This window comes from Metapseudomonas phytobenefica (assembly GCF_043392685.1).
Classification (GTDB): domain Bacteria; phylum Pseudomonadota; class Gammaproteobacteria; order Pseudomonadales; family Pseudomonadaceae; genus Metapseudomonas.
The window spans coordinates 114,102-169,740 of the sequence record NZ_JBHZGM010000008.1 but is presented as its reverse complement, the minus strand read 5'-3'; the positions used below and the strand labels follow the sequence as shown (position 1 = coordinate 169,740).

The following is a 55,639-nucleotide window of genomic DNA, read 5'->3' as shown; positions in this document are numbered from 1 at the left end:
TTCAGCCACCCCGATCGACTCGCCGACTGGCTCTGCGCCCTCGACCGGCAACCCGCCGTTCTCGACCAGTGGCTGGCGCAAGCTCCCAACCGGCGCCTTGGCCTGTACTACGAGCGCCTCTGGCAATTCGCCCTGGACCAGGCCCCCGATGTGGAGCTGCTGGCGGCCAACCTGCCGATCCGCTTTGCCGGCCAGACCCTTGGCGAACTCGACCTGCTGCTGCGTGACGCCGAGGGCGTGCACCACCTGGAGCTGGCGATCAAGCTCTACCTGGGGCCGCGCCATGGCGACGGCAGCAACGCCTCCGAGTGGCTCGGGCCGGGCAGCCACGACCGGCTCGACCTCAAGCTGGAGCACCTCAGCCAGCACCAGCTGCCGCTGTCGTCCAACCCGGAGAGCCGCCACGTACTCGACCGGCTGGATGCCCAGCCGGTCAGCGCCGAACTCTGGCTGGGCGGCTACCTCTTCTACCCCTGGCCGGGCAACTGCACGGCCCCGCAAGGCGCCAACCCCAGCCACCTGCGCGGGCAATGGCTGCGCCAGAACGAGCTGGACGACTTTCTCGCGCAGACAACAGACGGCTGCTGGCAGCCCCTGCCCCGGCAATCCTGGCTGGCGCCCGCGGTCAGCGATGCCGAGGAACGCTGGAGCAGCGAGCGCTTCCAGCACTGGCGCGAACAGCTGGAACCGGACAGCCCCGCGCGTCTGCTGGTTCGCCTGGTACTGGACAGCGATGGACGCTGGAAGGAAGCGGAGCGCGCCTTCGTGGTTAGTGATCGCTGGCCGCTGGCCCCGCTCTAAGGGCACCGGGCCTGCCCCAGGCAATGCGCGCCGCGGTTAGAGGTCAGGCTATGAAGCTGTCCGAACGATAAGAGGATCAACGGCTGCGTTCGATCCGGCCGCCGGAATGGGCCAGTCAGCCGGCCAGTCGCAACAGTTCGTCGTGCAGGGCTCGACGCCCTTGCAGGCCGCCGGTGTGGAGCAGGACCAGGCGACTGCCCGGGGGAATCCGGTCGGCGCGCGCTTCGTCGTGGATTGCCAGCAGGGCCTTGGCGGTATAGAGAGGTTCCAGGGCGACTCCGCCGTCGCGCTCGCTGTCCAGCAGGAAGCGCGCAAGTTCGGCATCCACTCGGGCGAAGCCGCCGCGGCTGGCGTCGATCAGCCGGTAGCCCGCATCCATGCTGCCGGCCTCGGCGAGGATGCCGCTCACCTGTCCGGCCACACCGTGATCCGCCGGCACCGCCAGGGCGCCGATCACCGGGTGCGCGCCCGCCTCGCCCAGCACCAGCCCGGCCAGGGTGGTGCCGGTACCGGCAGCGGTCCACAGGCTGTGGTAGTCCGCCCAGCCAAGGGCGGGGAGCTGCTCACGGATCATCGCCACCAGAGCGGCGCAGCCCCGGGCACCCGCCACGCCGCCCCCGCCTTCGGGCACCGGCTGGTAACGCGGGTAGCGCTGCAGCCAGGGCTCCCAGAAGCCCGCCTGGTGGCGCGCCCGATATCCGCCGTAACCGAGCCAGTGCAGTGCCATGCCGAAACGCCGCAGGTCCTGCACGGTCGGCGTGTCCTGGGGTTCGCCCCGCAGCAGGCCGACGGTGGGAAAACCGAAACGCGCCCCCGCTGCGGCCAGCGCGTGCAGATGATTGGAGTGGGCGCCGCCCAGGCTGATCACGCCTTCGGCGCCATCGTCCGCGGCCCTGGCCAGCCAGGGCGCCAGCTTGAACCACTTGTTGCCGGAAACCAGCGGGTCCAGTGCATCCAGCCGCAGCACGGCCAGCTCCAGCCCGGCCGCCTCCAGCCAGGGCAGGCGCAAGGGCTCGAGCGCGGTTCGGGGGTTCCAGTCAGGCAGGCACAGGGGCAAGGTCAGGTCCGTTGGCGTCCGGCAAGGGGCGCAAGGATAAATCAGGTGCGGGGGCGCTTGCGCTCAACCGGCGGTGCGCAAGCGCCCTCCCGAGCGATGTCGGGGACAGCAGTTGGATTCGCCGGCGACGAAGCGGCTGGGGGCTTCGATGCGGTCGATCGGCATGCTGCAACGCTCTCCGCTGGACAGGCTCGCCTCGCAGGTGGGCTGCTGGTAGTGGGCCAGCCACTGGCGGTACTGCTCCTCGGAGACGAAGCACTTGGCAGCGGCGTAGGCCAGGGGGTTGTCCTGGTAACGGGCGATGTCCGCCAGCGGAATGGTCAGGTGGCCGGCACCGGGGTGGTAGACCACGAATACGACGCCCAGCTCGGCCAGGCGCTCCAGCATCTGCTGCCCGGACTGGGATTCCAGCGCCTGGCATTTCTGGCGCAGGTAATTGAGTTCGGTCTGGAGCTGGGCGTCCAGCTGGTCGCGATAGGCCAGCTCGACATCGCGGACGGCCAGCTGCTCGCGATATTCGGCTACGGCGACCTCGACCCGCGCTTGCAGCTCATTCTCGAACTGGGCGCGAAGGATGTCGGCCTCGGTGCGCCCGTGACGCTCCAGGGCGCGCAATTGCAGGTTCATTTCCTCACGGCTGGCCTGATGGCGCTCCGCCTCGCTTTCGAGTTCGGCACGCAGCCTGGCATTGGCCTCTTCCTGCTCCCGCAAGGCGTGCTGCAGGGCACGGATCTGCTCCTGCAACGCCGAATGGTTCTGGTCGGCGGCCTGGCGCACGCGCGCGATGGCTTCTTCGTTCTGCTGACTGAGGGAGCTGAGGCGAAGGCGCTGCTGGCGGACCAGCTGGGCGGTCTTCAGGCGGTGCTCCTTTTCCATTTTCTCGGCCAGTTGCTCGGCCATTTCCCTGGTGACTTCCGGCGGTGCGTACCAGCTGTCTTCCGGCGCCACCTGCAGCCGTTCGGCGTCCAGCACCTTGGGCAGTTCTTCTTCCACCAGCACGCCGAGGGTGTTGAGCTTGATGGCGTCGCGCAGCAGCACCAGGTCATTGCGAGCGGAATTCAGGCACGGGTCCCACAGGTGCATCTGCTGCCAGGACACCGGGCATTGGCTGCGGCAGGCCAGGCGAATGGGGCCGGCGCCAAGGTCGGGACCACGACCGGCGCGCTCGGCCAGTTGCCGCAGCGGCAGGTTCCAGCCGGTATCGGCACGGCCCTCTTCGTCGAAGTCGAGATAGAAGAAGACCGCCGCGCGAACCTGCAGGCGTGGGGTGATCATCAGATAGGTCAGCCGCATCTGGCAGTCGGCGAACTCCGGCAAGCCGACCACGCCGTCGAGAATGGCTTCGAATTCCGAGTAGAGCATCTGCTTGCAGATGCCGCGTTCATTGAAGAACACGACGGCTTCCACCGTTTGCGGCTTCTTCAGCATGCTCATCGCTCTACCTCTGGTTCTGCGCGGTGAATCACGACGGGGTTGATGGGGGGTTGATGATACGGCTCTTTCGTCCGCACACACTCATCCGGACTGTAGAAAAGTCTAGGGGATATTAGTCGCCGAGCAATGTGACTGGGTTGGCAGAGCCCTGCCGCCGCCACCTGTCGGACCAGCGGCAAGGCAGAACTGTGACCTGGTTGGAGCTTGAAACGAAACCGCCCGGCAAAAAACCGGGCGGTTGGAGGACAAAAGCCTGGACAGGATTTCGCGAGCTAGCGGGCTGCTAGGCGAAAACCGCCGAGGAAGCGCAGTTTACGGATGCTAAATGAGCATTCCGAGGCGATTTTCAACAAAGCAGAACCGACGCGCAGCAAATCCTGTTCTGGCTTTCAGAGCTCGGCGGCGAGGCGCGAGCCTTGGTTGATGGCGCGCTTGGCGTCCAGTTCGGCCGCGACGTCGGCACCACCGATCAGGTGCACGCTCTGGCCGGCCGCTACCAGGCCCTCGTGCAGATCGCGCAGCGGGTCCTGGCCGGCGCAGACGATCACGGTATCCACCGGCAGCACCTGGGGTTCGCCCTCGGCCACACGGATGTGCAGGCCGGCGTCGTCCACCTTGAGGTATTCCACGGCGTTGAGCATCTGTACCTGCCTGTTCTTCAGGCCGGTGCGGTGGATCCAGCCGGTGGTCTTGCCCAGGCCGTCGCCCACCTTGCTCTTCTTGCGCTGCAGCAGGAACACCTGGCGCGCCGGCGCATGGGGCTGGGCCTTGATCCCGGCGATACCGCCACGGGCCTCCAGGGCGTCGTCGATGCCCCACTCCTTCCAGAAGGCTTCGCGGGAGAGGCTGGTGGATTCACCCTTGTGAGTGATGAACTCGGACACGTCGAAACCGATGCCGCCGGCGCCGATCACCGCCACCTTCTGCCCGACCGGCTTGCGCTCGAGGATGGCGTCCAGGTAGCCGATCACCTTCGGGTGGTCGATGCCGGGAATCTCCGGAGTCCGCGGGCGGATGCCGGTGGCCAGGATGATTTCGTCGTAGCCGCCCCCGGCCAGGTCCTCGACCGAGGCACGGGTGTTCAGGCGCAGATCGACACCGGTGGTTTCCAGCTTGCGCTTGAAGTAGCGCAAGGTCTCGAAGAACTCCTCCTTGCCCGGCACGCGCTTGGCCACGTTGAACTGGCCGCCGATCTCGCCGGCGGCGTCGAACAGGGTCACGCTGTGGCCACGCTCGGCGGCGACGGTGGCCGCGGCGAGACCCGCCGGGCCGGCACCGACCACGGCGATCTTCTTCGCCTGGGTGACCGGGATGTAGTTCAGTTCGGTTTCATGGCAGGCGCGCGGGTTCACCAGGCAGGTGGTCAGCTTGCCGCCGAAGGTGTGGTCCAGGCAGGCCTGGTTGCAACCGATGCAGGTGTTGATCTCGTCGGCGCGGCCTTCAGCGGCCTTGTTGACGAAGTCCGGGTCGGCGAGGAACGGACGGGCCATGGACACCATGTCGGCGTCGCCTTCGGCCAGGACCTGCTCGGCCACTTCCGGGGTATTGATGCGGTTGGTGGTGATCAGCGGAATCTTCACCTCGCCCTTGAGCTTGGCAGTGACCTTGGTGAAGGCCGCACGCGGCACCTTGGTGGCGATGGTCGGGATGCGCGCCTCGTGCCAGCCGATGCCGGTGTTGATGAGGGTCGCACCTGCCGCTTCGATGGCCTTGGCCAGGGTGACGATCTCGTCCCAGGTGCTGCCGCCTTCCACCAGGTCGAGCATCGACAGACGGAAGATGATGATGAAGTTCGGGCCCACGGCCTCGCGCACACGGCGGACGATCTCCACCGGCAGGCGCATGCGGTTATCAAAGCTGCCACCCCAGCGGTCGGTACGCTGGTTGGTGTGGGCGGCGAGGAACTGGTTGATGAAGTAACCCTCGGAACCCATGATCTCGACGCCGTCGTACTCGGCCTTCTGCGCCAGCATGGAACAGGTGACGAAATCCCGGATCTGCTTTTCGATGCCCTCTTCGTCCAGCTCGTTCGGCTTGAACGGGTTGATCGGCGCCTGGATGGCCGACGGCGCGACCTGCTTGGGGTTGTAGGCATAACGGCCGGCGTGGAGGATCTGCATGCAGATCTTGCCGCCCGCCTCGTGCACCGCACGGGTGACGATCCTGTGCTTCTCGGCCTCTTCCTCGGTGGTCAGCTTGGCCGCGCCGGCATAGACGCTGCCTTCGGCGTTCGGGCCGATGCCGCCGGTCACCATCAGGCCGACGCCGCCACGGGCGCGCTCGGCGAAATAGGCCGCCATACGCTCGAAACCGTGGGGCTTCTCTTCCAGGCCGGTGTGCATGGAGCCCATCAGGGTGCGGTTGCGCAGGGTGGTGAAGCCCAGATCGAGGGGCGCGAGCAGGTGCGGGTAACGGGTGGCGGTCATGGTTCCTCCACAACAGGCGGTGCTATTCACGAAAGTGCCCCTGGCCTCTGCGGGCAGGAGTCGGTTATGGGGCAGACGATAAAGAGCCGCCCCCGCCCGCTCAATGATCGGAATTGACAAGTTACTGATCGAAAATGACAGCGACCCTTGGCAATCGGCAGTGCGTCCCCTACCCTGATCGGCATTCCCACGCCCCGGACATTCCATGCGCAAACTGCTGACGCCCCTGATCGCCGCCATCCTGGTGAGCTGCCTGACCGCCTATGCGGTATGGACCGGCGAACGCCCGCGCATCCACTACCTGTCCGATCTGCGCGCCAGCCTGGCCAGCGATGTCGGTGCGGCCAGCGCGAGCGGCAACCTGCTGGTGATCCGCCCGGAGCTCTACCCCAGCGACTACCGCGACCCCGACCTGTTGCGCATGAAGCTCGTGGCGGCCCTCGACCAGGCCCGCGCCCGGGGCCTGCTCAACGAACGGACCGTGGTCGCCCTGCCGGACCACATCGGCACCTGGCTGCTGCTGCGGGACGAAAAGCACAACCTCTATCAGGCCCGCACCTTCGCCGAAGGCAGCCGGCTGCTCACCCTCAGCCACCCGACCCTGCTCGGCCGCCTGTACCTCCAGGGCCAGGACCTGGAGGAAGCCCTGCTGCGCGCCAAGGCCCGACGCATGGCGCGGGACTACCAGAAGCTGTTCAGCCGCCTGGCCGGCGAATATCGGGTCACCCTCCTCGCCGGCTCCATCCTCCTGCCTTCGCCCTACTTCAAGGAAGGCAAACTGCGCAGCGGCCACGGCGGCCTCTACAACCTGGCCCTGGCCTTCTCCCCGGACGGCAGCCTGCTCGGCGAGCCCTTCAGCCAGCCCTGGCCACAGAGCACCCGCCACGAATCGCGCCAGGAGCTGCAGACCGCCAGCGGCCAGGTAACCATTACCCGCAGCTGGGCTTCGGGCTATCCGCAGAGCGAGGTCACCCTGAGCGACGGCCAGACCAGCGCCAGCGAAACGCTCTTCCTCCGTGGCCGGCTCTGGCCCCTGCACAACGCGCCGACCGGCAGCGTGCTGACCCCAACGGGCGCCGCGCAGGCCAGCCAGGCGCCGGGCAGCCATCTGCTGAATGCCTGGCTGGGTGCCCGATGAAAACGCAACGGGTGAAGCTGGGCGATCTTTCGGTCAACTTCGTCCACAGTCTGGCCGCGGCCCTGGAGCAGGCCGGCCAGTCCCCGACGGAACTGCTGGAACGCTTCGGCCTGGATGCCGCGCGCTTCGCCGATCCCCACGGACGCCTGTCGATCCCGCGCTACATGCGCCTTGGCCATGCCGCCATCCAGCTCTGCGGCGACCCTGCCCTGGGCCTGGCCATGGGTCGCCTCAGCCGCCTCGGCCACCTGGGCCTGACCGGCGTCTGCGCGGAGCAGGCGCCCAATCTGCGGGAAGCCGCCCGCGCCCTGACCCGTTTCGAACGACTCTACGCCAGCAACTACCGAGGCCAGTCCAGCTTCCACGAAGACCGCAAGGGCGCCTGGCTGCGTTTCTATTCCATCAGCCCGTACAACGCCTATAACCGCTTCGTGGTGGACTCGGTTCTGGCGGGCTGGCAGAGCCATCTGAGCCAGTTGGCCGGCACTGGCATCCGCGTCGAGAAAGTCGAAATCGAATTCGCCGCGCCGGACTATGCCGAGCGCTATGCCGAGCATTTCGGATGTCCGGTGGAGTTCGAGGCGGGCGCCAATCAGTTGCGCCTGTCCCAGGACACCCTGGCGCTGCGCGGCCGCGAACACTGCCCCGGCACCTGGCGGCAATTGCTGGATATCTGCGAAAGGGAGCTGCTGCAGCTGACCCGCACCCGCAGCCTGCGCGAGCGCATCACCCAGTTGCTGGGGCCGCTGCTGCACGGACGGGAACCCGATCTGGAAGAAGTGGCGGCGCGCCTGCAGATGCCCAGCTGGACCCTGCGCCGCAAGCTGGCCGAGGAAGGCACCCAATACCGCGCCATCCTCAATGAAACCCGCCGCGACCTGGCCATGGCTTACATCCGCGACACCGAACTGGCCTTCGGCGAAATCGCCTACCTGCTCGGTTTTGCCTCAGCGGAAGCCTTCCAACGTGCCTTCAAGCGCTGGAGCGGCAGCACGCCGGGCGAGTTCCGCCGCGCCCAGCGCCAAGCAGGCTGATCACATTTCGGTGGCGTCGTCCGCCGGCTCCAGCGGGTCCTGCTCGCCAGCGTGAAAATCGAGAATTTCTTCCTGGTAGTCGTCCATCGCGCGCTCCTCCCGGTTTCGACAGGGTTCAAGGAAACAAAACCCGTGCAAGGAAGGTAACCATCCCAGGTGACCGGAAAATGACTTCTGGGGAGCAGAATCGAAAAATGCGCAAGAGAGAAAAGAAAAAGCCCCCAGGTATCGCTACCTGAGGGCTTCTCTATATGGCGCAGCGGACGGGACTCGAACCCGCGACCCCCGGCGTGACAGGCCGGTATTCTAACCGACTGAACTACCGCTGCGTGTCGGCTGGACTTGCGTCCGGTGAAACCTTTGCATCGTCTGGCGACCCGGCCCTGTGGACCTTGCCGCCTCATGTCCGAGCGACTCGAACATGGGAAATATGGCGCAGCGGACGGGACTCGAACCCGCGACCCCCGGCGTGACAGGCCGGTATTCTAACCGACTGAACTACCGCTGCGCGTCGGCCGGACTTGCGTCCGAAATTCACAAGGAATGGTGGGTGATGACGGGATCGAACCGCCGACCCTCTGCTTGTAAGGCAGATGCTCTCCCGGCTGAGCTAATCACCCATCGCCTTGCGAGGCGCGCAATTTACGCAGAGGGCTTCGCTAAGTCAACACCCTGTATGGATTTTTTCTGAAGGCGCGCCTCTTGACCCTGTTCCTCACAGCGCAACGCGCACCAGGACGGTGCACATGCACGATGCCGGGGCGCAATCAGCTCCCTACCTTCAGCGATACACGCGCAGCGACGCGGCCATCTTCATTACGGTCCAGCCCGGCTTCGTCGATGCGAACCCCCTGCCCTTCCAGCACGCCGAACCAGCGCAGGAGGCCGGGAAACGCGGCAGGCTGCAGGCTCACCTGCACCGAGCCGGGCGCATCGCTGTCGACACGCTCGACGGCCAGCCCCTGTTCGGCGGCGCTGGCGGTCACCAGCCCCTGCAGGCGCTCCGGGTCCACCTGGCTCCGCGGCTGGCTCTGAAGCGATCGCGCCTCGGGAGCACGCTGCTGCAGATAGGCATGCAGGCTGCGCTGGGCCTCGAAGTACTCGCGGGCGCTGGCCAGACGGCGCTCGGCCGGCAACCAGAGCAACAGATAGAGCAGGACCAGGCCAAGGAACAGGCCGAGCCCCAGCAACGCCGTGCGGTCCCTGGCCGGCAGCGCGCGCCAGCGAACACCGAGGGACGAAGCCTGCCACTGCGTCTGCAGGGGCGCCTTGATTGCATCGAGCATCTTCATCCTCCTATCACCAGGCGCGCGCTGACGCCGCTGTCGTCACGGCTGGCCGAACCCATCTGTACGGAAAGCCCGCTGCCGATCAGGCGCTCGCGCAGGCGCTCCAGAGCATCGAAACCCGGTGCCTGTACCTGCAACGCGAGGTCGCCCCGTGTCTCGCTGAAATCCAGTTGCTGCACCCTCACCTGCGCGCCTTCGCTGATCAGCGCCTGGGCCGCCTGGCCGAGCAGTGCCAGCAGACGGCCCTGACCCGAGGTAGAGCCCTCGGCCAGGTGCTGGTCGAACTGGGCCCGCAGGTTCACCAGCTTGCTGTCCTGGGGAAACAGCTCGCGATAGAGGCTTTCGTTGGCAGCCGCGTAAGTGTCGCCCTGACGCTGCAGTTGCCAGGCCTGGACCAGGTTGAAGCCCCACTGCAGCAACAGCCACAAACCCACCAGCCCCAGCAGTGGCTTCCAGCGCGACCAGCGCTGGCGTTCCTCCACCAGGGTGAATTCTCCCTGGGCCAGGTCGCAGCCCTTCTGCGCCGCCAGCCAGCCATGGGCATCGCCTTCATCGCGCCACTCGTCGACGCCATCCAGTACCTGGCGGTCAGCGGGTGCATGGCCGCTGCGGGGCGCAACGCAGGCGTCCTTCAGGACGGGCCAGTCGGCTTCCGCGAAAGCGAGCCGGGCGCCGCCTTCACCGCCCAGCAGCCAGCGCTGATCCAGCCAGAGCAACTGGGTGCCCTGTTCCGGCAGCAGGTCGGCATCGACATGGATGGCCACAGGCGCCGGGCCGAGCTTGCCGGCCAGGTCCATCCAGCCTGCCAGCCAGGCTCGACGCACCGCGAACACCCGGTGCCGGCCATCGGCCAAGGCTCCACCCAGCCCGAGGTGGAAGCTTTCCACCTCATCGGCCAGCAGCTCCTCCACCGCGTAAGGCAATGCCTGGCGTAACCAGCGGCCCTTGCGGGTAGGCAGGCGGACCGCGCAACAGGTCACCGCCTCCACCGGCAGGATCAGGCGCCAGGGCGGCGCCACCTCTTCCAGCGCCCTGGCCAATGGCAGGCGACGGCCCGTGCCTCCTTGCCAGAGCAGCACTTCCAGTTCGGTGTCCAGCTGGGTACAGGCGGCCACCGGGAGGAAGATACAAGCCTGTGTCATGACTGCGGCTCCTTGACGGGCGCCGGCGGCAATCCGCCCTGCCCGAGATCGCGAGAGAGAACCCGTACCTTGCCGTCGCTGCCGCGCTGCAGGGTACTGACCAGAACCTGGCGGCGACCGGCGAGGCGAACCTCGCTGATCACGTTGAAATACTGACTGCCCACCGCCAGTCCCTGAGCCTCCAGCCCCATCCCGGCCAGTGCCGGTTGACCGAGGAAGGCATCCAGGCTGCGAAAGCCCGTGGTGCCCCGCGCTGCCATCAGCAATCCGCCGCTGGCGGCGTCGAGGTTGTCGGCCAGGGTGGACAGCACCAGCGCGTTGGCGGTGTTGACGTTGAGCGGTGCGTTCGGCGGCAGCACGGTGACGTAAGGCAGCAGCTTGCGGTAGTCCTGCTCCGTCATGCCTAGCACCAGGCGCAGCTCGGACACATCGCCCATGGCGTGATTGGCCGCACGATAGGGCGGCTGCAACAGCAGGTACTGGTTGTCTTCAGCGCCATTGGGGCCGAAGGGCTCCTGGTCAGGGTCGAGCCAGTCCACCAGCCGCTCGGTGTAGGGAGCCTCGATTTCCAGGCGCTGCAGCAGGCGACGAAACTGGCGAATGCTGCGCTCGTTGAGCTGGCCGTCCCGCACCAGGCTGTTGAGGTTGAAGCGGCCGCTCGGGTCTTCGATGCGCACGCTGAGCGAGCCGCCGTCATCCAGCTTGAAGGTGGTGAGGGGCAGCGCCCAGGCCTCGCCCAGGTGATCCACCGGTGTCCGTGGATCGCCCTGGCGCAGGTCGCGCACGAGAATGGCTTCGGCCAGGGCCTCGCCGCCGAGGGCGTACTGGGCCGCCTGGCGGCTGTGCAGTTCATTGCCGCTGGAACGGATGGACAACTGGGTGCGGGCGATCAGGCCGGCGCAAACCACTGTGACCACCGCGACCACCAGCAGCACGGTGAGCAAGGCGACGCCCGCCTGGCGCTTCATTGCGGCTGCTCCTGGTTGCCACCTTGCTGGCTGCCCTGCGGGTTCTGCGGATTCTGCTGCTCCTCGTCCGGCTGGCTGCCTCCGGCCTGCTGCAGCTGCCTCGGCGGGGTTTCCACCAGGCGCAGCACCCGGCGCAGCTCACCATAGCGGCGGTGCTCCAGGGTCAGTTCCAGGGCGCGTGGCAGGCGGTCCAGACCTTCATCCTCCGGCAGGCCGGCCGGCGGCCAGCTGTTCTGCCAGTCGCCACTGTCGTCCATGTAGCGCAATTTCATCGAGGTGACCCCATCCAGCGCGTTCTGGACGCGCGGCAGGCTGTCCTGGGCCTGGTCCAGCACCGTCCAGTAGCGCCGTTCCAGGCGCTCGCCGGAGAGCTGCCAACGCACCCTCTGCAGGCGCGAGCGCTGCATCCCGGTCGGGTTTCGCCAGCCATTGCGGGTGAGCTCCAGGTTGTCGTTGCCACCTTCCCGCGCCCCCAGTAGCGCAGCTCGGGACTCGCCATAGGCATCGCGGACGGGGCGGGAAACCACCTGGCGGATATCCCGCTCGAAAGCGGAGATCGCGCGCACCAGCTCACGCAACTGCTGCTCCTGCACCCGTGTCGCTTCGTCGGAGTCGAGAACCGCGCCAAGCATTCGCCAGGTGCCTATCGCCAGCAGCGCAAAGATGGCGATGGCGATCAGCAGCTCCAGCAAGGTGAAGCCCGCCGCGCGTTTCATGGCGTGCTCCCGATAAAGCCCACCAGGCGTACGCTGGCGCGATCCTCCAGCTTGCCAACGCCGGCGCCCCGGGTCGGGCGTGGTGCCACCCAGAGGGTGACCCGGCGCAGGGCCGGGTCACTGGTGCCTTCCACTTCGCTTTGCCATTCCCAGCGGCGCCCGCCGTAATCCAGCTCGCCCTTGTCCTTGCCGTTGGAGGGTGGCGTTTCACGCAACTGGAGCTCGGCCAGGCGGTTGTCGGCGATCCACATCGCCAGGGTCTTGTCTTCCAGGCGTGCAGCGATCTGCAGGCTGCGCGCGCTGGCGGTGAGGACGCTGGCGGCGACCACCGCGAAAATGGCCAGCGCCACCAGCACCTCGATCAGGGTGAACGCGCGGCTGCTTCTCATCCGGTGCGCCCCCTGCCAGCCACTGCCTCGACACGGGGCAGACGGAATCCGTCGCTGGAAAGCTGCAGGCGCAGGCCGTCCCTGCGCCGCTCGCCCACTTCCAGGCGGAAGGGGCTGATCTCGCCGCTGGAAAGAATGATCAGTTGCGGCACCGGCGGGGCCGTCTTCGCATCCTTGCCCTGCTTCCCGTCCTTGGCTGGCGTCGGCAGCACCAGGGACTCGCCGTCCAGTTCGATGGCCAGTTCGGCCCACTCCGGCAACTGGCGGGCACCGTCGGCCAGCGCCTGCCAGCGGGCGCTGGCCTCGTCGTAGTAGAAGACCTGGTAGCGGTCCCGCTCCACACGCAGGCCATACTCGCGGTTGTCCAGCACGGCCTCGTCGGCGAGCACGCCGATCAGCCCGGCGAGACGATCGGCTTCATGGGTGAGTTCACGGGCGGGACCGGCGACGCCGGCGCTGACCACCGCCAGACCGGCCATGCAGGCGATGACCACCATCACCACGAGGATTTCGATCAGGGTGAAACCCGCGGATGCCGGGGCGCCGGACATCCGGCTGGAGCCACCCAGGCGCCCGCGTCTCATCAGTTGTCCCAGTTGCTGATGTCGGCGTCGTTGTCGCTACCGCCTTCCTTGCCATCGGCCCCCAGCGAATAGAGGTCGTATGCACCTTTGCTGCCCGGCGACAGGTACTGGTACGGGTTGCCCCACGGGTCCACCGGCAGTTTCTTCAGGTAGCCGTCCTTGTTCCAGTTCTTCGCCGGCGGGTTGCCGGACGGCCGGCTCACCAGGGCTTCCAGGCCCTGCTGGGTGCTGGGATAGGCGAAGTTGTCCAACTTGTACATGTCCAGGGCGGCGCCGATGGCCTTGATGTCGCCCTTGGCCACCGTGACCTTGGCCTGGTCGGGCCGATTCATCACCTGCGGCACCACCAGCGCGGCGAGGATGCCGAGGATGACTACCACGACCATGATTTCGATGAGCGTAAAGCCCGACTGACTACGGCGCAGATTCACGCGATTACCCCACGAGTTGGTTGAGAGAAAGGATAGGCAGCAGGATGGCGAGGACGATCATCAGCACCACCGCCCCCATGACCACCAGCATGAACGGTTCGAAAAGCCCGACCAGCAAGGCGATGCTGGCGGCCAGGTCGTTTTCCTGGTTGCGCGCGGTGCGGGCGAGCATCTGATCCAGTTCGCCGGAACGTTCGCCGCTGGCGATCATGTGCAGCATCATCGGCGGAAACTGGCCGCTGACTTCCAGGGCGCGGGTCAGGCTGCCGCCTTCACGGACTTTCTGCGCCGCCACCACCACATGGGCGCGAATCACCCGGTTGGCGATCACCTCGGCGCCGATGCCAAGGGCCTCCACCAGCGGCACGCCACTGCGGGTGAGGATCGCCAGGGTGGAGGCGAAGCGCGCGGTATCGGTGGCACGCACCAGCCGTCCCACCAGGGGAATGCGCAACACCAGGGCATGCCAGCGCTGGCGCAGGTTCGGATCGCGCAATGCCCAGCGCGCGCCGACCAAGGCCATGCCCAGCACCAGGAGCATCAGCCAGCCCCAGTGCTTGACCAGGTCGCTCAGGGCGATCAGGCCACGAGTGAGCAGGGGCAGGGTCTGCCCCGAGTCGATGAACACCTTGACCACGTCGGGCACGACGAACCCCAGCAGGAAGGCGACGATCGCCAACGACGCGCACATCAGGATCACCGGATAGAGCAGCGCCAGCTGGATCTTCTGGCGCGACTGCTGGCGTTGCTCGGTGTAATCGGCCAGTTGTTCCAGCACCGGCCCCAGGTGGCCGGCGTGCTCGCCGGCGGCCACCGTGGCGCGATAGAGCTCGGGGAAGGCCGAAGGGAATTCCCGCAGGCTGCTCGCCAGGCTGTGGCCTTCCAGCACCCGCGCACGCACCGCCAGCAACATCGACTGGATACGCGGACTGCCGGATTGCGCAGCCGCCGCCCGCAGCGCCTCCTCAATGGGCAGCGCCGCCTGCACCAGGGTCGCGAGCTGCCGCGTCACCAGGGCCAGGTCACGGGCGGACAGGCCCCGCGCAAGGCTGAAGCGGCCCCGCTCGGCCTGCTCGCGAACGCGGGTGGCGCGCACTTCCAGCGGTGCCAGCTGGCGCTCGCGCAGCAACTGGCGCACCTGGCGGGCGCTGTCGGCTTCGAGCACGCCCTTCTGCTGGCGGCCCCTGGCGTCGAGTGCGAGGTATTCGAATGCGGCCATTTACTCTTCCTGGGTGACCCGCAGCACTTCTTCCACCGTGGTGATGCCCTCCAATACCTTGCGCCGGCCGTCGTCACGGATGCTCGGGCTGGATTGCCGCGCGTGGCGAATCATTTCCTGCTCGGAGGCGACGCTGTGGATCAGGCTGCGCATGTGATCGTCGAACACCACCAGTTCGTAGATGCCGGTCCGCCCCCGATAGCCCTGCTGATGGCATTCCGCGCAGCCACGGGCGCGATGCAGGAGCGGCGCCCTGTCCACCTCCGCGCCGAGCAGCCGGCATTCGGCGGCATCCGGCTGATAGGCCTCCTTGCAGTGGGGGCAGAGCACCCGCACCAGGCGCTGGGCCAGCACGCCCAGCAGGGAAGAGGAAAGCAGGAAAGGCTCGACGCCCATATCCACCAGGCGGGTGATGGCGCCAATGGCACTGTTGGTGTGCAGGGTGGAAAGCACCAGGTGGCCGGTCAGCGAGGCCTGCACGGCGATCTCGGCAGTCTCCTGGTCGCGGATCTCGCCCACCATCACCACGTCCGGGTCCTGGCGCAGGATGGCGCGCAGGCCGCGGGCGAAGGTCATGTCCACCTTGGGGTTGACCTGGGTCTGGCCGATGCCCTCGATGTGGTATTCGATCGGGTCTTCGACGGTGAGGATGTTGCGCGTGCGGTCGTTGAGGGTGACCAGGCTGGCGTACAGGGTGGTGGTCTTGCCCGAGCCGGTGGGGCCGGTGACCAGCAGGATGCCGTGGGGGCGGCGCACCGTTTCTTCCAGCAGTTCGCGGTCACGCGCGCTCATGCCCAGGTGCTGCAAGGTCAGGCGCCCGGCCTGCTTGTCCAGCAGACGCAGCACCACGCGCTCGCCATTGGCCGACGGCAGCGTGGAGACGCGGATGTCCACTTCACGTCCGGCCACCCGCAGGGAAATGCGTCCGTCCTGGGGAATGCGCTTCTCGGCGATATCCAGCCGCGCCATCACCTTGATCCGCGATACCAGCAGGGCCGCCAGTTCGCGCTTGGGCTCCAGCACTTCGCGGAGAATGCCGTCGACGCGAAAACGCACCACCAGGCGCTTCTCGAAGGTTTCCAGATGGATATCCGAGGCGTTCTCCTTGATCGCCTCGCCGAGGATGGCGTTGATCAGGCGGATGATCGGCGCGTCGTCCTCCTGCTCCAGCAGGTCCTCGGTTTCCGGAATCTGCTCGGCCAGGGCGGCGAGGTCCAGGCTGCCGCCGAGGTCTTCGGCCAGTTGCATGGCTGCGGAGGAATCATGCTGATAGGCCTGGGCCAGGGCCTGTTCGAAGGCATCGCCGGTCAGCGGCCTGAGTGGCAGGCTGCGCCCGGCGAAACGCCGCGCCTCGGCCAGGGCCACCAGCTCGACACCGGGACGATGGGCCAGGCAGGGCTCCACCCCATCCAGCAACAACACGCCGTGCCGCTTGGCAAATCCGAATGGGAGCCGCCGCAGCGGGGCTTCAGCGAGAGGTGGGTTCATCCGTGGGTGCCTGTTTCAGATGGGTCCGAAAGTGAGTATTGCAGCGCAATCTGACGATTGCGCAGCGCTGCTGTCCGATTCTTATGATGGGTGTGAACAACGCCACCTAAAGCCGTAAAAATTCACCGATATCTTTAGCACAGCGACCATGTCGCAACATCATCCGTGCGGCCAAGCATTGCCCTCGAAGGCGCTGCTATGATCAAAGCGGTTCTGCCAAAACAAAAAACCAGAAAAACGATACCGCCTTAGGAGTTGGACCCACTTGCAAGCCCCGGATTCCGCGCACTGGCTGCAACGCCATGCGCCAGCCCTCGTCGGCGCATTGCTGGTCCTGGCCATGGCTGCCAGCTTTGCCTGGCAGACCCGGGAATGGCTGCGCCTGGTCCAGGCTCCCGCCCGCACGCCGGAGCAGCAGGGCACACAACTGGCCACCGCCCAGCCGCTGCAGAACCTCGAGCCATTGTTCGGTCCAGCCCCGATAGCCCAGCCAAGCGGCCCGCCGCCCACCACCAATCTGCGCCTGACCCTGCTCGGCAGCTTCGTCCATAAGCAGCCGGACAAGTCCACGGCCATCATCCAGTTCGAAGGCGACAAACCCCGTCGCTTCACCTCCGGCGACGAAATTACCGGTGGCGTCAGGCTGCATGCGGTGTATCGCGCTCACGTCGAGATCGAACGCAACGGGCGCCTGGAAAGTCTCAGTTTCCCCGAACCGCGCTCACGCTTCACCGCCGTCGGTGCCAGCCCGGACGAATCGTCCGCCACGGTGATCGACGAACTCACTGGCCTGCAGGAAGACAACGCCGCCGAATTGCGCGAGCGCATGGAGAAACTGCGCCAACAGATGGAAGACCCGGAAAACACCGCCACCGAACCTTCCGCCGAACCGCCCCAGGAAAGCGAATGACACGATGACCCCGACTCTCTCGCGCCTCACGCTCGCCCTGATCGCCACCGGAATGCTGGCCGCGCCCCTGCCCCTGTACGCGGCCCAGCCGACCACCGCGCCGGGCAGCGCGCAGCACCAGCAGGATGCCTGGACCATCAACCTCAAGGACGCCGACATTCGCGAATTCATCGACCAGATCGCCGACATCACCGGCGAGACCTTCATCGTCGACCCGCGGGTAAAGGGCCAGGTCAGCGTGGTGTCGAAAACGCCACTGGGGATCAACGAGGTCTATCAGCTGTTCCTCTCGGTAATGGCCACCCACGGCTTCAGCGTGGTCGCCCAGGGCGACCAGGCGCGGATCATTCCCAACGCCGAAGCCAAGGCCGAGGCCGGCAGCACCCGCTCCGACGCCAAAAGCCTGGAGACCCGCGTGATCCAGGTGCAGCACACTCCGGTGACGGAGCTCATCCCGCTGATTCGACCGCTGGTCCCCCAGTACGGCCACCTTGCCGCCGTGACCTCGAGCAACGCCCTGATCATCAGCGACCGCGCCGCCAACATCGCCCGCATCGAAGACCTGATGCGCCAGCTCGACCAGAAGGGCGACCGCGACTACACCGTCCTCAACCTCAAGCACGCCTGGGTGATGGACGCCGCCGAAGTGCTCAATGCTTCGCTGAACCGCGGCCAGTCCAAGGGCGCTTCCGGCACCCAGGTGATCGCCGATGCCCGCACTAACCGCCTGATCATCCTCGGCCCGCCGTCGGCCCGGGCGAAACTGGCGGCCCTGGCACAATCCCTGGACACGCCGACCTCACGCTCGGCCAATACCCGCGTGATCCGCCTGCGCCACAACGATGCCAAGAGCCTGGCTGAAACCCTGGGCGAGATTTCCGAAGGCCTGGTGAACGGGGAAGGCGGTGCCGAAAGTGGTGCCGCTGTCGGCGGCGGCAAGCCGCAGAACATCCTGATCCGCGCCGACGAAAGCCTGAACGCCCTGGTGATGCTGGCCGAGCCGGATGTAGTCGCCGCCATGGAGGACATCGTCCGCCAGCTCGACGTGCCCCGCGCCCAGGTGATGGTGGAAGCGGCCATCGTGGAGATTTCCGGCGATATCACCGAAGCCCTCGGCGTGCAGTGGGCGGTGGACGCCCGCGGCAACACCGGCGGCCTGGGCGGGGTCAACTTCGGCAATACCGGGCTGTCGGTCGGCACCGTGCTCAATGCCATCCGCGACGACGAAATTCCTGACACTCTGCCGGACGGCGCCATCATCGGCATCGGTACCGACCATTTCGCCGCACTGATCACCGCGCTCTCGGCGAACAGCAGGAGCAACCTGCTATCCACCCCGAGCCTGCTGACCCTGGACAACCAGAAGGCGGAGATCCTCGTGGGCCAGAACGTGCCCTTCCAGACCGGCACCTTCACCACCGACGCTTCCGGCGCCAACAACCCCTTCACCACCATCGAACGCCAGGACATCGGCGTGACCCTGAAGGTGACCCCACACATCAACGAAGGCGCAACCCTGCGCCTGGAAATCGAGCAGGAAATCTCCTCCATCGCTCCGACCGCCACCCTCACCGCCCAGGCGGTCGACCTGATCACCAACAAGCGCTCGATCAAAAGCACCATCCTCGCCGAGGACGGCCAGGTGATCGTGCTGGGCGGCCTGATCCAGGACGACATCACCCAGACCGACTCCAAGGTACCGCTGCTGGGCGACATCCCGATCCTCGGCCGATTGTTCCGCTCCACCCGCGACACCCACGTGAAGCGCAACCTGATGGTCTTCCTGCGGCCGACCGTGGTTCGCGACCGTGCCGGCCTCGCCGCCCTGTCCGGGAAGAAGTACAACGACATCCGCATCGTCGGCGAGCACGACAAGGAAGGCCGCCCGGCCATCCTGCCGCGCCATCCGGTGGAACTGTTCGACGGCCAGAAGGTACCGGCGATCGACCTGCGCAAGCAGTGAGGGAGCACGCGCCCGCCAAAGCGGGGGCGGGGAAGAAGGAAGCATCAGGCGTACACGGAGATCTGAACGCCTCAGGCCAGGGCGCTCCCTTCAACTGAAGCAGACATAGCCAAACAAAAACGCCGCAGTCAGTGACTGCGGCGTTTTCATCGAGCCGGGACTTCAGTCGTCCAGGCCGAGGGCGGCGAAGGCTTCGAGGATCTTGTCCTGGACTTCGTCGATGCTGAGGCTGGTGGAGTCCAGGATGATGGCATCCGCAGCCGGCTTCAGCGGGGCGACTGAGCGCTGGCTGTCACGCTCGTCGCGTTCCTGGATTTCCGTCAGCAGGGCGGCCTGGTCGGCTTCCATGCCCTTGCCCTTGAGTTGCAGGTAGCGGCGGCGGGCACGCTCTTCGGCGCTGGCGGTGAGGAAGATCTTCAGCTGCGCCTGGGGGAATACCACGGTGCCCATGTCGCGGCCATCGGCCACCAGGCCGGGGGCTTCGAGGAAGGCCCGCTGGCGTTGCAGCAGGGCTTCACGCACGGCGGGCAGCGCGGCGACCTGGGAGGCGCCGGCGCCGACCTGCTCGGAACGGATCACGTCGGTGACGTCTTCGCCTTCCAGCACGATGCTCTGGCCACCGTCGGCCTTGGCGTTGAACTGCACGTCCAGGTGCGCCGCCAGGACCTTGAGGGCTTCCTCGTTGGTCAGGTCGACGCCGTGGTTGCGCGCGGCGAAGGCCAGCAGCCGGTACAGCGCACCGGAGTCCAGCAGGTGCCAGCCCAGGCGCTTGGCCAGGCGGCCAGCGACGGTGCCCTTGCCGGAGCCGCTGGGTCCGTCGATGGCGATGACGGGCAGGCTGGTGTTCATGCCTTGCCCTCTTCCGCGACACGGATGCCGCACTGGGTCGCCAGGCCGAGGAAGTTCGGGAAGGAGGTGGCGACGTTGGCGCAGTCGTGGATGCGGATCGGCGCACTGGCGCGCAGCGAGGCCACGCTGAAGGACATGGCGATACGGTGGTCGCCGTGGCTCCAGACTTCGCCGCCGCCCATGGGGCCGCCTTCGATGACGATGCCATCCGGGGTCGGCTCGGCCTTCACGCCCAGGGCCTGCAGGCCATCGGCCATGACCTGGATGCGGTCGGATTCCTTCACCCGCAGTTCTTCGGCACCGCGCAGCACGGTGCGGCCCTCGGCGCAGGCGGCGGCGACGAAGAGCACGGGGAATTCGTCGATGGCCAGCGGAACCAGGTCTTCGGGGATATCGATGCCCTTCAGCTTGGCTGCACGTACGCGGATGTCGGCAACCGGCTCGCCGCCTACTTCACGCTGGTTTTCCAGGGTGATGTCGCCGCCCATCAGCTTGAGGATGTCGATCACGCCGGTGCGGGTCGGGTTGATACCGACGTGTTCCAGCACCAGTTCGGAGCCTTCGGCGATGCTCGCGGCCACCAGGAAGAAGGCTGCCGAGGAGATGTCGGCCGGCACTTCGATGCGGCAGGCGCTGAGCTTGTGACCGCTTTCCACGGTGGCGGTGTTGCCGTCCACCTTCACCGGATAGCCGAAGCCTTGCAGCATGCGCTCGGTGTGATCGCGGGTCGGTGCCGGCTCGGAGACGGAGGTTTCACCGGCAGCGTAGAGGCCGGCGAGCAGCAGGCAGGATTTCACCTGGGCGCTGGCCATGGGCATTTCGTAGTTCATGCCGGTCAGGAGCTGACCACCGCGGATGGTCAGCGGCGGACGGCCTTCGGCACCGGTCTCGATCACGGCGCCCATTTCGCGCAGGGGCTTGGCCACGCGGTTCATCGGACGCTTGGACAGGGAGGCGTCGCCGGTCAGGGTGGTGTCGAACGGCTGGGCCGCCAGCAGGCCGCTGAGCAGGCGCATGGAGGTGCCGGAGTTGCCGAGGTACAGCGGGCCGGGCGGCGGCTTCAGGCCGTGCAGGCCGACGCCGTGGATGGTGACGCGGCCATGGTGCGGCCCTTCGATGACCACGCCCATGTCACGGAAGGCTTGCAGGGTCGCCAGGGCGTCTTCGCCCTCGAGGAAGCCTTCGACTTCGGTGGTGCCTTCAGCCAGGGAGCCGAGCATGATGGAACGGTGGGAAATGGACTTGTCGCCCGGTACGCGGATGCGTCCGGCGAGTTTGCCACCCGGCTGCGCCAGGTAAATCAGATCATTGTTGTGCATGGCGTCCACATAGGCCCTGCGGGCCAGGATTTTGCTGAAATGCTCGCGGGCGAAGCGGGCGCGGGTGAACACGCCCAGCAATTCATGCCCGTCCCCTGCGTCGACCGCGCCGCGCAGGGCGTCGAGGTCGGCGCGAAATGCGTCCAGTATGCGCAGCACCGCCTCGCGGTTGGCGAGGAAGATGTCGTGCCACATGACCGGGTCGCTACCGGCGATCCGCGTGAAATCGCGGAAGCCACCGGCGGCATAACGGAAGATTTCCAGATTCTCGCTGCGCTTGGCCAGCGAGTCGACCAGGCCGAACGCCAGCAGGTGCGGCAGATGGCTGGTGGCGGCGAGCACTTCGTCGTGGTGCTCGACCTCCATGTGTTCCACGTCCGCACCCAGGGCGCGCCACAGCCGGTCGACCGTTTTCAGGGCCGCCTGGTCGGTGTTCTCCACCGGGGTGAGGATGACCTTGTGACGGCGGAACAGATTGGCGTTGGCCGCCTCGACGCCGCTCTTCTCCGAGCCGGCGATGGGATGGCCGGGCACGAAACGCGCCGGCATGCCATCGAACACCCGGCGCGCGGCGCGCACGACATTGCCCTTGGCGCTGCCGACGTCAGTCAGCACGGCGTCGCCCAGGTCAAGGGTGGCGAGCTCGGCGAGGAGCCTTTCCATCGCGAGAATGGGGACGGCCAACTGGATCACCTCGGCACCGCGGCAGGCCGCTCCAAGGTCGCTCTCGCAACGGTCGACCACACCGGTTTCGACGGCGATGCGGCAGGACTCGTGATCCTTGTCCACGCCCACCACTTCGGCGAACAGGCCCTTCTCGCGCAGCCCCTTGGCGAAGGAGCCGCCGATCAGGCCGAGGCCGATCACCACCAGGCGCCCGAACACAGGGGCGCCCTGGTGCACGGTGATGACATCAGCCACGACCGAGCACCTTGGCCAGCGCCTCCAGGCAGCGGGCGTTCTCCTCCGGCAGGCCGATGGAGACACGCAGGAAGGTCGGCATGCCGTAACCGGCTACCGGGCGCAGGATCACGCCTTCGGCGAGCATGGCCTGGTTGATCGGTGCGGCGTCGCGGCCGAAGTCGACGGCGATGAAGTTGCCCTTGGAGGGAATCCAGCTCAGCCCCAGGGCGCGGAAGCCCTCTTCCAGCTGGGCCATGCCGGCATCGTTGACGCGGCGGCTTTCGGCCAGGTACTCGGCGTCGTCAAGAACGGCGCAGGCGGCGGCCAGGGCCAGGCTGTTGACGTTGAAGGGCTGGCGCACGCGGTTCAGCACGTCGGCCACCTGGGCGCTGGACAGGCCGTAGCCCACGCGCAGCGACGCCAGGCCGTAGGCCTTGGAGAAGGTACGGGACACCAGCAGGTTCGGATAACGGGCCAGATAGTCGAGGCCGTCGGGGAGTTCTTCGCCCTCGGCGTACTCGATATAGGCCTCGTCCAGCACTACCAGCACGTTTTCCGGGACCTTGGCGAGGAAGTCTTCCAGCGCGGCCGGGCCGAACCAGGTGCCGGTGGGGTTGTTCGGGTTGGCGATGAACACGACGCGGGTATTGGCGTCGATGGCTGCCAGCATGGCCGGCAGGTCATGGCCGAAGTCCCTGGCCGGAACCACCTTGCCGGTGGCGCCCACGGCCTGGGTGGCGATGGGGTACACGGCGAAGGCGTGCTGGCTGAATACGGCGTTCAGGCCGGGAGCCAGGTAGGCACGGGCAACCAGGTCGAGAATGTCGTTGGAACCGTTGCCCAGGGTGACCTGGGGCGGGGTCACGCCGCAGCGCTCGGCCAGGCGGCGCTTGAGCTCGAAGCCGTTGCCGTCCGGGTAGCGCGTCAGTTCGGCGAGCTCGTTGCGGATCGCTTCAAGGGCCTTGGGGCTCGGACCGAGCGGGTTCTCGTTGCTGGCCAGCTTGACGATGCCGGCCGGGTCGAGGTTCAGCTCGCGGGCCAGTTCGTCCACCGGCTTGCCGGGCACGTAGGGCGAAAGTTTCTGCACGCCCGGTTGGGCAAGGGCGAGGAAGTCACAGCTCATAATCAGGCCTCAGGCTGCAGGCCGCAGGCTACAGGTACAGGCCGAACTCTGCCTGTCGCCTGCAGCCCGCAGCCTGCCGCCGCAGTTAAAGCACCGCTTTGGGGTAGGAGCCCAGCACCTTCAGGGCAACGGCTTCCTGGTTGATCTTCTCCAGCACATCCTTGATCAGCGGATCGCGGTGATGGCCTACGAAGTCGATGAAGAATACGTAGGTCCACTTGCCGCTGCGGGACGGACGGGTCTCGATGCGGGTCAGGTCGATGCCGTTGTTGTGGAACGGCACCAGGAGTTCGTGCAGGGCTCCCGGCTTGTTGCGCATGGAGACGATGATGGAGGTCTTGTCGTCGCCGGTAGGCGGCACTTCCTGGTTGCCGATGATGAGGAAGCGGGTGGAGTTGTCCGGCCGGTCCTCGATCTTCTCGCACAGCTTGGTCAGGCCATAGAGGTTGGCCGCCATGTCGCCGGCAATCGCCGCCGAGTTCCACTCGCTCTTCACCCGCTTGGCGGCGTCGGCATTGCTGGGCACCGCCACGCGCTCGACATTCGGGTAGTGGGCGTCCAGCCACTTGCGGCACTGGGCCAGGGACTGGGCGTGGGAGTAGATGCGGGTGATGTTGTCGGTCTTGGTGTTCTCGCCCACCAGCAGGTGGTGGTGGATGCGCAGCTCCACCTCGCCGCAGATCACCATGTCATGTTCGAGGAAGCTGTCGAGGGTGTGGTTGACCGCGCCCTCGGTGGAGTTCTCCACCGGCACCACGCCGAAGTTGACCGCACCGGCGGCCACTTCGCGAAACACTTCGTCGATGGCGGCCATGGGGGTGCTGATCACCGCATGACCGAAATGCTTGAGCGCCGCGGCCTGGGTGAAGGTGCCTTCCGGCCCCAGGTAGGCGACCTTGAGCGGCTGCTCGAGCGCCAGGCAGGAGGACATGATTTCGCGGAACAGCCGCGCCATTTCCTCGTTGTCCAGCGGACCCTGGTTGCGCTCCATGATGTGCTTGAGGACCCAGGCCTCTCGCTCGGGGCGGTAGAAGACCGGCTTTTCGCCCTCGGGCAGGGAAGCCATCTTCACGCGGGCCACGTCCTGGGCGCAGCGAGCACGCTCACTGATCAGCTCGAGGATCTTCTCGTCGAGGCTATCGATGCGCAGGCGCAGCGCCTTGAGTTCCTGCTCGGAGATTGCGTCTGTCATCAGCCGTGCTCCTTTTCGAACTCCGCCATATAGGCCACCAGGGCTTCGACTGCATCGAGGCCGACGGCGTTGTAGATGGAAGCGCGCATGCCGCCCACGGAGCGATGGCCCTTGAGGTTCAGCAGGCCACGGGCATCGGCGCCGGCGAGGAACGGTTTGTCCAGGCGCTCATCGGCCAGGCGGAACGGCACGTTCATCCAGGAGCGGGCGTTGTGGGTGATGGGGTTGGTGTAGAACTCGCTCTTGTCGATGAAGCCGTAGAGCAGTTCCTTCTTCGCCTTGTTGCGCTTCTCCATGGCCTCGACACCGCCCTGCTCCTTCAGCCATTCGAAGACGAGGCCGGAGAGGTACCAGGAGAAGGTCGCCGGGGTGTTGTACATGGAGCCGTTATCGGCGGCCACCTTGTAGTTCAGCATGGTCGGGCAGCTGGCGCGGGCGCGGCCGAGCAGGTCCTCACGGATGATGACCACCACCAGGCCGCTGGGGCCGATGTTCTTCTGCGCACCGGCGTAGATCAGGCCGAAGCGGGATACATCCAGCGGACGGGAGAGGATGTCGGAGGACATGTCCGCCACCAGCGGTACGTCGCCCACTTCCGGAATCCAGTCGAACTGCAGGCCGCCGATGGTTTCGTTGGAGGCGTAGTGCAGGTAGGCGGCGTCCTTCGACAGCTGCCACTCGTTCTGACCGGGAATGGCGAAGTAGTCGTAGCCCTTGGCGCTGGCGGCGATGTTGACGCGGCCGAAGCGGCTGGCTTCGTCGATGCTCTTCTTCGACCAGATGCCGGTGTCGATATAGTCGGCGACGCCATTCTCGGGCAGCAGGTTCAGCGGAATCTCGGCGAACTGTTGGCTGGCGCCGCCCTGGAGGAACAGCACCTTGTAGTTCGAGGGAATGGACAGGAGGTCGCGCAGGTCCTGCTCGGCCTTTTCGGCGATGGCGACGTACTCATCGCTGCGGTGGCTCATTTCCATGACGGACAGGCCCTTGCCCTGCCAGTCGAGGAGTTCCGCCTGGGCACGTTGCAGAACAGCTTCCGGAAGCGCGGCCGGGCCGGCGCAGAAGTTAAAGGCTCGCTTGCTCACATCCACTCTCACTGGGTAGCGCGGGGGCACCAGTGCCCCCGCCGATTGTCATCTACCGAATGGACAGGCCGGCAACGGCCTGCCCGTTTCTACAACTATTACTCTTCAGTCACCGGCTGGGCGTCGTCCTGCACAAGGTTGCTGGCCTCGGTTTCAGCATCGGCCACGGCGTCAACGCCCTGCTCTTCCCCTTCCAGCTCTTCGTCCTCATCACCGCCGGACGGCTCCTGGACGCGTTCCAGGCCGACCAGGGTTTCGTCCTTGGCCAGCTTGATCAGGGTCACGCCCTGGGTGTTACGGCTGGAGCTGGAGACTTCGTCCACGCGGGTGCGCACCAGGGTGCCCTGGTCGGAAATCAGCATGATTTCCTCACCGTCCTGCACCTGTACGGCGCCGACCAGCTTGCCGTTGCGCTCGTTGGTGACCATGGCGATCACGCCCTGGCCGCCACGACCGCGACGCGGATAGTCTTCCAGCGGGGTGCGCTTGCCGTAGCCACGCTCGGAAGCGGAGAGGATCTGCGCGCCCGCTTCCGGGATCAGCATGGAAATCAGGCGCTGACCTTCCGGCAGGCGCATACCGCGCACGCCTCGGGCGGTACGGCCCATGGTGCGGACGTGCTTTTCCTTGAAGCGGATGACCTTGCCACCGTCGGAGAAGAGCATGACTTCCTTCGCGCCGTCAGTGATGGCGGCGGCGATCAGGGTGTCGCCCTCTTCCAGCTTCAGGGCGATCAGGCCGGAGGAACGCGGCTTGCTGAACTGCACCAGCGGGGTCTTCTTCACAGTACCGAAGGCGGTGGCCATGAAGATGTAGGCACCGGTCGGCTCGTCCTGTTCGTCGTCCTGCTCGGCGCCTTCTTCGTCGCCGGTTTCGGCTTCGATCACTTCGCCTTCGATCACCACGCCTTCGCTGTCGTCCAGGTCCTCGTCGGCGCCTGCGCTCTGCTGCAGGGCTTCCAGGTCGACCTGCAGCATGGCGGTAATGCGTTCGCCTTCATCCAGCGGCAGCAGGTTGACCAGCGGACGGCCGCGCGCGGTACGCGAGGCTTCCGGGATTTCGAAGGTGCGCAGCCAGTAGACCTTGCCCTTGCTGGAGAACAGCAGGAGGGTGGCGTGGCTGTTGGCGACCAGCAGGTGTTCGATGTAGTCCTCGTCCTTCACGCCAGTGGCGGACTTGCCCTTGCCGCCGCGACGCTGGGCCTGGTAGGCGGCCAGCGGCTGGGACTTGGCGTAGCCGCCGTGGGAGATGGTGACGACGCGCTCTTCTTCGGTGATCAGGTCGGCGATGGTCAGGTCCACCTGAGACGCGACGATCTCGGTGCGGCGGGCGTCGCCGAACTCGGCCTTCACCTTTTCCAGTTCCTCGCGGATGACTTCCATCAGGCGCTCGGGGCTGGTGAGGATGCGGATCAGCTCACCGATCAGGGTGAGGATTTCCTGGTACTCGGCCAGCAGCTTCTCGTGCTCCAGGCCGGTCAGGCGGTGCAGACGCAGCTCGAGGATGGCCTGGGCCTGCTCCGGGGACAGGTAGTACTTGCCATCACGCAGGCCGTACTGCGGGTCCAGGTCTTCCGGACGGCAGGAATCGGCGCCGGCTCGCTCGACCATGGCTTCCACCGCGCTGGACTCCCAGGCGGTGGCGATCAGGCGCTCCTTGGCCTCGGCCGGGGTCGGCGAGGTCTTGATCAGCTCGATCACCGGGTCGATGTTGGACAGCGCGACTGCCTGGCCTTCGAGGATGTGGCCACGTTCACGGGCCTTGCGCAGCTCGTAGACGGTACGGCGGGTCACCACTTCGCGGCGGTGACGGATGAACACTTCGAGCATGTCCTTCAGGTTCAGCGTACGCGGCTGGCCATCCACCAGGGCCACGACGTTGATGCCGAAGACGCTTTGCATCTGGGTCTGGGAATAGAGGTTGTTCAGCACCACCTCGCCCACTTCACCGCGACGCAGCTCGATCACCACGCGCATGCCGTCCTTGTCGGACTCGTCACGCAGCTCGGTGATGCCTTCGATCTTCTTCTCTTTCACCAGCTCGGCGATCTTCTCGATCAGACGCGCCTTGTTCAGCTGGTAGGGCAGCTCGGTGACGATGATCTGCTGGCGGCCGCCGCCCTTCTCCATGTCCTCGATTTCGGCACGGGCGCGTATATAGATGCGGCCACGGCCGGTCCGGTAGGCCTCGATGATGCCGGCGCGACCATTGATGATGCCTGCGGTGGGGAAGTCCGGCCCCGGGATGTACTGCATCAGTTCATCGACCGTCAGCTCGGGGTTGTCCATCAGCGCCAGGCAGCCATCGATGACTTCGCCGAGGTTGTGCGGCGGGATGTTGGTGGCCATGCCCACGGCGATACCGCTGGAACCGTTGACCAGCAGGTTCGGGATCTTGGTTGGCATGACCGCGGGAATCTGTTCGGTGCCGTCGTAGTTGGGCACCCAGTCCACGGTTTCCTTGTCCAGGTCGGCCAGCAGCTCATGGGCCAGCTTGGCCATGCGCACTTCGGTGTATCGCATGGCCGCGGCGTTGTCGCCGTCCACCGAACCGAAGTTGCCCTGGCCGTCCACCAGCATGTAGCGCAACGAGAAGGGCTGGGCCATGCGCACGATGGTGTCGTAGACCGCGGTATCACCGTGCGGGTGGTACTTACCGATCACGTCACCCACCACACGGGCGGACTTCTTGTAGGGTTTGTTCCAGTCGTTGCCCAGTTCGCTCATCGCGTAGAGCACACGACGGTGTACCGGCTTCAGGCCGTCGCGCGCATCCGGCAGGGCGCGCCCGACGATCACGCTCATCGCGTAGTCGAGGTAGGACTGTTTCAGCTCGTCTTCGATATTGACCGGGAGGATTTCTTTGGCCAGTTCGCCCATGAGAAGCCTGGTTCCTTTTTCTGGTGAAACTCCGCCCCTCTCATCCTGAGCGGCGCGAAGCTCGTCACTGCGGCCAGATGCTGCAGCGACTCACGACAAATCAACGAGTTAAGCCAAGGATCTGTGCAATTGGGCCGCTTCGATGGAGGGGCGGCAATAACTGCCGGAGCTTACCACAGTCACCGCCTCGCACCTACCCCGCCGGGCGCTCCGGCGCCCGGGTGAAAATGCCGCACCGGCGGCTCAGTGCAGGCGCTTGCGGCACATCAGCTGCGCCATCTTGGCGGCGTCGGGACGTTCCACTACGCCCTTCTCGGTCACGATGGCATCGATAAGATCCGCCGGAGTCACATCGAATACCGGGTTCACCGCATGAACCTCCGCCGCAACCCGGCGCCCCCCCAGGTCCAGCAGCTCGGAACCGTCACGCTCCTCGATCGGGATGTCGTCGCCGCTCTCCAGAGACATGTCGATAGTGGAGCTGGGCGCCACCACCATGAAACGCACGCCGTGGTGCATGGCGTTGACCGCCAACTGGTAGGTGCCGATCTTGTTGGCCACATCGCCATTGGCGGTGATGCGATCGGCACCGACTATCACCCAGGTGATCCCGGCGGTTTTCATCAGGTGGGCGGCGGCGGCGTCGGCATTCAGGCTCACCGGCACACCTTCGTTCGCCAGTTCCCAGGCGGTCAGGCGCGCGCCCTGCAGCCAGGGACGGGTTTCGTCGGCGTAGACACGCTCCACCAGGCCGTCCAGGTGGGCGGCGCGGATCACGCCGAGGGCCGTGCCGAAGCCGCCGGTGGCCAGGGCGCCGGTGTTGCAGTGGGTCAGCAGCGCCTGAGGGCTGCCCTGGTGCTTGCGGATCAACTCCATGCCGAGCTGGGCCATGGTCAGGTTGGCTTCGCGGTCGCTCTCATGGATGGCAACGGCCTCGGCCTCCAGGGCCTGCAGCGGCGACTCGCCATCACGCACCCGCTCCAGGCGCTCGCGCATGCGGTTCAACGCCCAGAACAGGTTGACCGCTGTCGGCCGGGAATCGGACAGCACCTTGAAATCGGCTTCCAGTGCCGCGCGCCAGTCGCCGCCCGCGGCGATGCGGGCCCAGGCGCCCAGCACGACCCCATAGGCGGCGCTGATACCGATGGCCGGCGCGCCGCGAACCACCATCTGGCGGATAGCCTGGGCGACGCCGTCGGCGGAGTCGTAGGACAGCCAGATCTCCTCGGTCGGCAGCAGGCGCTGATCGAGCAAATGAAGCATGCCGTCACGCCAGTCGATTGCCTTGACCTTCTCGGCTGCTAACAGTTGTTCACGCATCGACACCTCGCCACCCCATAACTCGCGGAAAAACCGCAGATTATAGCGAGCCGGAGCCCTTCTGGCTCGGGTATACTGCCGCCACTTCAATCTGCGCCCAGGATGCGCCGCCATGCCCAGCTCCAACGCCCCGCTCGACCTGCTTCTGCTCCCGACCTGGATAGTCCCGGTAGAACCTGCCGGCGTAGTGCTGCGGGATCACGCACTGGGTATCCGCGACGGCCGTATCGCCCTGCTCGCCCCTCGGGACGTGGCGCTGCGCGCAGAAGCCCGCGAACGCCGCGAATTGCCGGGCATGCTGCTGGCCCCTGGCCTGATCAACGCCCACGGCCACGCCGCGATGACCCTGTTCCGCGGGCTGGCTGACGACCTGCCGCTGATGACCTGGCTCCAGGAACACATCTGGCCTGCCGAATCCAAGTGGGTGGACGAGACCTTCGTCCGCGACGGCACCGAACTGGCCGTGGCCGAGCAGATCAAGGGCGGCATCAGCTGCTTCTCCGATATGTATTTCTTCCCGGCGCAGGCCAGCGCCGTCATCCATGCCGCCGGCATCAAGGCGCAGTTGGCGATTCCGGTGCTGGACTTCCCCATCCCCGGCGCCGCCGACGCTGCCGAAGCCATTCGCCGTGGCGTCGAGCTGTTCAGCGACCTCAAGCACCATCCGCGCATCAAGGTTGCCTTCGGCCCCCACGCGCCCTACAGCGTCAGCGATGACAAGCTGGAAAACATCCGCGTACTGGCCGAGGAGCTGGATGCCGGCATCCACATGCACGTCCAGGAAACCGCCTTCGAAATCCAGCAGAGCCTGGAGCTGCGCGGCGAACGTCCGCTGGCGCGCCTTTCCCGCCTCGGCCTGCTCGGCCCGCGCTTCCAGGCCGTGCACATGACCCAGGTGGACGACGCCGACCTGGCCCTGCTGGTGGAAAGCAACAGCAACGTCATCCACTGCCCCGAATCCAACCTCAAGCTGGCCAGCGGCTTCTGCCCGGTGGAGCGTCTATGGCAGGCCGGCGTGAACGTCGCCGTCGGCACCGATGGCGCAGCCAGCAACAATGACCTGGACCTGCTCGGCGAAACCCGTACCGCCGCCCTCCTGGCCAAGGCCGTATCCGGCTCGGCCAGCGCCCTGGATGCCCATCGCGCCCTGCGCATGGCCACCCTCAATGGCGCGCGGGCCCTTGGCATCGACCAGGACACCGGCTCCCTGGAACCGGGCAAGGCCGCGGACCTGGTGGCCTTCGACCTCTCCGGGCTGGCCCAGCAACCGGTCTACGATCCGGTTTCCCAACTCATCTATGCCACCGGGCGCGACGCGGTGCGGCACCTCTGGGTCGACGGCAGGCAACTGCTGGACGACGGCCGCCTGACGCGCCTGGACGAAGAGCGCCTGGGCGCCACTGCCCGCGCCTGGGGCGAACGCATCGCCGGCCGCTGAATTCTGTTTCGAGGACATTCCATGACCAACGTCGATCACGTCGAAATTGCCAAGTTCGAGGCCCTCGCCCACCGCTGGTGGGACCGCGAGAGCGAGTTCAAGCCCCTCCACGACATCAACCCCCTGCGGGTCAACTGGATTGACGAACGGGTCAAGCTGGCCGGCAAGAAGGTGCTGGACGTCGGCTGCGGCGGCGGCATCCTCAGTGAGTCCATGGCCCAGCGCGGCGCCAGCGTCACCGGCATCGACATGGGCGAAGCCCCGCTGGCGGTCGCCCAGCTGCACCAGCTGGAATCCGGCGTGCCGGTGGAATATCGCCGCATCACCGCCGAAGCCCTGGCCGCCGAGATGCCCGGCCAGTTCGACGTGGTGACCTGCATGGAGATGCTCGAGCACGTCCCGGACCCAGCCTCGGTGATCCGCGCCTGCTTCACCCTGGTCAAGCCGGGCGGCCAGGTGTTCTTCTCCACCATCAACCGCAACCCCAAGGCCTACCTCTTCGCCATCGTCGGCGCCGAGTACATCATGCGCCTGCTGCCGCGCGGCACCCACGACTTCAAGAAATTCATCCGCCCCTCCGAGCTGGGCGCCTGGAGCCGCGCCGCCGGTCTTTCGGTGAAGGACATCATCGGCCTGACCTACAACCCGCTGACCAAGCACTACAAGCTGGAAGCCGACGTAGACGTCAACTACATGATCCAGACCCTGCGCGAGGAGTGACCGGCATGCGACTTCAAGCGGTACTTTTCGACATGGACGGCACCCTGCTCGACTCGGCGCCGGACTTCATCGCCATCTGCCAGGCCATGCGCGCCGACCGCGGCCTGCCGCCGCAGGATGAGAAGGCGATCCGCGACGTGGTGTCCGGCGGCGCCCGCGCCATGGTCGCCAGCGCTTTCGAGATGGACCCGCAAGCGCCTGAATTCGAGCCGCTGCGCCTGGAATTCCTGGAGCGCTACCAGAGCCATTGCGCCGTGCTGACCCGCCCGTTCGACGGCATCGACGAACTGCTGGCGGACATCGAGCAGGCCAAGCTGATCTGGGGCGTGGTGACCAACAAGCCGGTCCGCTACGCCGAACCCATCATGGAGCAGCTCGGCCTTGCCGGCCGCTCCGCCGTACTGATCTGCCCCGACCACGTGAAAAACAGCAAGCCGGACCCGGAAATGCTCCTGCTGGCCTGCAGCAAGCTGAACCTGGACCCGGCCAGCGTGCTCTTCGTCGGTGACGACCTGCGCGACATCGAGTCCGGCCGCGCCGCCGGCACCCGTACCGCGGCGGTCAGCTACGGCTACATCCACCCCAGCGACAACCCCGCGCACTGGGGTGCCGACGTGGTGGTCCACCATCCGCTCGAACTGCGCGCCGTGCTCGACCGCGCGCTGTGCAGCTGCTAATGCAGCGGCGGCAGGCGGCAGGCGGCAGGCCACGCTGGCGCCCCAGCGCATTTCTGGATTTTTTCTTTAAGCCTGCAGCCTGAAGCCTGAAGCCCAAAGCCCAAAACCTGCAGCTCTCCGAAGGAGCCCCCCTATGTTCCAGTATTCCGCCCGCCCCGACCTGCTCAAGGATCGCGTGATCCTGGTCACCGGCGCCGGCCGTGGCATCGGCGCCGCCGCCGCCAAGACCTTCGCCGCCCACGGTGCCACCGTGCTGCTGTTGGGCAAGACCGAAGCCAGCCTGAACGCCGTTTACGACGAGATCGAAGCCGCCGGCTATCCGCAGGCCGCGGTCATTCCCTTCAACCTGGAAACCGCCCAGCCGCACCAGTACGACGAACTGGCGGCAACCCTGGAAGCGGAGTTCGGGCACATCGACGGCGTGCTGCACAACGCTTCCATCCTCGGCCCGCGCACCCCCATCGAGCAGCTTTCCGGCGAAAACTTCATGCGCGTCATGCAGGTCAACGTCAACGCCGTGTTCATGCTGACCAGCACCCTGCTACCGCTGCTGAAGCTGTCCAGGGACGCGTCGGTGGTGTTCACCTCCAGCAGTGTTGGCCGCAAGGGCCGCGCCTACTGGGGCGCCTATGCGGTGTCCAAGTTCGCCACCGAGGGCCTGATGCAGGTCCTGGCCGATGAAGTGGACGGCGTTGCCAACGTGCGCGCCAACAGCGTGAACCCCGGCGCCACCCGCACCAGCATGCGCGCGCAGGCCTATCCGGGTGAAAACCCCGAAACCAATCCGGAACCTGCGGCAATCATGCCGGTCTACCTCTATCTCATGGGGCCGGATAGCGCCGGTGTGAACGGCCAGGCTTTCGACGCGCAATGACCTCCCTCCGCGGCGGTCATCCGACCGCCGCAGCCTCCGCCAGTTTCCCGGCGGCCCCTCCCTGTGAACGGCATCACGTTGCCATTATTTCGCCATCAGACCGGCAAAGGCTTGCCGGCAAAATGCGCAACAAAACCATAATTTATTGAAATTAAAGCAATTTCAGAGATCACGAACGCCTGGCACGAAAATGGCTCTATGCCTGGTGTCGTCGCATTTCGCGTCAGAGGCTCAACTCAATGGTTCCTCCCAACCGCTCCAACACCATCGACTTCGACGCCGCCAAGCTGCAGCGCCTCGGCTTCTCCAGCAAGCGCGAGCCCAAGCTGCGCCCTGTCAGCCTGGCGGAGCTGCGTCGTCATCTGACGCTGCAATTGCAGACCAGCCTGGAAGTGGAGCGCATCGTCAGCCTGTTCTTCAGCGAGGTTCAGCGCCTGGTGCCCCTCGATGCCCTGGGCTACCAGCACCAGAGCAGCGACCTGCGCCTGGAGTACGGTGGCCGTTCGAGCCATTCGGCCGGCTATCGCCTGACCCACGAAGGCGAGTACCTGGGTGAACTGATCTTCCGTCGCAACCAGCGCTTCGACGAACACGAGCTGAACCAGCTGGAATCCCTGCTCGCCACCCTGCTCTTCCCGCTGCGCAACGCCCTGCTCTACCGCGCCGCCATCCGCAGCGCCCTGCGCGATCCGCTGACCGACACCGGCAATCGCATCGCCATGGAGCAGGCGCTGCAGCGCGAAGTCGATCTCGCTCGACGCAACCGGCAACCGATATCGGTACTGATGCTGGACATCGACCACTTCAAGCGCATCAACGACGAATTCGGCCACGGCACCGGCGACGAGGTCCTGAAGGCGGTAGCCAATACGCTCAAGGCCCGCCTGCGCAATGTCGACATGGTGTTCCGCTTCGGCGGCGAGGAATTCCTCGTGCTGCTCTCCGGCACCTGCCGGGAAGCCGCCGCCCTGGTAGGCGAGCGCCTGCGCATGGGCATCCTCGAACTGCAGTACCTAGTGCAGGGCCGCCCGCTGGAGCTGTCCATCAGCCTCGGTTGCGCCACCCTGCTGCCGGGGGAATCAGTGGAGAGCCTGCTGCGCCGGGCGGACAACGCCCTCTACGTGGCCAAGCGCGAAGGCCGCAATCGGCTGTCCATGGCGGGATAAGTGCCGCCATCGACAATCGGGAAGGCTCCGTAGGTTGGTCCGAGGAACGAGGCCCAACACCGAACGTCCGCTGCGTTGGATTTCGCAAGCTTGCAAAGCACCGCCCGACCCAATGGCCTCCCGTCTTGTGAGCGAATTTATTCGCGAATGAATTCGCACAAAAACAAAAAAGAAGGGGCTCATCCGAGCCCCTTCTTCATTTCACCGGTTATCAGCGCTTGCGACCGAACCCCGGGCGCTGGCCTTCGCCGCGAGGCGGGCCGCTGCGCTTGTGCTGCGGACGCTGGGGCTTGCGAGCCGGACGATCGGCCAGTTCGACGGCCGGACGCTCGCCCTGGGGCTTGGTCGGACGCTTCTTGTTCACGTCACGCGGACGATCGGCAACCGGCGTGCCACGCGGCGCACGGGCCGGACGCTCGTCACCCTCACGGCGCTGGCCACGAGCCGGGCGCTCATCGCCTTCACGACGCGGGCCGCGAGCGGGGCGCTCGTCGTCTTCGCGGCGCGGAGCCCGGACGCCCGTCGGCTTCGGCGACTTGCGCTGCAGGCGGTCGAGCTTTTCGCGGAATTTGCTCTTCATGGCCGGCAGGGCCACAGGCGCGAGACCGACTTCGGCGCTGAGAATGTCCACTTCGCTCTGGCTCATTTCGCGCCAGCGCCCCATGGTCAGGTCGGAGGTGATGAACACCGGGCCAAAACGCACGCGCTTCAGGCGGCTGACCACCAGGCCCTGGGACTCCCACAGGCGACGCACTTCACGGTTACGACCTTCCATCACCACGCAGTGGTACCAGTGGTTGAGGCCATCGCCGCCAGGCGCTTCCTGGATGTCGGTGAACTTCGCCGGACCATCCTCCAGCATCACGCCACGCTTGAGGTTCTCGAGCATTTCCTCGGTGACCTCACCACGCACACGCACCGCGTACTCGCGGTCCATCTCGTAGGAAGGGTGCATCAGGCGGTTGGCCAGCTCACCGTCGGTGGTGAACAGCAGCAGGCCGGTGGTGTTGATGTCCAGGCGGCCGACGTTGATCCAGCGGCCGACCTTCGTGCGCGGCAGACGCTCGAAAACGGTAGGACGGCCTTCCGGATCATCGCGGGTACAGACTTCGCCTTCCGGCTTGTTGTAGATCAGCACGCGACGAACGTTTTCGGCTTCCTCTTCGCGCTTGAGCAGGCGGCCGTCGACGCTGATGGCGTCATGGCTGTCGACGCGCTGGCCGAGGGTGGCGGGTTCGCCGTTGACCTTCACCCGGCCTTCGCTGATCCAGGCCTCGATATCGCGGCGAGAAGCCAGCCCCATGCGGGCCAGGACCTTCTGCAGCTTCTCCCCTGCGGGGCTGTATTGGACTTCACTCATCTGGGCACCTCCCGGTGTAGCAGTAAAAAGGCCGCGCATCATACGCGGCCGCTGGCACTCAGGCTAGTTGAGCAATGCGCCGGTGAGCCTCGCCGCTGACCGGCGGCGATCATTGCAGGGTTTCGTCCGGCAGCGATTCGTCGTCTTCTTGCGCCGCAGCCTCGGCTGCATCGTCATCCGCGGTGAGCAGCAGGTCGTCGAAGTCGGTCTTCAGGCCTTCTTCCATGATGTCCAGTTCCGCCAGCAGGCTGCGGAAGCTGGTTTCCTCGCGCGGTTCCTCCGGCAGCTCGGCATCGGCACGGGCCTGCAATTCTTCGGGGACCGGCGCCTCGCCATCTTCCATGGCCAGCACCGGCTCCGGCTCGAGCTCGCGCAGGGCGGCCAGTGGCGGCAGCTCTTCCAGGCTCTTGAGGTTGAAGTGGTCGAGGAAGGCGCGAGTGGTAGCGAACATCGCCGGTTTGCCAGGCACATCGCGGTAGCCGACCACGCGAATCCACTCGCGCTCCAGCAGCGTCTTGACGATCTGGCTGTTGACCGCCACGCCACGAATGTCTTCGATCTCGCCACGGGTGATGGGCTGGCGGTATGCCACCAGCGCCAGGGTTTCCAGCATGGCGCGGGAGTAACGTTGCGGACGCTCCTCCCAGAGACGGCCGACCCAGGGCGAGAACCGCTCGCGCACCTGCAGGCGGTAGCCGGAAGCCACCTCGCGAAGTTCGAATGCGCGCTTTTCGCAACTCTTGCCCAGGATCGCCAGCGCGGAGCGAATCACCGACAGCTCGGGACGCTCGGCCTCTTCGAAGAGTTCGGCCATACGCTCCAGCGACAGGGGCTTGCCGGAAGCCAGGAGAAAGGCTTCCAGCAACGAGGCGAGTTCCTTGGGGTCGTTGAGGTTCATCTACTCGGCTCTGGCGCGCACATGGATGGGGGCGAAGGGTTCATTCTGCACAAGTTCCACCAACTGTTCCTTGATCAGCTCGAGCACCGCCATGAAGGTGACGACCACGCCAAGGCGCCCCTCCTCTAGCGTGAACAGCGCGACAAAGGGCACGAAGGCACCGCCTTTCAGCCTTTCCAGCACCTCGCTCATGCGCTCACGGGTGGACAGCGCCTCGCGGGTCACCTGGTGGCTCTCGAACATGTCGGCACGGCGCAGCACTTCAGCCATGGACAGCAGCACTTCTTCCAGCGCCACGTCCGGCAGCAGCTTGCGCGCCCGCGCATCCGGGGCCTCCAGACGCGGCACGATCAGGTCGCGCCCGACCCGCGGCAGCTCGTCGATGCCTTCGGCGGCGGCCTTGAAGCGCTCGTACTCCTGCAGACGGCGGATCAACTCGGCGCGCGGGTCTTCTTCCTCTTCTTCCGCCTCGTTCGAACGCGGCAGCAGCATGCGCGACTTGATCTCGGCCAGCATGGCGGCCATCACCAGGTATTCGGCGGCCAGCTCCAGGCGCACCGACTTCATCAGCTCGACATAAGCCATGTACTGGTGGGTGATGGCGGCCACGGGAATGTCGAGGATGTCGATGTTCTGCTTGCGGATCAGGTAGAGCAGCAGGTCGAGCGGGCCCTCGAAGGCTTCGAGGAAGACCTCCAGCGCATCCGGCGGGATATAGAGATCCTGCGGCAACTCGGTCACCGCCTGGCCGTAGACCAGGGCGAAAGGCAGCTCCTGCTGGGCGCCCGCCTGGGGATCCGGCGACTCGGTTGGCGGTGTTTCGTGCATCGGGGTCTCTCGATCAGGCCTGCCGGCAAGGACCGGCCGGCGGGAAAGCGGGCAAATTAGCACCATGTGCCAGACTAAAAAAGTACGACGCAGCACCCCTGGTCAGGTTTGGAGCGAAGCGCTCATGGAGGTTCAAATGAAACTCTTAACCCTGATGTTCAGTGCCGTCCTCGTGCTCGTCTGCCTCACCCTGCTGCCGGCGACAACGGCACAGGCAGGCATGATTGGCACCGACGAAGCGGTCTCCACCCAGCAACAAACCGGCGATCGAGCCCGGATCGACGCCTTTCTGAGCAGAGCCGAGGTTCAGGACCAGATGCGCGCGATGGGCGTGGATGCCGCCACGGCCCGCGCCAGGGCAAAGGCCCTGACCAACGAGGAAGCCGCCCAGCTGGCGCAGAAGATGAGTGTGGCGCCTGCGGGCGGGAACATCAGCAGCACCGACTTCATCATCATCCTGCTGGTGATCATCCTGGTGGCGATCCTGCTCTAGGCGGCGCCGTCACTCCTCGTCCAGGAAGGGCTGCGGGTCGCCGCAGCCCACGCGCACCACCTCGGGCTTGCCTTCGGAGAGGTTGATCACGGTGGAGGCCGCCATCCCCCCGTGGCCGCCATCGATGATCAGGTCCACCTGATGCTCGAGGATCTGCCGCATCTCGTAAGGGTCGCTCATGGGCAGGTCTTCGCCCGGCAGGATCAGGCTGGTGCTCATCAGGGGCGCGCCCAGCTGCTCCAGCAGCGCCAGGGCGATGGGGTGATCCGGCACCCGTATGCCGATGGTGCGCCGCTTCGGGTGCATCAGCATGCGCGGGACTTCACGCGTGGCACTGAGAATGAAGGTGTAGGGACCGGGCGTATGCGCCTTGATCAGGCGAAACGCGGCGGTATCCACCTTGGCGAACACCCCGATCTCGGACAGATCCCGGCACACCAGGGTGAAGTTGTGTTTTTCATCCAGCCGGCGCAGTCGGCGAATGCGTTCGACCGCCCCCTTGTCGCCGATCAGGCAACCCAGGGCGTAGGACGAATCGGTGGGATAGACGATCACCCCACCCGCCTTGATGATCTCCACGGCCTGTTTGATCAGGCGTGGCTGCGGATTTTCCGGATGAATCTGGAAAAATTGACTCACGATGTCTCCCTGTTCAGAGGGCAGCAATAGGGCTGTGTGCATGGCGGAAGCGCCCCCAGATCGGCGGCAGGTCATCCGGCAAGGGTCGGTACATGCCCAGATCCGACCAATCGCAGGGTGCATGGAAGTCACTACCGGCACTGACCAGCATGCCGAATTCTCGCGCCAGCACAGCCAGGCTTCCCACCTGCTCCGCAGGCTGCAGGCCGTTCACCACTTCCAGAGCGTGACCGCCAGCCTGAATGAAATCTGCCACCAGCCGGCGCCGCTTGGCGCCGGTGAAGTTGTACTGCCAGGGGTGCGCCAGGCTGATCCAGGCGCCCGCAGCGCGCAAGGTGCCCACCGCTTCGGCCAGGGTTGGCCAATGCTGCTTCACGTCCCCCAGCTTTCCGGCGCCCAGCCATTTGCGGAAGGCTTCGGCGCGGTCGCTGGCATAACCCGCGCGAACGAGAAACTCGGCGAAATGCGGGCGCGCTGGCGCGTTGCCGCTGTCCCCCAGCTCCTGCTGCACTGCCCGTGCGCCCTCCAGCGCGCCCGGCATACCCTTGGCGGCCAGGCGCCGGGCGATCTCCTCGGCACGCGACCAGCGTCCCTGACGCAGGTCGGCGATGGCCTTGACCAGGGCCGGCGCGTCGGCAACGAAGGCGTAACCCAGTACATGAATGGTGGCGCCACCCCAGGTGCAGGACAGCTCGATACCGTTGATCAGCTGCATGTCCAGCGCCTGGGCCGCTGCACGGGCCTCGTCGAGGCCTTCCAGGGTGTCGTGGTCGGTCAGCGCGAGCAGGCGCACGCCGCGCTCATGGGCGCGGGCGACCAGGGCTGCGGGGGCCAGGGCACCGTCTGAGGCCGTACTGTGGCAGTGCAGGTCGATCTGCATGGGCTCTGCTTTCGCTAGGGGAATGGTTTGTTATTATGCCGCCACATCCCGCTTCTGGCTGCCGCCGTGAAACAATTCATCGACTTCATCCCGCTTATCCTTTTCTTCATCGTCTACAAACTGGAACCACGCGCCGTCGAGCTGGCCGGGCATACCTATATGCTAGGCGGTATTTTCAGCGCCACAGCGGTTCTGATCGTCAGCTCGGTGATCGTCTACGGCACCATCTTCCTGCTCCAGCGCCGCCTGGAAAAAGGCCAGTGGCTGACCCTGGTGGCCTGCCTGGTGTTCGGCGGCATGACCCTGGCCTTCCACAGCGAAACCTTCCTCAAATGGAAGGCGCCGGTGGTGAACTGGCTCTTCGCCCTGGCCTTCGCCGGCAGCCACTTCATCGGCGACAAGCCCCTGATCCAGCGCATGATGGGCCATGCCCTGAACCTGCCGCAGGCCATCTGGATTCGCCTGAACCTGGCCTGGATCGCGTTCTTCCTGGTCTGTGGCTTCGCCAACCTGTTCGTAGCCTTCACCTTCCACGAGTTCTGGGTGGACTTCAAAGTCTTCGGCAGCCTCGGCATGACCGTGCTCTTCCTGGTCGGCCAGGGCGTCTACCTGGCCCGCCATATCCACGACGGCGAAACCGAAAAGCCCCAACAGTAAGGATTGCCATGCTCTACGCCATCATCGCCACTGACGTTGCCGGTTCCCTGGAAAACCGCCTCGCCGCCCGCCCCGCCCATCTCGCACGCCTGGAGCAACTGAAAGCCGAAGGCCGCATCGTGCTGGCTGGCCCGCACCCGGCCGTGGACAGCAATGATCCGGGCAGCGCGGGCTTCACCGGCAGCCTGATCGTCGCCGAGTTCGAATCCCTGGAGGCCGCCAAGGCCTGGGCCGACGCCGACCCCTACCGCGCCGCCGGCGTCTACGCCGAGGTGGTAGTCAAGCCGTTCAGGCAGGTCCTCCCCTAAGGCATTGTTCTCCAGCCGTCCCACGCCAGGAAAAAGGAGTTCCCATGCACGTCGGTCAATTGCCCCCGCTGTTAACCGCCGCGCTGCTCTGCAGCCTGGCCCAGGCTGAAGAAACCCAACCCACGGCGCCGGCGGCGGTGATCGCTCCGGCGCCTGCAGTTGCCCCCGCCGCGCTGGCGCCCGTGAACGACGCCCTGGTCGCCCAGTTCGACCAGCTCAAGCGCCAGCTCGCAGACAGCGAACGCCAGCGCAACGAACTGAACGCCCGCCTGGAAGCCGCCAGCAGCGAGCGTGAGAATGCCCAGCTCACTCGCCTGCGCCAGGAAAACCAGCGCCTCAAGTTGCAGCTCAAGGAAGCCCTGGCGGCCCAGCCTCCGCGCCTGCTGAGCGAACAGCAGGCATGGTTCGCGGTGGGCGGCGGCGTCGCCCTGCTCTCCCTGATTACCGGCCTGATCGCCCGTGGCGGGCGCCGTCAGCGCCGTCAATGGATCAATTGACCCGCACCATGAGTGAACTGCTGCTTATCGACGACGACCAGGAACTCTGCGAGCTGCTGATCAGCTGGCTCAGCCAGGAAGGTTTCCACGTCCGCGCCTGCCATGACGGCCAGTCGGCGCGCGTCGCCCTGGCCGAGCATGCCCCGTCGGCAGTGGTGCTCGATGTGATGCTGCCCGACGGCAGCGGCCTGGAGCTGCTCAAGCAACTGCGCAGCGACCATCCCGAGCTGCCGGTGCTGATGCTTTCCGCCCGTGGCGAACCCCTGGACCGCATCCTCGGCCTGGAGCTGGGCGCCGACGACTACCTGGCCAAGCCCTGCGATCCCCGTGAGCTCACCGCACGGCTGCGTGCCGTGTTGCGCCGCACTCAGCCACCACAGCCGTCCAGCCAGCTGGAGCTGGGCGACCTCTGCTACAGCCCGGTGCGCGGCATCGTCACCGTCGGCGGCCACGAAATCAGCCTGACCCTGTCCGAAGGCCGCCTGCTCGAAGCGCTGCTGCGCCAACCCGGCGAACCGCTGGACAAACAGCAACTGGCGCAGCTGGCCCTGGGCCGCAAACTGACCCTCTACGACCGCAGCCTGGACATGCACGTCAGCAACCTGCGCAAGAAGCTCGGCCCCCACGCCGACGGTCGTCCACGCATCCTCGCCCTGCGCAGTCGCGGCTATTACTACAGCGCGTAGCGGGCCGCGTCTTTACCGAGGCTTTACCCAGGACTGACTGCCCTTGACCTTGCCATCCCTAGACTGGGCACATCCGGCAACCGGCCGGAATCGAGACTAGGAGAACCGCCATGCGCAAGACCCTCACCGCCCTGCTGCTCGCCGCTACCCTGCCGACCATGGCCATGGCCATGCCGGAAGGCGGCCCGCGCCATGAGCGCGGTTTTGGTGGCCACATGTACAGGGAGCTGAACCTGACTCAGGAACAGCGCCACGAAATCGGCAAGCTGATGCGCGACCAGATGAAGGCCCGCCACGAAATCACCCAGCGTTACCTGGACAAGCTGCCGGCCGCCGAGAAGAAGGCCATGCAGGACGAACTCAAGGCCGCCGAAACCAAGAATCGCGACGCCATCCGCGCCCAGCTGAAACCCGATCAGCAGAAGACCTTCGACGAAATCCAGAAGAAGATGGAAGAACGCCGCGCCGAACGTGCCGAGTTCGAAGCCTGGAAAGCCGAGAAGGACAAGAAGGCCCAATAATCGCCGGGCGGCCACGGCCGCCGGCATCGACCCCGACACCCACCAGGTCATCCCCTCCCGACCTGGTGGGTTTTGCCGTTCAGGAGCTACCCCGTGCGTTCACTCTTCTGGCGAATCCTGGCCACCCTGTGGCTGGCCCTGGCCCTGGTGGCCGGCCTGTCCATCCTGCTGGGTCGCGCCCTGAACCAGGATGCCTGGATCCTCAACCATCATCCTTCCCTCCAGGGCCTGGCCGAACGCCTGGTGCAACGCTACGAAGACCAGGGAGCCGACGACACCCAGCGCTATCTGGAACACTTCCGCCATCGCGCACGGATCGACGTGCAGATTCTCAACGACACCGGCCAACCCGTGGTCGAAGGCACCTTCCCGCCTCGCGCCGCGGCTTTCGAAGCTCGCCACCAGAACCCGCGCCGCCTGCCCTGGCGGCGCATGACCGAGGAATACACCAGCCCATCCAGTGACGAGTCCTACCTGCTCATCTACCGTATCCCCTACTCCGAACTCGACGCCTGGCATCGCGGCAGCCTGCTCTGGCCGATCAGCGCGCTGGGCATCGCCCTGGTGGTGCTGACCCTGTTCAGCCTGGCCCTGACGCTGTCCATCACCCGCCCGCTGGATCGCCTGCGCCGGGCCGTACACGACCTCGGCCAGACCGCCTACCAGCAGGACAGCCTCGCCCGCTTGGCGCGCCGCCGGGATGAGCTGGGCGTCCTGGCCGGCGACTTCAATCGCATGGGCCAGCGCCTGCAGGGCCTGATCGGCAGCCAGCGCCAGCTGCTGCGCGACGTGTCCCACGAACTGCGCTCCCCCCTGGCGCGCCTGCGCATCGCCCTGGCCCTGGCCGAGCGGGCCGAACCTCAGCAGCGGGAAGCCCTCTGGCCACGCCTGAGCCAGGAATGCGACCGCCTGGAAGCACTGATCGCCGAAATCCTCGCCCTGGCCCGGCTGGACGCGGAACCGGGCGCGAGGCAGATCATCGCCGTACGGCCGCTGCTGACAAAACTAAAGGAAGACGCCCGGCTGCTGGCGCCGGAACAGGAGGTGCGCATCGACTGCCGCGGCGAGCCGCAGCTCGAAGGCTGGCCGGACATGCTGGAACGGGCGCTGGACAACCTGCTGCGCAATGCCCTGCGCTTCAACCCGCAGGGTCAGCCGGTGGAGGTGACGGTAACGGAGCAGAACGCCGGCCTGACGATCAGGGTCCGCGACCACGGTCCCGGGGTGCTGCCGGAACACCTGGCGCAGCTGGGGGAACCCTTCTTCCGCGCGCCCAACCAATCCGGTGCCGGCCACGGGCTGGGGCTGGCCATCGCCTGCCGCGCGGTGGAACGCCTCGGAGGCCATCTGCGGCTGGACAATCATCCCGAGGGCGGCTTCATCGCCACCCTGGAATTACCCGCTGCGCTGAAGGCCTGATCAGCCCCAGCTCTGGACGAAGTCCGCCGGAGCCAGCTCCGGCGCGGCGCGGCGCTCGCCCTCGGCGCTACCCAGGTAGAGGAAACCGACCACCCGCTCGTTCTCCGCGAGCCCGAGGCCAGCAGCGACATTGAGGTCATAAGCCATCTCGCCGGTACGCCAGATGGCGCCCAGGCCCTGGGCATGGGCGGCCAGCAGGATACTGTGGGCGGCGCAGCCGGCCGAAAGCAGCTGCTCCACCTCCGGCACCTTGTGACCGGACTGCAACCTGGCGATCACCACCACCACCAGCGGCGCCCGCATCGGCATGTTGCGGGCCTTGGTCGTGACCGCTTCCGGGACATGCGGGTCCCTGGCCAACACGGCGGAAACGAACAGCTCGCCAAGCTTCTCGCGCGCCGCGCCCTCGATGCAGAGGAAACGCCAGGGGCGCAGGTAGCCGTGATCCGGGGCACGCAGAGCGGCACGGAACAGCACCTCGCGCTGGGCGGCGTCCGGCGCCGGCTCCTGCAAGCGAGCCAAGGATACGCGATTGAGCAGAGCGTCGAGAGCCTCCATCGGCCACCTCCAGAAATCAGGGAACCGGCATTCTAGCCGATAACGCGACTCAGTCCTGAAGCCCGATCAGGCCCCCTCGAAGCGAGCAGGACGCATGGCGAGCCAGGCTCCCGCCCAGGCGCCGGGTTTACAGGGCGCGGGGCGCGGTTAGAATTGCGCCTTTCGCCCATCAGCCAGATTAAGAACCCATGGCCCTGCCGACTCTCCGCATCATCGGCTTTCTCATCGGCATCTTCCTGATCACCCTCGCAGTCAGCATGGCCATTCCCGTGCTGACCCTGGTGTTCTACGAGCGCACCGACGGCGTCCACTCCTTCATCTGGTCCAGCCTGATCACCTTCGTCGCGGGCCTGGCGCTGGTCATCCCCGGGCGTCCGGAGCACGTGCACCTGCGCCCGCGCGACATGTACCTGCTGACGGTGTCGAGCTGGGTCATCGTGGGCATCTTCGCGGCCCTGCCCTTCCTGTTCACCCAGCACATCAGCTACACCGACGCCTACTTCGAGAGCATGTCCGGCATCACCGCCACCGGCGCCACGGTGCTGAGCGGCCTGGACAGCATGTCACCGGGCATCCTCATCTGGCGCTCGCTGCTGCACTGGCTGGGGGGCATCGGCTTCATCGGCATGGCGGTGGCGATCCTGCCGCTGCTGCGCATCGGTGGCATGCGCCTGTTCCAGACCGAATCCTCCGATCGCTCGGAGAAGGTCATGCCGCGCTCGCACATGGTGGCCAAGTACATCGTCGCCATCTACGTGGGCTTCACCCTGCTCGGCAGCCTGGCGTTCTGGGCAGCGGGCATGGGCGTGTTCGATGCGGTCAACCACGCCATGTCGGCCATCTCCACCGGCGGTTTCTCCACCTCCGACCAGTCCCTGGCCAAGTGGGATCTGCCGGCGGTGCACTGGGTGGCGGTGGTGGTGATGATCCTCGGCAGCCTGCCATTCATGCTCTACGTGTCGGTGCTGCGCGGCCATCGCATGGCGCTGTTCAAGGACGAGCAGGTACGGGGCTTCCTCGGCCTGCTGCTGGTCATCTGGCTGGTGCTCGGCACCTGGTACTGGCTGACGACCAAGCTGCCCTGGCTGGACGCGCTGCGCCACGTCGCGGTGAATACCACCTCGGTGCTCACCACCACCGGCTTCGCCCTGGGCGACTACAGCCTCTGGGGCAACTTCTCGCTGATGCTGTTCTTCTACCTGGGCTTCGTCGGCGGCTGCTCCGGCTCCACCGCCGGCGGGATCAAGATCTTCCGCTTCCAGGTGGCCTACATCCTGCTCAAGGCCAACCTCCAGCAACTGGTGCACCCGCGCGCGGTGATCAAGCAGATCTACAATGGCCATCGCCTGGACGACGACATCGTCCGCTCGATCCTGACCTTCTCCTTCTTCTTCACCATCATCATCAGCGCCATCGCCCTGGGCTTGTCGTTGCTGGGGCTGGACTGGATCACCGCCCTCACCGGCGCCGCCGCCACCGTGTCGGGCGTGGGCCCGGGCCTGGGCGAGATCATCGGCCCGGCCGGCAACTTCTCCAGCCTGCCGGACAGCGCCAAGTGGCTGCTGACCCTGGGCATGCTGCTGGGCCGCCTGGAAATCCTTACCGTGCTGGTGCTGCTGACGCCCTACTTCTGGCGGCATTGAGGCCGGTACCGTGGCGAATTCAATCGCGAATGAATTCGCTCACACAGGGCGGGTAGGCTTTCGTAGATTGGGTCGGGCGGCACGCCGCGAGCTTGCATAACCCAACGCAGCGGCCTCGCCTTGTAGAGTTGGGCCTCCTTCCTCAGACCAAGCCAATCTCCAGAGCTGAAGCGCATCAGGCCTCTTCCAGCCGCGCGCGGTACTCGCCGGGGGTGCTGTCGAACCAGCGGCGGAAAGCCCGGAAGAAGTTGCTCGGATCGGCGAACCCCAGCAGATAGGCAATCTCCAGCAAGGTCAGGTTGGGTTGCGCCAGGTACTGCTCGGCCAGTTCGCGGCGGGTGTCGTCCAGCAGTTGCTGGAAGCTGACCCCCTCCTCCTGCAGGCGGCGCTGCAAGGTGCGCTGCGACAGATGCATCAGGCTCGCCACCACTTCGCGCTTGGGCTCGCCCTGGGGCAGCAGGCGGCAAAGCACCTGTCGTACCTGGTGGGTAACGCGGGTGCCGGAAAAGCGCGCCAGGTAATCGCCGGCGAAGCGGTCATGCAACTGGGCCAGGGATTCATTGGCGGAGGGCAGCGGCGTGTCCATGTCGGCCCGGCTGAACAGCAGGGTGCAGTGCTCGGCGTTGAAGCGCAAAGGTGCCTGGAAGACCTGGCGATAAGGTTCCAGGTCTGCCGGCGGCGGCCCCTGGAAGCAGATTTCCAGCGGGTTGATCGGCCGTCCGGTCATCCAGCGGCAGAATGCCAGGCAATAAGCCATGGAGGCTTCCGCGCTCTGCCGGGCCGGCGGCAGGCGGTCGCCATGGATGGACAGGCGCAGCTCGTAGCCCTCCGGCCTGGCGCAGAAGCTGAGATCGGAACCTTCGGCGATGATCCGCTGGTAGCGCACCAGCCGCGCGAACCCCTCCTTGAGGGTCCGGCTGGACATCAGTGCATAGCCCACCACATGGAAGGATGCCGGGCGCACCACCTTGGCCATGTTCAGGCCGATGGCCGGATTGCCGGACAGTTCGACGGCGCGCAGCCACAGCCGGGTCATGCCGTCCTGGGGGAAACGGGCATCGGGATCGTTCAGTGCCTGGTAGTCGAGGCCGAGTTCGGGGAACAGATTACGGCAGTCAACACCGCCCATTTCCAACGCCTGGACTATGCCCAGGGCCCAACTCGAAGAAGTCGTGCGTTCGCTCATGGCGCCTTTTGTTCTGAAGTTCAAGGCAGCCGCCAGCAGGGCGGCGTGCCGGCAAGGATACTAAAGTGGCGCCCATTGTCACTGGCCTCAGGAGACACCCGTCCTACACTGCTCCAGACAACAAGAACCTGGAGCAGCCGCCATGCCCACCGAGTCCATCCAACGCTTCCAAAGCTTCGCCGAGTTCTATCCCTTCTACCTGCAGGAGCACAGCAACGACACCTGCCGCCGCCTCCATTACGTGGGCAGCCTGCTGGTGCTCGGCATCCTCGGCTACGCCCTGGCGACCCAGCAGTGGCTCTGGCTGCTGGCCATTCCCTTCGCCGGCTACGGCTTTGCCTGGGTGGGGCACTTCGTCTTCGAGAAGAACAAGCCGGCCACCTTCAAGTACCCGCTCTACAGCCTCATGGGCGACTGGGTGATGCTGAGGGATGCCCTGACCGGCCGCATCCGCTTCTGAGAACCCGCTCACGCTCAGCTGCGCGTCGGCCCTGCAGCGTTAGAAACAGCCTCGGAGTGCTCATTTGCAGCCGTAAACTCCGCGTCCTAGCCTGTTTTTCCTTGCATGGCGCTAGCTCGCAAGCTCGTGAACAGGTTCTGAGAACGAAGGGGCTGGCGCCAGCTTGGCCGCCGGTCCCCCGCTTGGTTATGATCCCGAACCAGCCGAAGCCATGGCCCAGGACTTGCAGCGTTTTCCCGACACTGCAACCCGGCGTCAAGAAAGCACCAGGGACAGATCCAAGCCATGAAGCCCACCTTGCTCGACCCCGCCACTGCGACACCCGTGCTGCGTGAGTACTACTCGCGGGTACTGGCCTATATGGCCGTCGCCGCCAGCATCGCCGCCGGCACCTACGTCCAGCATTTCGGCTTCGACATCCTCTGGATGGTCCCCTACGCCCTGCTCTACCCGCACCTGGCCCACCACCTGAGCCTGCGTTTCCCCGGAGAGCGCACCGACCGCATCCTCCTCGGCGTGGACACCTTCCATGCCGGCGCCGCCGCCGTCCTGCTGGGTTTCTCCGTGGTCCCTACGCTGATGATGCTGCTGACCCTGTGCTTCAGCGCCATGCTCCTCGGCGGCCTGCGCCAGATGACCCTGGTGCTGGGTGGTGCACTGCTCAGCATGGCCGCCGTCGGCCTGGCCCTGCAGCCCACACTCAAGGTGGGCACGCCGGCGCTGGTGGCCGTCGTCAGCGCGCTCTTCACCACCCTGTACATCTGCATTACCGCCTTCTTCGTGCATCAGCAGGGCCTGCGCCTGGCCCAGGCTCGGAGCGAGATCAAGCGCGAGCAGGAAAAGGCCGCCCGGCTGGCCCGCAACCTCGCCAAATATCTGTCGCCCCAGGTCTGGGAAATGATCTTCAGCGGCAAGAAGAGCGTGCGCCTGGAAACCCAGCGCAAGAAGCTCAGCGTGTTCTTCTCCGACATCAAGGGCTTTACCGAGCTGTCCGAGGAACTGGAAGCCGAGCAACTGACCGACCTGCTCAACAACTACCTCAACGACATGTCGAAGATCGCCCTGAAATACGGCGGCACCATCGACAAGTTCGTCGGCGACAGCGTGATGGTGTTCTTCGGCGACCCGTCCACCCAGGGTGCCAAGAAGGATGCGGTGGCCGCCGTGTCCATGGCAGTGGCCATGCGCAAGCACATGAAGGTGCTGCGCCAGCAATGGCGCGCCCAGGGCATCACCAAGCCCCTGGAAATCCGCATGGGCATCAACACCGGCTACTGCACCGTGGGCAATTTCGGCGCCGACACGCGCATGGACTACACCATCATCGGCCGCGAAGTGAATCTGGCCAGCCGCCTGGAGACCGCCTCGGACGCCGGCGAAATCCTCATTTCCCACGAGACCTATTCGCTGGTGAAGGACGTGATCATGTGCCGCGACAAGGGCCAGATAAACGTCAAGGGCTTCACCCGGCCGGTGCAGATCTACCAGGTGGTGGACTTCCGCCGCGATCTGGGCGCCGCCTCCAGCTACGTCGAGCACGAGCTGCCCGGCTTCTCCATGTACCTGGATACCAACAGCATCCAGAACTACGACAAGGCCAAGGTCATCCAGGCCCTGCAACAGGCCGCCGAGAAGCTGCGGGACAAGATCATTCCCTGATCTTCACCGCTGGGCGAATCCGGAATCCGGTAGGGGCGAATTCATTCGCCAAGGGCAGCACAGCTGCCCGACCGGCCTCATCCTGCCAGCCCGAGCATTCGAAATGAACACGAGGTTGCAGGCCTGCGACAGCGCACAGCCCGCCGCCGGGAGTAGAATGGCCGCCTGCCCCGAGGTGAGCGCCATGCATTCGATCCTGTCCCTGCGCCAGTACAACCACGACCTGCTGGTCCACAGCCACAGCCACGCCCAGTTGGTGTTCGGCCTGAGCGGCAGCCTGGACTTCGAAGTGGACGGCCGTGGCGCACGGGTGGAACGGCAGACCCTGGCGGTGGTGCCGCCGGACGCGCAGCACGCCTGCGGCAGCCCCGGCGGGAGCCTCTGCCTGGTGGTGGACGTGCCCGACGACGACTGGCTGCGACTCACCCTGGGCCGGCATTTCGACGCCGGCCGGCGCCTGCTCGAACGCCCCGGTGCGCTGAACCTGAACCCGGCGCAAAGCCAGCTGGTGAGCTGGATCGCCAACAGCCCCCTGGCCGACGAGGTGATCGCCGGGCAGTCCGCCGGACTGCTGCTGGCCAGCCTCGCCGCCCCGGGCTCCCAGGTGGAGAACAGTGGCGCCCTGCCCCTCGCGGCACTGGACGCCCACATCGACCAGCACGCCGCCCGCCCCCTGCAGGTGGCCGACCTGGCGCGCCTTAGCGGCCTTTCGGTGGCGCGCTTCCACGCCCGTTTCCTGGCTGAAACCGGGCAGACGCCCATGGACTACGTGCGTGCCCGGCGCCTGCGGCTCGGCCGCCAGTTGCTGCTGGAAAGCCGCCTGGCCGTGGGCGAGATCGCCGCCAGAGTCGGCTACAGCTCCCAGAGCGCCTTCACCGCTGCCCTTTCCCGCGAGTTCGGCATCACCCCGCGCGCCCTGCGCAATGGCCGCGAGTAACGCGACAAAGCCCGCGAGCCTGGCGACAGACACGACGCTTCGTCCTCACTAGACTGGTGCCGTTCGTTTTCAGGGAGAACCTTATGTCCACCATCGAATGGGACGACTTCGCGCGCGTCGAACTGCGTGTCGGCACCATCCTTTCCGCCGCCCCCAATACCAAGGCGATCAAGCCCGCCTATGTGCTGGAAGTGGACCTCGGCGAACTCGGCGTGAAAACCTCCAGCGCGCAGATCACCGCCCACTACCAGGCCGACGACCTGGTCGGCCGCCAGGTGCTGTGCGTGTGCAACTTCGCTCCCAAGCGCATCGCCGGCATCCGCTCCGAAGTGCTGGTCACCGGGGCCCATGACGACGAAAACAAGGTAGTGCTGGCCAGCTTCGACAAGCCGCTGCCCAACGGAGCGCGCCTGGCATGAAGGAGCGCAACGCACTGCTGGCGATCCACCTGGGCGCCCTGCTGTTCGGGCTTTCGGGCATCTTCGGCAAGCTCGCCAATACCGCACCGATGATCATCACCTTCGGTCGCGGGCTGTTCGCGGTCATCGCCCTGGCGCTCTTCGCCCAGTTCATCGCCCGTGGCCGCAGCGCCAACCCCAACCTGCGCCAGCTGGCCATGCTCGGCCTCGGCGGTCTGCTGCTGGGAGCACACTGGATCACCTTTTTCCACGCAGTCCAGGTGGCGGGCGTGGCCATCGCCACCCTCGGCTTTGCCAGCTTCCCCGCCTTCACCCTGCTGCTGGAGGGTCTGCTGTTCCGCGAACGCATCCGCACCCAGGAAATCCTGATCGTCGCCCTGGTCAGCTGCGGCCTGGTGCTGGTGACGCCCAGCTTCGACTGGGGCAGCGAGGCCACCCAGGGCCTGCTGTCGGCCGTCCTTTCGGGGCTCCTGTTTTCCCTGCTGTCGCTGCTCAACCGCGTCAGCGTGAAAGGTATGGACCCGGTGAAGGCCGCGCTCTGCCAGAACCTCACCATCGTGCTCTGCCTGATGCCGTTCAGCTGGCCGCAGCTGCACGAGGTGAAAGCCATGGACTGGCTGTGGATCGCCCTGCTCGGGGTGTTCTGCACCGGCCTTGCCCACAGCCTGTTCGTAGCCAGCCTGAAGGTACTGAAGGCACGCACCACGGCGGTGATCTTCGCCCTGGAACCGGTCTACGGCATCGCCTTCGCCTGGTGGCTGTTCGACGAGCAACCCGGCCTGCGCATGCTGGCCGGCGGCGCGCTGATCATCTTCGCCATCGCCCTGTCGGCACGCAAAGGCGCGGCTGTGGAGGCGAAACCCGCAACAGCCTGAGGATCAGGAACGGTCGTTGTGGCCAAGGTCCCGCGCCGGGTCGATCTGGTCGCGGACCCGCTGCTTGAGCACCTTGGCCTCGGGGAATCCGCCATCGGCCTTGCGCTCCCAGATCTGCACGCCATCGCAGGTGATGCGGAACACCCCGCCAGTGCCCGGCTCCAGACTCACCTTGCCAAGGTCGTCGCTGAAGGTGCTGAGCAGCTCCTGGGCCAGCCAGGCGGCGCGCAGCAGCCACTGGCACTGGGTGCAATAGGTGATGACGATTTCGGGTTTGCTGGCTGACATGTCTGGCTCGACGACGGATTGGGCGCCCTATAATAGCCGGCTTCAGCTTTTCGCCTGACCAGGGATGCGTTATGCGCCGCCTTCTGCTTTGCCTGCTGTTCCTCCCCCTCCTCTGCTTCGCGCAACCCGAACCCCGCATCGGCCTGGTGCTGTCCGGCGGCGCCGCACGCGGCCTGGCCCATATCGGGGTGCTCAAGGCGCTGGAGGAACAGGGCATCAGGGTCGACGCCATTGCCGGCACCAGCATGGGCGCGGTGATCGGCGGGCTCTACGCGGCCGGCTACAAGGTGGACGAACTGGAGAAGATCGCCATCCACATGGACTGGCAGCAGGCGCTCTCCGACAGCCCGCCACGGCAGGAGATCCCCTTCCGCCGCAAACAGGACGACCGGGATTTCCTGGTCAAGCAACGCCTTAGCTTTCGCGACGACGGCAGCCTGGGCCTGCCGCTGGGCGTGATCCAGGGGCAGAACCTCGCCCTGCTGCTGGAAAGCCTGCTGGTGCATACCAGCGACACCCGCGACTTCGACAAGCTGGCCATTCCCTTCCGCGCGGTGGCCACCGACATCGCCACCGGCGAAAAGGTGGTGTTCCAGAAGGGCCACCTGCCCCAGGCGATCCGCGCCAGCATGTCGATTCCCGCCGTGTTCGCACCGGTGGAAGTCAATGGCCGCCTGCTGGTGGACGGCGGCATGGTGGACAACATTCCGGTGGACGTGGCGCGTGAGATGGGCGTCGACCGGGTGATCGTGGTCGATATCGGCACCCCCCTGCGCTCGCGCAAGGAACTGACCACTGTGGTGGACGTGCTCAACCAGTCGGTCACCCTGATGACCCGCACCAATTCCGAAGCCCAGCTGGCCACCCTCAAGACCACCGATGTGCTGATCCAGCCGCCACTCGCCGGTTACGGCGCCACCGACTTCGGCCACTCCCGCGAGATGATCGACGCCGGTTATCGCGCCGCGCAGATTCTCGCGCCTCGCCTGGCAGAGCTGCGCCCGCTGTCCGACAGCCGCGCGCAGATCCTGGACAGTGCGCGCCTGCCCAGCGAGCGCACGCCGGTGATCCGCAGCATTCTCATCGAGAATGACTCGAAGATCAGCGACGCGGTCATCCGCCGCTACATCCGCCAGCCGCTGGGTGCACCGCTGGACCTGGAGCGCCTGCAGAGCGACATGAGCACGCTCTACGGCCTGGACTACTTCGAGCAGGTGCATTACCGCGTGGTTCGCCGCAAGGACGGCAATGCCCTGGTGATCAACGCCCGGGGCAAGCGCGCCGGCACCGACTACCTGCGCCTGGGCCTGAACCTCTCCGACGACATGCGCGGCGACAGCGCCTTCAACCTGGGCGCCAGCTACCGCAAGAACGGCATCAACGAACTGGGCGCCGAATGGCTGACGCGCCTGCAACTGGGTGACCATCAGGAGCTCTACAGCGAGTTCTACCAGCCCCTGGATGCCGGCTCACGCTACTTCGTCGCCCCCTACCTGTTCGGCGAAGCGCAGAACATCGAGGCCATCCTCGACAACGACCCCATCGCCGAATACCGCCTGGAACGCTACGGCTACGGCCTCAACCTCGGTCGGCAGATCGCCAACAACGGCGAAATCCGCTTCGGCGTCGGCCAGGCCTGGGGCTCGGCCGACGTGCGGGTGGGCGAACGCGACCTGCCCAGCTTCGACTTCTCCGAGGGCTACTACGAGCTGAAATACTCCTTCGACACCCTGGACAACGTCGACTACCCCCATGAGGGCGAGGACATCGGCCTCAGCCTGCGCCAGTACGATCCGGGCCTGGGCTCGGACGAGCGCTACCGGCAGTGGCAGCTGAGCCTGGACAAGGCCTTGAGTTCGGGGCCGGACACCTTCGTCCTCGGCGGCCGCTATGGGCGCACCATCGACGATGCCGAGGTGGTCACCTCGAGCTTCCTGCTGGGCGGCGCACGCCTGCTTTCGGGCTTCCGCCAGGACTCCATCAGCGGCCAGAACATCAGCCTGGCGCGGGCGGTCTACTACCGCCGCCTGACCCCTCGTTCATTCCTGCCCCTGGATTTGCCGGTGTACCTCGGCGGCAGCCTGGAACGCGGCCGCGCCTGGAACAACGACGACAGCTTCGACAGTGGCTACATCAATGCCGCCAGCATCTTCATCAGCTTCGATACGCCCCTGGGGCCACTGGACTTCAGCTACGGCCTGAACGACGAAGCCGAGCGCGCACTCTACCTCAACCTGGGCCGCGTCTTCTGACGCGGACTCGCTCCGCACATCGTTGGGCCTCGTTCCTCGGACCAACCTACAGGAAGGCACGAACCGCTTGCGTAGGTTGGGTAGAGCCTGCGAAACCCAACGTTGCGGACTCGCTCCGTGGCGGCGTGTCCGATGGCGCGGGATGTTGGGCTTCACATAGCTCAGCCACAACGAGAGCTGGCGGTTCAAAACGGAAATAACGAAATGAATTTTAGGTATTAAAAGGACATATGCCATTCCGTTATAGTCGGGCGCTCACACTGCCCAGAAGGAACGCCCTGTGAAACGACTGTTCTCCGCCTCCCTCCTCGCCGCCGGCCTCGCCCTGGCCAGCGCCGCCCAGGCCGCGCCGACGCTGCTCAATGTCTCCTACGACGTGATGCGTGACTTCTACAAGGACTACAACGCCGCCTTCCAGAAGCACTGGAAAGCAGAGAAAGGCGAGAACATCACCCTGCAGATGTCCCATGGTGGTTCCAGCAAACAGGCCCGCGCGGTGATCGACGGCCTGCCCGCCGATGTCATCACCATGAACCAGGCCACCGACATCAACGCCCTGGCCGACAACGGAGGCCTGGTGCCGCAGGACTGGGCGACCCGCCTGCCCAACAACAGCGCCCCTTTCACCTCCGCCACCGTGTTCATCGTGCGCAAGGGCAACCCCAAGGGCCTGAAGGACTGGCCGGACCTGCTCAAGGACGGCGTGCAGGTGGTGGTGCCGAACCCCAAGACGTCCGGTAACGGCCGCTATACCTATCTCTCCGCCTGGGGCTATGTGCTGAAGAACGGCGGTGACGAGAACAAGGCCAAGGAATTCGTCGGCAAGCTGTTCAAGCAGGCGCCGGTGCTGGATACCGGTGGCCGTGCCGCTACCACCACCTTCATCCAGAACCAGATCGGCGACGTGCTGGTGACCTTCGAGAACGAAGCCGAAATGATCGCCCGCGAATTCGGCCGCGGCGGTTTCGAAGTGGTCTACCCCAGCGTTTCCGCCGAAGCCGAACCACCCGTGGCCGTGGTCGACAAGGTCGTGGACAAGAAAGGCACCCGCGCTGCCGCCGAGGCCTACCTCAAGTACCTGTGGAGCGACGAGGGCCAGACCATCGCCGCCAACAACTACCTGCGCCCGCGCAATCCAGAAATCCTCGCCAAGTTCGCCGACCGCTTCCCCAAGGTTGAATTCCTCTCCGTGGAGAAGACCTTCGGCGACTGGCGCGACGTCCAGAAGACCCACTTCAACGACGGTGGCATCTTCGACCAGATCTACACCGCGCAGTAATCCCTTCCCGACCTGCCCGCATCAGCGGGCAGGTTTCCATCCCAGGCTTTTCACTACATCCCTGCCCCCAGTGCCTCCACCAGGGCCTGGTGGAATTCATCCGCGAAGCGGGCCGCCGGCCCGCTTCGTCATGGATGCGTCAATGGAAGCGGCGTCCCAGGCCGGCGGGAACGCCGCTGGCATCGGTGGGCTGCCAGGGTCCCTGGGGACCGTTGGAATAGCTCCAGCCATTGTCCCAGCGGTAGTAGACGCGCTCGCGGTAGAAGACATTGCGCCGGCCTTCGAGCACGTAGACGCCGAGGCCGGTATCCCAATAGCAGTTGCCACCTGGCGGCGGCGCGAAGCGCGGGTGGGCCTTCATAC

General features: G+C 66.0%; 53 protein-coding genes and 3 tRNA genes (2 of these 56 only partly in view). 25 read left to right on the top strand and 31 right to left on the bottom strand.

Going from position 1 to position 55,639, the window contains the following annotated elements:
• Positions 1–801: the 3' portion of a DUF1853 family protein gene (locus ACFW0B_RS09775; RefSeq protein ID WP_449147707.1), read on the top strand. 144 nt of this gene lie to the left of the window's left edge; only the last 801 of its 945 coding nucleotides appear in the window; the start codon falls outside the window, past its left edge; its stop codon occupies positions 799–801.
• A 115-nt stretch (positions 802–916) separates the two neighbouring features.
• On the opposite strand, the gene ACFW0B_RS09770 is transcribed toward ACFW0B_RS09775, so the two are convergent.
• From ACFW0B_RS09770 to ACFW0B_RS09760, 3 genes are all read right to left on the bottom strand, one after another.
• Positions 917–1,858 (bottom strand): 1-aminocyclopropane-1-carboxylate deaminase/D-cysteine desulfhydrase, encoded by a 942-nt coding sequence (locus tag ACFW0B_RS09770; protein ID WP_449147706.1) that lies wholly within the window; start codon positions 1,856–1,858, stop codon positions 917–919.
• 63 nt (positions 1,859–1,921) lie between these two features.
• Positions 1,922–3,292: a chromosome partitioning protein ParA gene (locus tag ACFW0B_RS09765; RefSeq protein ID WP_449147705.1), complete on the bottom strand. Its 1,371-nt coding sequence runs from the start codon at positions 3,290–3,292 to the stop codon at positions 1,922–1,924.
• Positions 3,293–3,681: 389 nt separating this feature from the next.
• On the bottom strand, positions 3,682–5,718 hold the full coding sequence (locus ACFW0B_RS09760) for an oxidoreductase (protein ID WP_449147704.1): 2,037 nt from the start codon (positions 5,716–5,718) through the stop codon (positions 3,682–3,684).
• Positions 5,719–5,923: 205 nt separating this feature from the next.
• On the opposite strand from ACFW0B_RS09760, the gene ACFW0B_RS09755 reads away from it, so the two are divergent.
• Together ACFW0B_RS09755 and ACFW0B_RS09750 are read left to right on the top strand one after the other, a co-directional pair.
• Positions 5,924–6,856, top strand: a complete 933-nt coding sequence (locus ACFW0B_RS09755) for a carbon-nitrogen hydrolase family protein (RefSeq protein WP_449147703.1) — start codon at positions 5,924–5,926, stop codon at positions 6,854–6,856.
• On the top strand, positions 6,853–7,890 hold the full coding sequence (locus tag ACFW0B_RS09750) for an AraC family transcriptional regulator (protein WP_449147702.1): 1,038 nt from the start codon (positions 6,853–6,855) through the stop codon (positions 7,888–7,890). Before ACFW0B_RS09755 ends, ACFW0B_RS09750 begins: the two co-directional genes overlap by 4 nt.
• 252 nt (positions 7,891–8,142) lie before the next feature.
• On the opposite strand, the gene ACFW0B_RS09745 is transcribed toward ACFW0B_RS09750, so the two are convergent.
• The 12 genes from ACFW0B_RS09745 to gspE all read right to left on the bottom strand — a co-directional run bounded on the left by ACFW0B_RS09745 (position 8,143) and on the right by gspE (position 16,116).
• Positions 8,143–8,219, bottom strand: a tRNA-Asp gene (locus tag ACFW0B_RS09745).
• A 102-nt stretch (positions 8,220–8,321) separates the two neighbouring features.
• Positions 8,322–8,398, bottom strand: a tRNA-Asp gene (locus tag ACFW0B_RS09740).
• 36 nt (positions 8,399–8,434) lie between these two features.
• A tRNA-Val gene (locus ACFW0B_RS09735) sits at positions 8,435–8,510 on the bottom strand.
• A 147-nt stretch (positions 8,511–8,657) separates the two neighbouring features.
• On the bottom strand, positions 8,658–9,176 hold the full coding sequence (locus ACFW0B_RS09730) for a type II secretion system protein M (RefSeq protein WP_449147701.1): 519 nt from the start codon (positions 9,174–9,176) through the stop codon (positions 8,658–8,660).
• Between the two features lie 2 nt (positions 9,177–9,178).
• A complete protein-coding gene (gspL, locus tag ACFW0B_RS09725; RefSeq protein ID WP_449147700.1) occupies positions 9,179–10,321 on the bottom strand; it encodes a type II secretion system protein GspL in 1,143 nt (380 codons plus the stop codon).
• Complete coding sequence (gspK, locus tag ACFW0B_RS09720; protein ID WP_449147699.1) at positions 10,318–11,289, bottom strand: type II secretion system minor pseudopilin GspK; 972 nt, start codon at positions 11,287–11,289, stop codon at positions 10,318–10,320. Before gspK ends, gspL begins: the two co-directional genes overlap by 4 nt.
• Positions 11,286–12,005, bottom strand: a complete 720-nt coding sequence (gene gspJ / locus ACFW0B_RS09715; RefSeq protein ID WP_449147698.1) for a type II secretion system minor pseudopilin GspJ — start codon at positions 12,003–12,005, stop codon at positions 11,286–11,288. The genes gspK and gspJ overlap by 4 nt, the downstream gene beginning before the upstream one ends.
• A complete protein-coding gene (gspI, locus tag ACFW0B_RS09710) occupies positions 12,002–12,394 on the bottom strand; it encodes a type II secretion system minor pseudopilin GspI (RefSeq protein WP_449147697.1) in 393 nt (130 codons plus the stop codon). The genes gspJ and gspI overlap by 4 nt, the downstream gene beginning before the upstream one ends.
• The gene (gspH, locus tag ACFW0B_RS09705) at positions 12,391–12,945 is read right to left on the bottom strand and encodes a type II secretion system minor pseudopilin GspH (protein WP_449147724.1); all 555 of its coding nucleotides are present in this window, start codon (positions 12,943–12,945) and stop codon (positions 12,391–12,393) included. The genes gspI and gspH overlap by 4 nt, the downstream gene beginning before the upstream one ends.
• 32 nt (positions 12,946–12,977) lie before the next feature.
• Complete coding sequence (gspG, locus tag ACFW0B_RS09700) at positions 12,978–13,364, bottom strand: type II secretion system major pseudopilin GspG (protein ID WP_449147723.1); 387 nt, start codon at positions 13,362–13,364, stop codon at positions 12,978–12,980.
• A gap of 49 nt (positions 13,365–13,413) precedes the next feature.
• The gene (gene xcpS / locus ACFW0B_RS09695; RefSeq protein ID WP_449147696.1) at positions 13,414–14,628 is read right to left on the bottom strand and encodes a GspF family T2SS innner membrane protein variant XcpS; all 1,215 of its coding nucleotides are present in this window, start codon (positions 14,626–14,628) and stop codon (positions 13,414–13,416) included.
• Positions 14,629–16,116, bottom strand: coding sequence for a type II secretion system ATPase GspE (gspE, locus tag ACFW0B_RS09690; RefSeq protein WP_449147695.1), 1,488 nt, complete (start codon positions 16,114–16,116; stop codon positions 14,629–14,631).
• Between the two features lie 265 nt (positions 16,117–16,381).
• Between gspE and ACFW0B_RS09685 the strand changes: the two genes are divergently transcribed.
• Together ACFW0B_RS09685 and gspD are read left to right on the top strand one after the other, a co-directional pair.
• A complete protein-coding gene (locus ACFW0B_RS09685; protein ID WP_449147694.1) occupies positions 16,382–17,026 on the top strand; it encodes a type II secretion system protein N in 645 nt (214 codons plus the stop codon).
• Positions 17,027–17,030: 4 nt separating this feature from the next.
• Positions 17,031–18,989: a type II secretion system secretin GspD gene (gene gspD, locus ACFW0B_RS09680; RefSeq protein ID WP_459251698.1), complete on the top strand. Its 1,959-nt coding sequence runs from the start codon at positions 17,031–17,033 to the stop codon at positions 18,987–18,989.
• Between the two features lie 162 nt (positions 18,990–19,151).
• Here gspD and cmk read toward each other — a convergent pair whose 3' ends face one another.
• The 7 genes from cmk to mtnA form a co-directional block, all read right to left on the bottom strand.
• A complete protein-coding gene (cmk, locus tag ACFW0B_RS09675) occupies positions 19,152–19,838 on the bottom strand; it encodes a (d)CMP kinase (RefSeq protein WP_449147693.1) in 687 nt (228 codons plus the stop codon).
• Complete coding sequence (locus ACFW0B_RS09670) at positions 19,835–22,078, bottom strand: bifunctional prephenate dehydrogenase/3-phosphoshikimate 1-carboxyvinyltransferase (protein WP_449147692.1); 2,244 nt, start codon at positions 22,076–22,078, stop codon at positions 19,835–19,837. The genes cmk and ACFW0B_RS09670 overlap by 4 nt, the downstream gene beginning before the upstream one ends.
• Positions 22,071–23,183, bottom strand: a complete 1,113-nt coding sequence (gene hisC, locus ACFW0B_RS09665) for a histidinol-phosphate transaminase (protein WP_449147691.1) — start codon at positions 23,181–23,183, stop codon at positions 22,071–22,073. Before hisC ends, ACFW0B_RS09670 begins: the two co-directional genes overlap by 8 nt.
• Positions 23,184–23,268: 85 nt before the next feature.
• Positions 23,269–24,375, bottom strand: a complete 1,107-nt coding sequence (pheA, locus tag ACFW0B_RS09660; RefSeq protein WP_449147690.1) for a prephenate dehydratase — start codon at positions 24,373–24,375, stop codon at positions 23,269–23,271.
• The gene (serC, locus tag ACFW0B_RS09655; protein WP_449147689.1) at positions 24,375–25,460 is read right to left on the bottom strand and encodes a 3-phosphoserine/phosphohydroxythreonine transaminase; all 1,086 of its coding nucleotides are present in this window, start codon (positions 25,458–25,460) and stop codon (positions 24,375–24,377) included. Before serC ends, pheA begins: the two co-directional genes overlap by 1 nt.
• A 98-nt stretch (positions 25,461–25,558) precedes the next feature.
• Positions 25,559–28,339: a DNA gyrase subunit A gene (gene gyrA, locus ACFW0B_RS09650; RefSeq protein WP_449147688.1), complete on the bottom strand. Its 2,781-nt coding sequence runs from the start codon at positions 28,337–28,339 to the stop codon at positions 25,559–25,561.
• Between the two features lie 243 nt (positions 28,340–28,582).
• A complete protein-coding gene (gene mtnA / locus ACFW0B_RS09645; protein ID WP_449147687.1) occupies positions 28,583–29,659 on the bottom strand; it encodes an S-methyl-5-thioribose-1-phosphate isomerase in 1,077 nt (358 codons plus the stop codon).
• A 112-nt stretch (positions 29,660–29,771) separates the two neighbouring features.
• On the opposite strand from mtnA, the gene ACFW0B_RS09640 reads away from it, so the two are divergent.
• The 5 genes from ACFW0B_RS09640 (at position 29,772) to ACFW0B_RS09620 (ending at position 34,534) form a co-directional block, all read left to right on the top strand.
• Positions 29,772–31,097: a TRZ/ATZ family hydrolase gene (locus ACFW0B_RS09640; protein WP_449147686.1), complete on the top strand. Its 1,326-nt coding sequence runs from the start codon at positions 29,772–29,774 to the stop codon at positions 31,095–31,097.
• Positions 31,098–31,118: 21 nt separating this feature from the next.
• Positions 31,119–31,817 carry a bifunctional 2-polyprenyl-6-hydroxyphenol methylase/3-demethylubiquinol 3-O-methyltransferase UbiG gene (gene ubiG, locus ACFW0B_RS09635; RefSeq protein ID WP_449147685.1) on the top strand — a complete coding sequence of 233 codons (699 nt, stop codon included), beginning with the start codon at positions 31,119–31,121 and terminating at the stop codon, positions 31,815–31,817.
• Between the two features lie 5 nt (positions 31,818–31,822).
• The gene (mupP, locus tag ACFW0B_RS09630; protein WP_459251697.1) at positions 31,823–32,494 is read left to right on the top strand and encodes an N-acetylmuramic acid 6-phosphate phosphatase MupP; all 672 of its coding nucleotides are present in this window, start codon (positions 31,823–31,825) and stop codon (positions 32,492–32,494) included.
• Positions 32,495–32,627: 133 nt separating this feature from the next.
• A complete protein-coding gene (locus ACFW0B_RS09625) occupies positions 32,628–33,368 on the top strand; it encodes a YciK family oxidoreductase (protein WP_449147683.1) in 741 nt (246 codons plus the stop codon).
• 239 nt (positions 33,369–33,607) lie between these two features.
• Positions 33,608–34,534 (top strand): GGDEF domain-containing protein, encoded by a 927-nt coding sequence (locus ACFW0B_RS09620; RefSeq protein ID WP_449147682.1) that lies wholly within the window; start codon positions 33,608–33,610, stop codon positions 34,532–34,534.
• Between the two features lie 211 nt (positions 34,535–34,745).
• Here the strand turns inward: ACFW0B_RS09620 and rluB are convergent, their stop codons facing one another.
• The 3 genes from rluB to ACFW0B_RS09605 all read right to left on the bottom strand — a co-directional run bounded on the left by rluB (position 34,746) and on the right by ACFW0B_RS09605 (position 37,620).
• Entirely contained in the window at positions 34,746–35,894 is a 1,149-nt protein-coding gene (rluB, locus tag ACFW0B_RS09615) for a 23S rRNA pseudouridine(2605) synthase RluB (protein ID WP_449147681.1), read from the bottom strand.
• A gap of 109 nt (positions 35,895–36,003) precedes the next feature.
• A complete protein-coding gene (gene scpB, locus ACFW0B_RS09610) occupies positions 36,004–36,792 on the bottom strand; it encodes an SMC-Scp complex subunit ScpB (protein WP_449147680.1) in 789 nt (262 codons plus the stop codon).
• Complete coding sequence (locus tag ACFW0B_RS09605) at positions 36,793–37,620, bottom strand: segregation and condensation protein A (RefSeq protein WP_459251696.1); 828 nt, start codon at positions 37,618–37,620, stop codon at positions 36,793–36,795.
• Between the two features lie 136 nt (positions 37,621–37,756).
• Here ACFW0B_RS09605 and ACFW0B_RS09600 point away from each other — a divergent pair, with 136 nt between their 5' ends.
• Positions 37,757–38,113 (top strand): PA2779 family protein, encoded by a 357-nt coding sequence (locus ACFW0B_RS09600; protein ID WP_449147679.1) that lies wholly within the window; start codon positions 37,757–37,759, stop codon positions 38,111–38,113.
• A 9-nt stretch (positions 38,114–38,122) separates the two neighbouring features.
• Here the strand turns inward: ACFW0B_RS09600 and ACFW0B_RS09595 are convergent, their stop codons facing one another.
• Positions 38,123–38,752 (bottom strand): L-threonylcarbamoyladenylate synthase, encoded by a 630-nt coding sequence (locus ACFW0B_RS09595; protein WP_449147678.1) that lies wholly within the window; start codon positions 38,750–38,752, stop codon positions 38,123–38,125.
• 13 nt (positions 38,753–38,765) lie between these two features.
• Positions 38,766–39,632 carry a PHP domain-containing protein gene (locus ACFW0B_RS09590; protein WP_449147677.1) on the bottom strand — a complete coding sequence of 289 codons (867 nt, stop codon included), beginning with the start codon at positions 39,630–39,632 and terminating at the stop codon, positions 38,766–38,768.
• A gap of 66 nt (positions 39,633–39,698) precedes the next feature.
• Between ACFW0B_RS09590 and ACFW0B_RS09585 the strand changes: the two genes are divergently transcribed.
• From ACFW0B_RS09585 to ACFW0B_RS09560, 6 genes are all read left to right on the top strand, one after another.
• Positions 39,699–40,289 carry a septation protein A gene (locus ACFW0B_RS09585; protein WP_449147676.1) on the top strand — a complete coding sequence of 197 codons (591 nt, stop codon included), beginning with the start codon at positions 39,699–39,701 and terminating at the stop codon, positions 40,287–40,289.
• Positions 40,290–40,297: 8 nt separating this feature from the next.
• The gene (locus ACFW0B_RS09580; protein ID WP_449147675.1) at positions 40,298–40,597 is read left to right on the top strand and encodes a YciI family protein; all 300 of its coding nucleotides are present in this window, start codon (positions 40,298–40,300) and stop codon (positions 40,595–40,597) included.
• 44 nt (positions 40,598–40,641) lie between these two features.
• Entirely contained in the window at positions 40,642–41,094 is a 453-nt protein-coding gene (locus ACFW0B_RS09575; protein WP_449147674.1) for a hypothetical protein, read from the top strand.
• Between the two features lie 8 nt (positions 41,095–41,102).
• A complete protein-coding gene (locus ACFW0B_RS09570; RefSeq protein ID WP_449147673.1) occupies positions 41,103–41,780 on the top strand; it encodes a response regulator transcription factor in 678 nt (225 codons plus the stop codon).
• A gap of 110 nt (positions 41,781–41,890) precedes the next feature.
• Positions 41,891–42,301: an LTXXQ domain protein gene (locus ACFW0B_RS09565; RefSeq protein ID WP_449147672.1), complete on the top strand. Its 411-nt coding sequence runs from the start codon at positions 41,891–41,893 to the stop codon at positions 42,299–42,301.
• Positions 42,302–42,394: 93 nt separating this feature from the next.
• Positions 42,395–43,720 (top strand): sensor histidine kinase, encoded by a 1,326-nt coding sequence (locus ACFW0B_RS09560; RefSeq protein ID WP_449147671.1) that lies wholly within the window; start codon positions 42,395–42,397, stop codon positions 43,718–43,720.
• Here ACFW0B_RS09560 and ACFW0B_RS09555 read toward each other — a convergent pair whose 3' ends face one another.
• A complete protein-coding gene (locus ACFW0B_RS09555; RefSeq protein WP_449147670.1) occupies positions 43,721–44,278 on the bottom strand; it encodes a nitroreductase family protein in 558 nt (185 codons plus the stop codon).
• 188 nt (positions 44,279–44,466) lie between these two features.
• Here ACFW0B_RS09555 and ACFW0B_RS09550 point away from each other — a divergent pair, with 188 nt between their 5' ends.
• A complete protein-coding gene (locus ACFW0B_RS09550; RefSeq protein WP_449147669.1) occupies positions 44,467–45,921 on the top strand; it encodes a TrkH family potassium uptake protein in 1,455 nt (484 codons plus the stop codon).
• 175 nt (positions 45,922–46,096) lie between these two features.
• Here ACFW0B_RS09550 and ACFW0B_RS09545 read toward each other — a convergent pair whose 3' ends face one another.
• A complete protein-coding gene (locus ACFW0B_RS09545; protein ID WP_449147668.1) occupies positions 46,097–47,107 on the bottom strand; it encodes an AraC family transcriptional regulator in 1,011 nt (336 codons plus the stop codon).
• 142 nt (positions 47,108–47,249) lie between these two features.
• Here ACFW0B_RS09545 and ACFW0B_RS09540 point away from each other — a divergent pair, with 142 nt between their 5' ends.
• From ACFW0B_RS09540 to ACFW0B_RS09520, 5 genes are all read left to right on the top strand, one after another.
• Complete coding sequence (locus ACFW0B_RS09540) at positions 47,250–47,567, top strand: Mpo1-like protein (protein ID WP_449147667.1); 318 nt, start codon at positions 47,250–47,252, stop codon at positions 47,565–47,567.
• A 285-nt stretch (positions 47,568–47,852) separates the two neighbouring features.
• Positions 47,853–49,226 (top strand): adenylate/guanylate cyclase domain-containing protein, encoded by a 1,374-nt coding sequence (locus ACFW0B_RS09535; protein WP_449147666.1) that lies wholly within the window; start codon positions 47,853–47,855, stop codon positions 49,224–49,226.
• Positions 49,227–49,410: 184 nt separating this feature from the next.
• Complete coding sequence (locus tag ACFW0B_RS09530; RefSeq protein ID WP_449147665.1) at positions 49,411–50,163, top strand: AraC family transcriptional regulator; 753 nt, start codon at positions 49,411–49,413, stop codon at positions 50,161–50,163.
• An 83-nt stretch (positions 50,164–50,246) separates the two neighbouring features.
• Positions 50,247–50,582, top strand: coding sequence for a tRNA-binding protein (locus ACFW0B_RS09525; protein WP_449147664.1), 336 nt, complete (start codon positions 50,247–50,249; stop codon positions 50,580–50,582).
• Positions 50,579–51,457, top strand: a complete 879-nt coding sequence (locus ACFW0B_RS09520; protein ID WP_449147663.1) for a DMT family transporter — start codon at positions 50,579–50,581, stop codon at positions 51,455–51,457. The genes ACFW0B_RS09525 and ACFW0B_RS09520 overlap by 4 nt, the downstream gene beginning before the upstream one ends.
• Before the next feature lie 3 nt (positions 51,458–51,460).
• On the opposite strand, the gene ACFW0B_RS09515 is transcribed toward ACFW0B_RS09520, so the two are convergent.
• Positions 51,461–51,745 carry an Rdx family protein gene (locus ACFW0B_RS09515; RefSeq protein ID WP_069084742.1) on the bottom strand — a complete coding sequence of 95 codons (285 nt, stop codon included), beginning with the start codon at positions 51,743–51,745 and terminating at the stop codon, positions 51,461–51,463.
• Between the two features lie 71 nt (positions 51,746–51,816).
• On the opposite strand from ACFW0B_RS09515, the gene ACFW0B_RS09510 reads away from it, so the two are divergent.
• Entirely contained in the window at positions 51,817–53,997 is a 2,181-nt protein-coding gene (locus tag ACFW0B_RS09510) for a patatin-like phospholipase family protein (RefSeq protein WP_449147662.1), read from the top strand.
• Positions 53,998–54,277: 280 nt separating this feature from the next.
• Positions 54,278–55,276, top strand: a complete 999-nt coding sequence (locus ACFW0B_RS09505; RefSeq protein ID WP_449147661.1) for a sulfate ABC transporter substrate-binding protein — start codon at positions 54,278–54,280, stop codon at positions 55,274–55,276.
• A 139-nt stretch (positions 55,277–55,415) separates the two neighbouring features.
• Here ACFW0B_RS09505 and ACFW0B_RS09500 read toward each other — a convergent pair whose 3' ends face one another.
• Positions 55,416–55,639, bottom strand: the 3' portion of a protein-coding gene (locus ACFW0B_RS09500; RefSeq protein ID WP_449147660.1) for a hypothetical protein. 223 nt of this gene lie beyond the right edge of the window; 224 of the gene's 447 nt are visible here — the last part of the coding sequence; the start codon falls outside the window, past its right edge — the gene reads right to left on this strand; the stop codon is at positions 55,416–55,418.

Coding starts and splice junctions, on each gene's coding strand:
- rluB (WP_449147681.1), bottom strand. CDS start 35,894: ATGAGTGAAGTCCAATACAGCCCCGCAGGGGAGAAGCTGCAGAAGGTC.
- gspK (WP_449147699.1), bottom strand. CDS start 11,289: ATGAAGCGCCAGGCGGGCGTCGCCTTGCTCACCGTGCTGCTGGTGGTC.
- ACFW0B_RS09565 (WP_449147672.1), top strand. CDS start 41,891: ATGCGCAAGACCCTCACCGCCCTGCTGCTCGCCGCTACCCTGCCGACC.
- ACFW0B_RS09510 (WP_449147662.1), top strand. CDS start 51,817: ATGCGCCGCCTTCTGCTTTGCCTGCTGTTCCTCCCCCTCCTCTGCTTC.
- ACFW0B_RS09555 (WP_449147670.1), bottom strand. CDS start 44,278: ATGGAGGCTCTCGACGCTCTGCTCAATCGCGTATCCTTGGCTCGCTTG.
- ACFW0B_RS09570 (WP_449147673.1), top strand. CDS start 41,103: ATGAGTGAACTGCTGCTTATCGACGACGACCAGGAACTCTGCGAGCTG.
- gyrA (WP_449147688.1), bottom strand. CDS start 28,339: ATGGGCGAACTGGCCAAAGAAATCCTCCCGGTCAATATCGAAGACGAG.
- ACFW0B_RS09535 (WP_449147666.1), top strand. CDS start 47,853: ATGAAGCCCACCTTGCTCGACCCCGCCACTGCGACACCCGTGCTGCGT.
- xcpS (WP_449147696.1), bottom strand. CDS start 14,628: ATGGCCGCATTCGAATACCTCGCACTCGACGCCAGGGGCCGCCAGCAG.
- ACFW0B_RS09540 (WP_449147667.1), top strand. CDS start 47,250: ATGCCCACCGAGTCCATCCAACGCTTCCAAAGCTTCGCCGAGTTCTAT.
- ACFW0B_RS09530 (WP_449147665.1), top strand. CDS start 49,411: ATGCATTCGATCCTGTCCCTGCGCCAGTACAACCACGACCTGCTGGTC.
- gspD (WP_459251698.1), top strand. CDS start 17,031: ATGACCCCGACTCTCTCGCGCCTCACGCTCGCCCTGATCGCCACCGGA.
- pheA (WP_449147690.1), bottom strand. CDS start 24,375: ATGACAGACGCAATCTCCGAGCAGGAACTCAAGGCGCTGCGCCTGCGC.
- hisC (WP_449147691.1), bottom strand. CDS start 23,183: ATGAGCTGTGACTTCCTCGCCCTTGCCCAACCGGGCGTGCAGAAACTT.
- ACFW0B_RS09605 (WP_459251696.1), bottom strand. CDS start 37,620: ATGCACGAAACACCGCCAACCGAGTCGCCGGATCCCCAGGCGGGCGCC.
- gspL (WP_449147700.1), bottom strand. CDS start 10,321: ATGACACAGGCTTGTATCTTCCTCCCGGTGGCCGCCTGTACCCAGCTG.
- gspH (WP_449147724.1), bottom strand. CDS start 12,945: ATGTCCGGCGCCCCGGCATCCGCGGGTTTCACCCTGATCGAAATCCTC.
- ACFW0B_RS09575 (WP_449147674.1), top strand. CDS start 40,642: ATGCACGTCGGTCAATTGCCCCCGCTGTTAACCGCCGCGCTGCTCTGC.
- mtnA (WP_449147687.1), bottom strand. CDS start 29,659: ATGCGTGAACAACTGTTAGCAGCCGAGAAGGTCAAGGCAATCGACTGG.
- ACFW0B_RS09750 (WP_449147702.1), top strand. CDS start 6,853: ATGAAAACGCAACGGGTGAAGCTGGGCGATCTTTCGGTCAACTTCGTC.
- ACFW0B_RS09525 (WP_449147664.1), top strand. CDS start 50,247: ATGTCCACCATCGAATGGGACGACTTCGCGCGCGTCGAACTGCGTGTC.
- gspE (WP_449147695.1), bottom strand. CDS start 16,116: ATGAACCCACCTCTCGCTGAAGCCCCGCTGCGGCGGCTCCCATTCGGA.
- cmk (WP_449147693.1), bottom strand. CDS start 19,838: ATGAACACCAGCCTGCCCGTCATCGCCATCGACGGACCCAGCGGCTCC.
- ACFW0B_RS09590 (WP_449147677.1), bottom strand. CDS start 39,632: ATGCAGATCGACCTGCACTGCCACAGTACGGCCTCAGACGGTGCCCTG.
- ACFW0B_RS09580 (WP_449147675.1), top strand. CDS start 40,298: ATGCTCTACGCCATCATCGCCACTGACGTTGCCGGTTCCCTGGAAAAC.
- ACFW0B_RS09620 (WP_449147682.1), top strand. CDS start 33,608: ATGGTTCCTCCCAACCGCTCCAACACCATCGACTTCGACGCCGCCAAG.
- ubiG (WP_449147685.1), top strand. CDS start 31,119: ATGACCAACGTCGATCACGTCGAAATTGCCAAGTTCGAGGCCCTCGCC.
- ACFW0B_RS09640 (WP_449147686.1), top strand. CDS start 29,772: ATGCCCAGCTCCAACGCCCCGCTCGACCTGCTTCTGCTCCCGACCTGG.
- ACFW0B_RS09520 (WP_449147663.1), top strand. CDS start 50,579: ATGAAGGAGCGCAACGCACTGCTGGCGATCCACCTGGGCGCCCTGCTG.
- ACFW0B_RS09545 (WP_449147668.1), bottom strand. CDS start 47,107: ATGAGCGAACGCACGACTTCTTCGAGTTGGGCCCTGGGCATAGTCCAG.
- gspI (WP_449147697.1), bottom strand. CDS start 12,394: ATGAGAAGCAGCCGCGCGTTCACCCTGATCGAGGTGCTGGTGGCGCTG.
- scpB (WP_449147680.1), bottom strand. CDS start 36,792: ATGAACCTCAACGACCCCAAGGAACTCGCCTCGTTGCTGGAAGCCTTT.
- ACFW0B_RS09625 (WP_449147683.1), top strand. CDS start 32,628: ATGTTCCAGTATTCCGCCCGCCCCGACCTGCTCAAGGATCGCGTGATC.
- ACFW0B_RS09760 (WP_449147704.1), bottom strand. CDS start 5,718: ATGACCGCCACCCGTTACCCGCACCTGCTCGCGCCCCTCGATCTGGGC.
- mupP (WP_459251697.1), top strand. CDS start 31,823: ATGCGACTTCAAGCGGTACTTTTCGACATGGACGGCACCCTGCTCGAC.
- gspG (WP_449147723.1), bottom strand. CDS start 13,364: ATGGTCGTGGTAGTCATCCTCGGCATCCTCGCCGCGCTGGTGGTGCCG.
- gspJ (WP_449147698.1), bottom strand. CDS start 12,005: ATGAAACGCGCGGCGGGCTTCACCTTGCTGGAGCTGCTGATCGCCATC.
- ACFW0B_RS09600 (WP_449147679.1), top strand. CDS start 37,757: ATGAAACTCTTAACCCTGATGTTCAGTGCCGTCCTCGTGCTCGTCTGC.
- ACFW0B_RS09515 (WP_069084742.1), bottom strand. CDS start 51,745: ATGTCAGCCAGCAAACCCGAAATCGTCATCACCTATTGCACCCAGTGC.
- ACFW0B_RS09550 (WP_449147669.1), top strand. CDS start 44,467: ATGGCCCTGCCGACTCTCCGCATCATCGGCTTTCTCATCGGCATCTTC.
- ACFW0B_RS09765 (WP_449147705.1), bottom strand. CDS start 3,292: ATGAGCATGCTGAAGAAGCCGCAAACGGTGGAAGCCGTCGTGTTCTTC.
- ACFW0B_RS09755 (WP_449147703.1), top strand. CDS start 5,924: ATGCGCAAACTGCTGACGCCCCTGATCGCCGCCATCCTGGTGAGCTGC.
- ACFW0B_RS09730 (WP_449147701.1), bottom strand. CDS start 9,176: ATGCTCGATGCAATCAAGGCGCCCCTGCAGACGCAGTGGCAGGCTTCG.